This window comes from Anabaena catenula FACHB-362 (genome assembly GCF_014698735.1).
Classification (GTDB): domain Bacteria; phylum Cyanobacteriota; class Cyanobacteriia; order Cyanobacteriales; family Nostocaceae; genus Anabaena; species Anabaena variabilis_A.
Genome location: NZ_JACJTQ010000012.1, coordinates 57,672 through 115,342 on the forward strand (window position 1 = coordinate 57,672; position 57,671 = coordinate 115,342).

44 protein-coding genes, 1 pseudogene and 2 CRISPR repeat arrays (2 of these 47 cut by a window edge) are annotated in these 57,671 nt (G+C 39.1%); of the genes and pseudogenes, 30 read left to right on the top strand and 15 right to left on the bottom strand.

From position 1 onward, the window contains the following. A protein-coding gene (locus H6G68_RS10160; protein ID WP_190906538.1) for a hypothetical protein crosses the window boundary here: on the top strand, positions 1-57 show its end. The gene continues 111 nt to the left of window position 1, outside the view; only the last 57 of its 168 coding nucleotides appear in the window; its start codon lies off the left edge, out of view; the stop codon is at positions 55-57. A 607-nt stretch (positions 58-664) separates the two neighbouring features. Then, complete coding sequence (locus H6G68_RS10165) at positions 665-910, top strand: hypothetical protein (protein WP_190906539.1); 246 nt, start codon at positions 665-667, stop codon at positions 908-910. Between the two features lie 567 nt (positions 911-1,477). On the opposite strand, the gene H6G68_RS10170 is transcribed toward H6G68_RS10165, so the two are convergent. Further along, on the bottom strand, positions 1,478-1,615 hold the full coding sequence (locus H6G68_RS10170; RefSeq protein ID WP_190906540.1) for a hypothetical protein: 138 nt from the start codon (positions 1,613-1,615) through the stop codon (positions 1,478-1,480). 25 nt (positions 1,616-1,640) lie between these two features. On the opposite strand from H6G68_RS10170, the gene H6G68_RS10175 reads away from it, so the two are divergent. Together H6G68_RS10175 and H6G68_RS10180 are read left to right on the top strand one after the other, a co-directional pair. Then, the gene (locus tag H6G68_RS10175; protein ID WP_190906541.1) at positions 1,641-2,696 is read left to right on the top strand and encodes an ABC transporter substrate-binding protein; all 1,056 of its coding nucleotides are present in this window, start codon (positions 1,641-1,643) and stop codon (positions 2,694-2,696) included. Beyond that, the gene (locus H6G68_RS10180) at positions 2,693-4,408 is read left to right on the top strand and encodes a sensor histidine kinase (protein WP_242045213.1); all 1,716 of its coding nucleotides are present in this window, start codon (positions 2,693-2,695) and stop codon (positions 4,406-4,408) included. The genes H6G68_RS10175 and H6G68_RS10180 overlap by 4 nt, the downstream gene beginning before the upstream one ends. A gap of 475 nt (positions 4,409-4,883) precedes the next feature. Here H6G68_RS10180 and H6G68_RS10185 read toward each other — a convergent pair whose 3' ends face one another. After that, a complete protein-coding gene (locus H6G68_RS10185) occupies positions 4,884-7,010 on the bottom strand; it encodes an AAA family ATPase (protein ID WP_190906542.1) in 2,127 nt (708 codons plus the stop codon). Between the two features lie 397 nt (positions 7,011-7,407). Continuing rightward, a CRISPR array of direct repeats spans positions 7,408-10,318; the repeat unit is 36 nt; unit sequence CCCCACCGATTGGGTTAATTCGGAATAATTGGAAAC. A 45-nt stretch (positions 10,319-10,363) separates the two neighbouring features. Between H6G68_RS10185 and H6G68_RS10190 the strand changes: the two genes are divergently transcribed. After that, positions 10,364-10,723, top strand: a complete 360-nt coding sequence (locus H6G68_RS10190; protein ID WP_190906543.1) for a hypothetical protein — start codon at positions 10,364-10,366, stop codon at positions 10,721-10,723. An 81-nt stretch (positions 10,724-10,804) separates the two neighbouring features. On the opposite strand, the gene H6G68_RS10195 is transcribed toward H6G68_RS10190, so the two are convergent. Further along, positions 10,805-11,677, bottom strand: a complete 873-nt coding sequence (locus H6G68_RS10195; RefSeq protein ID WP_190906544.1) for an Rpn family recombination-promoting nuclease/putative transposase — start codon at positions 11,675-11,677, stop codon at positions 10,805-10,807. Between the two features lie 399 nt (positions 11,678-12,076). Here H6G68_RS10195 and H6G68_RS10200 point away from each other — a divergent pair, with 399 nt between their 5' ends. The 6 genes from H6G68_RS10200 to H6G68_RS10225 all read left to right on the top strand — a co-directional run bounded on the left by H6G68_RS10200 (position 12,077) and on the right by H6G68_RS10225 (position 20,395). Next, on the top strand, positions 12,077-13,891 hold the full coding sequence (locus tag H6G68_RS10200; protein ID WP_190906545.1) for a Cas10/Cmr2 second palm domain-containing protein: 1,815 nt from the start codon (positions 12,077-12,079) through the stop codon (positions 13,889-13,891). Continuing rightward, entirely contained in the window at positions 13,858-14,898 is a 1,041-nt protein-coding gene (locus H6G68_RS10205) for a type III-B CRISPR module-associated Cmr3 family protein (protein ID WP_190906546.1), read from the top strand. The genes H6G68_RS10200 and H6G68_RS10205 overlap by 34 nt, the downstream gene beginning before the upstream one ends. Positions 14,899-14,909: 11 nt before the next feature. Continuing rightward, positions 14,910-15,818: an RAMP superfamily CRISPR-associated protein gene (locus H6G68_RS10210; protein WP_190906547.1), complete on the top strand. Its 909-nt coding sequence runs from the start codon at positions 14,910-14,912 to the stop codon at positions 15,816-15,818. A 57-nt stretch (positions 15,819-15,875) separates the two neighbouring features. Beyond that, complete coding sequence (locus H6G68_RS10215) at positions 15,876-16,370, top strand: hypothetical protein (protein WP_190906548.1); 495 nt, start codon at positions 15,876-15,878, stop codon at positions 16,368-16,370. 89 nt (positions 16,371-16,459) lie between these two features. Continuing rightward, on the top strand, positions 16,460-18,514 hold the full coding sequence (locus H6G68_RS10220) for an RAMP superfamily CRISPR-associated protein (RefSeq protein WP_190906549.1): 2,055 nt from the start codon (positions 16,460-16,462) through the stop codon (positions 18,512-18,514). Positions 18,515-18,610: 96 nt separating this feature from the next. Beyond that, on the top strand, positions 18,611-20,395 hold the full coding sequence (locus tag H6G68_RS10225) for a hypothetical protein (protein ID WP_190906550.1): 1,785 nt from the start codon (positions 18,611-18,613) through the stop codon (positions 20,393-20,395). Positions 20,396-20,739: 344 nt separating this feature from the next. Beyond that, a CRISPR array of direct repeats spans positions 20,740-24,219; the repeat unit is 37 nt; unit sequence GTCTCCACTAACCATGTGGGGACGCATAATTGGAAAC. 625 nt (positions 24,220-24,844) lie between these two features. Here the strand turns inward: H6G68_RS10225 and H6G68_RS10230 are convergent. The 4 genes and pseudogenes from H6G68_RS10230 to H6G68_RS10245 all read right to left on the bottom strand — a co-directional run bounded on the left by H6G68_RS10230 (position 24,845) and on the right by H6G68_RS10245 (position 27,764). Further along, the gene (locus tag H6G68_RS10230) at positions 24,845-25,555 is read right to left on the bottom strand and encodes a hypothetical protein (protein WP_190906551.1); all 711 of its coding nucleotides are present in this window, start codon (positions 25,553-25,555) and stop codon (positions 24,845-24,847) included. A 443-nt stretch (positions 25,556-25,998) separates the two neighbouring features. Next, on the bottom strand, positions 25,999-26,814 hold the full coding sequence (locus tag H6G68_RS10235; RefSeq protein ID WP_190906552.1) for a DUF1838 domain-containing protein: 816 nt from the start codon (positions 26,812-26,814) through the stop codon (positions 25,999-26,001). Beyond that, positions 26,789-27,154, bottom strand: a pseudogene (locus tag H6G68_RS10240) (AbrB family transcriptional regulator); the annotation flags it as partial. The gene H6G68_RS10235 and the pseudogene H6G68_RS10240, both read right to left, overlap by 26 nt. 52 nt (positions 27,155-27,206) lie before the next feature. Next, positions 27,207-27,764, bottom strand: a complete 558-nt coding sequence (locus H6G68_RS10245) for a hypothetical protein (protein WP_242045214.1) — start codon at positions 27,762-27,764, stop codon at positions 27,207-27,209. A 143-nt stretch (positions 27,765-27,907) separates the two neighbouring features. On the opposite strand from H6G68_RS10245, the gene H6G68_RS10250 reads away from it, so the two are divergent. The 3 genes from H6G68_RS10250 to H6G68_RS10260 are packed head-to-tail and all read left to right on the top strand — an operon-like array spanning position 27,908 to position 30,314. Beyond that, entirely contained in the window at positions 27,908-28,798 is an 891-nt protein-coding gene (locus H6G68_RS10250; RefSeq protein ID WP_190906553.1) for a YihY/virulence factor BrkB family protein, read from the top strand. A gap of 57 nt (positions 28,799-28,855) precedes the next feature. Then, positions 28,856-29,359: a DUF4112 domain-containing protein gene (locus tag H6G68_RS10255; RefSeq protein WP_190906554.1), complete on the top strand. Its 504-nt coding sequence runs from the start codon at positions 28,856-28,858 to the stop codon at positions 29,357-29,359. Between the two features lie 19 nt (positions 29,360-29,378). Continuing rightward, a complete protein-coding gene (locus tag H6G68_RS10260; protein WP_190906555.1) occupies positions 29,379-30,314 on the top strand; it encodes an alpha/beta fold hydrolase in 936 nt (311 codons plus the stop codon). Between the two features lie 929 nt (positions 30,315-31,243). Here the strand turns inward: H6G68_RS10260 and H6G68_RS10265 are convergent. Further along, complete coding sequence (locus H6G68_RS10265) at positions 31,244-31,606, bottom strand: hypothetical protein (RefSeq protein WP_190906556.1); 363 nt, start codon at positions 31,604-31,606, stop codon at positions 31,244-31,246. Positions 31,607-31,953: 347 nt separating this feature from the next. Between H6G68_RS10265 and H6G68_RS10270 the strand changes: the two genes are divergently transcribed. Then, positions 31,954-32,820: a M23 family metallopeptidase gene (locus tag H6G68_RS10270; RefSeq protein ID WP_190906557.1), complete on the top strand. Its 867-nt coding sequence runs from the start codon at positions 31,954-31,956 to the stop codon at positions 32,818-32,820. Positions 32,821-33,006: 186 nt separating this feature from the next. Continuing rightward, positions 33,007-33,612 carry a peptidoglycan-binding domain-containing protein gene (locus H6G68_RS10275; RefSeq protein WP_190906558.1) on the top strand — a complete coding sequence of 202 codons (606 nt, stop codon included), beginning with the start codon at positions 33,007-33,009 and terminating at the stop codon, positions 33,610-33,612. A gap of 122 nt (positions 33,613-33,734) precedes the next feature. On the opposite strand, the gene wecB is transcribed toward H6G68_RS10275, so the two are convergent. Both wecB and H6G68_RS10285 read right to left on the bottom strand, forming a co-directional pair. Next, positions 33,735-34,844 carry a non-hydrolyzing UDP-N-acetylglucosamine 2-epimerase gene (gene wecB, locus H6G68_RS10280; protein ID WP_190906559.1) on the bottom strand — a complete coding sequence of 370 codons (1,110 nt, stop codon included), beginning with the start codon at positions 34,842-34,844 and terminating at the stop codon, positions 33,735-33,737. A gap of 116 nt (positions 34,845-34,960) precedes the next feature. Next, on the bottom strand, positions 34,961-35,332 hold the full coding sequence (locus H6G68_RS10285; RefSeq protein WP_071191149.1) for a hypothetical protein: 372 nt from the start codon (positions 35,330-35,332) through the stop codon (positions 34,961-34,963). Between the two features lie 900 nt (positions 35,333-36,232). On the opposite strand from H6G68_RS10285, the gene H6G68_RS10290 reads away from it, so the two are divergent. From H6G68_RS10290 to H6G68_RS10300, 3 genes are all read left to right on the top strand, one after another. Then, on the top strand, positions 36,233-37,513 hold the full coding sequence (locus tag H6G68_RS10290; RefSeq protein WP_190906560.1) for a type IV pilus twitching motility protein PilT: 1,281 nt from the start codon (positions 36,233-36,235) through the stop codon (positions 37,511-37,513). A 256-nt stretch (positions 37,514-37,769) separates the two neighbouring features. Continuing rightward, positions 37,770-38,537: a circadian clock KaiB family protein gene (locus H6G68_RS10295; protein ID WP_190906561.1), complete on the top strand. Its 768-nt coding sequence runs from the start codon at positions 37,770-37,772 to the stop codon at positions 38,535-38,537. Positions 38,538-38,706: 169 nt separating this feature from the next. Then, positions 38,707-39,459, top strand: a complete 753-nt coding sequence (locus H6G68_RS10300; protein ID WP_190906562.1) for an MBL fold metallo-hydrolase — start codon at positions 38,707-38,709, stop codon at positions 39,457-39,459. A gap of 282 nt (positions 39,460-39,741) precedes the next feature. Here H6G68_RS10300 and H6G68_RS10305 read toward each other — a convergent pair whose 3' ends face one another. The 5 genes from H6G68_RS10305 to H6G68_RS10325 form a co-directional block, all read right to left on the bottom strand. Next, positions 39,742-40,743, bottom strand: coding sequence for a hypothetical protein (locus tag H6G68_RS10305; protein ID WP_190906563.1), 1,002 nt, complete (start codon positions 40,741-40,743; stop codon positions 39,742-39,744). A gap of 14 nt (positions 40,744-40,757) precedes the next feature. After that, the gene (locus tag H6G68_RS10310) at positions 40,758-41,003 is read right to left on the bottom strand and encodes a hypothetical protein (protein ID WP_190906564.1); all 246 of its coding nucleotides are present in this window, start codon (positions 41,001-41,003) and stop codon (positions 40,758-40,760) included. Between the two features lie 349 nt (positions 41,004-41,352). After that, positions 41,353-43,236 (bottom strand): molecular chaperone DnaK, encoded by a 1,884-nt coding sequence (gene dnaK, locus H6G68_RS10315; protein ID WP_190906565.1) that lies wholly within the window; start codon positions 43,234-43,236, stop codon positions 41,353-41,355. Between the two features lie 241 nt (positions 43,237-43,477). Further along, complete coding sequence (locus tag H6G68_RS10320) at positions 43,478-43,972, bottom strand: Hsp20/alpha crystallin family protein (RefSeq protein WP_190906566.1); 495 nt, start codon at positions 43,970-43,972, stop codon at positions 43,478-43,480. Positions 43,973-44,353: 381 nt separating this feature from the next. Beyond that, positions 44,354-45,103 carry a thioesterase II family protein gene (locus H6G68_RS10325; RefSeq protein ID WP_190906567.1) on the bottom strand — a complete coding sequence of 250 codons (750 nt, stop codon included), beginning with the start codon at positions 45,101-45,103 and terminating at the stop codon, positions 44,354-44,356. A gap of 107 nt (positions 45,104-45,210) precedes the next feature. Between H6G68_RS10325 and H6G68_RS10330 the strand changes: the two genes are divergently transcribed. The 11 genes from H6G68_RS10330 to H6G68_RS10380 form a co-directional block, all read left to right on the top strand. Continuing rightward, the gene (locus tag H6G68_RS10330) at positions 45,211-46,074 is read left to right on the top strand and encodes an Rpn family recombination-promoting nuclease/putative transposase (protein WP_190906568.1); all 864 of its coding nucleotides are present in this window, start codon (positions 45,211-45,213) and stop codon (positions 46,072-46,074) included. A gap of 110 nt (positions 46,075-46,184) precedes the next feature. Next, on the top strand, positions 46,185-48,341 hold the full coding sequence (locus H6G68_RS10335; RefSeq protein WP_190906569.1) for an NACHT domain-containing protein: 2,157 nt from the start codon (positions 46,185-46,187) through the stop codon (positions 48,339-48,341). A 225-nt stretch (positions 48,342-48,566) separates the two neighbouring features. Next, entirely contained in the window at positions 48,567-49,157 is a 591-nt protein-coding gene (locus H6G68_RS10340) for a TetR family transcriptional regulator (RefSeq protein WP_190906570.1), read from the top strand. A 65-nt stretch (positions 49,158-49,222) separates the two neighbouring features. Then, positions 49,223-50,164 carry an aromatic ring-hydroxylating oxygenase subunit alpha gene (locus tag H6G68_RS10345; RefSeq protein ID WP_190906571.1) on the top strand — a complete coding sequence of 314 codons (942 nt, stop codon included), beginning with the start codon at positions 49,223-49,225 and terminating at the stop codon, positions 50,162-50,164. 224 nt (positions 50,165-50,388) lie between these two features. Beyond that, a complete protein-coding gene (locus H6G68_RS10350) occupies positions 50,389-51,822 on the top strand; it encodes a carotenoid oxygenase family protein (protein ID WP_190906572.1) in 1,434 nt (477 codons plus the stop codon). Between the two features lie 273 nt (positions 51,823-52,095). Further along, positions 52,096-53,304 carry an MATE family efflux transporter gene (locus tag H6G68_RS10355; protein ID WP_339327852.1) on the top strand — a complete coding sequence of 403 codons (1,209 nt, stop codon included), beginning with the start codon at positions 52,096-52,098 and terminating at the stop codon, positions 53,302-53,304. Further along, the gene (locus H6G68_RS10360; protein ID WP_190906574.1) at positions 53,301-54,017 is read left to right on the top strand and encodes an FkbM family methyltransferase; all 717 of its coding nucleotides are present in this window, start codon (positions 53,301-53,303) and stop codon (positions 54,015-54,017) included. Before H6G68_RS10355 ends, H6G68_RS10360 begins: the two co-directional genes overlap by 4 nt. Positions 54,018-54,382: 365 nt before the next feature. After that, positions 54,383-55,567 carry a glycosyltransferase family 4 protein gene (locus tag H6G68_RS10365; protein WP_190906575.1) on the top strand — a complete coding sequence of 395 codons (1,185 nt, stop codon included), beginning with the start codon at positions 54,383-54,385 and terminating at the stop codon, positions 55,565-55,567. 149 nt (positions 55,568-55,716) lie between these two features. Further along, positions 55,717-56,862, top strand: a complete 1,146-nt coding sequence (locus H6G68_RS10370; protein ID WP_206757400.1) for a glycosyltransferase family 4 protein — start codon at positions 55,717-55,719, stop codon at positions 56,860-56,862. Beyond that, positions 56,859-57,200, top strand: a complete 342-nt coding sequence (locus H6G68_RS26880) for a hypothetical protein (protein WP_199332563.1) — start codon at positions 56,859-56,861, stop codon at positions 57,198-57,200. The genes H6G68_RS10370 and H6G68_RS26880 overlap by 4 nt, the downstream gene beginning before the upstream one ends. Continuing rightward, on the top strand, positions 57,194-57,671 hold the 5' portion of the coding sequence (locus H6G68_RS10380) for a glycosyltransferase family 2 protein (protein WP_190906577.1). 461 nt of this gene lie beyond the right edge of the window; 478 of the gene's 939 nt are visible here — the first part of the coding sequence; the start codon lies at positions 57,194-57,196; the stop codon falls past the right edge of the window. The genes H6G68_RS26880 and H6G68_RS10380 overlap by 7 nt, the downstream gene beginning before the upstream one ends.

Consider the following 57,671-nt stretch of genomic DNA (forward strand, 5'->3'; position numbering starts at 1 on the left):
TGTGCTTTTGATAGCCTTCTGCTGCTCCATCTCCATCAGGCTAGAAGCGATCAATAATGACGCGATACCTGCGGCAGACGTAGCTATCGCTTTTTAAATTGTTTCTAATTTTACTGACAATGACTTTAAGAATTTCAGTCAATTCAAGTAACTGGTGAATTTGCCCAGAGAGCATTCTAATTGGGGCTTGCTGAATAAATGTAAAACCTAGATAAATCAAGGGATTCAGGGGTAAAAAAGGTTAAGTTGGTGCAAGGAATAGACATTTTACCCATCAAAAACTTATCACTTTTCCGCCAAAGCAACTATTCAAAAGCTGCTTCTAATTCTTCCTCCTGACTCCTGACTCCTGACTCCTGACTCCTAACCCCTAACGGAAAGACTTTTTCAGCAAACCCTAATTGGCTCCAAGATTAGTTTTACAGCGATTTCAACACCAGATAAAGGATTGGTGAGCATAGTCTCAGTGCTTTAGCTATAGAGAACCTGAACAAGGTCTATCGGTAGGTCTAATTTTGACTTCACCAACAGCATCGGTTGCTCATTTCAACCCATAGATAGAGTGTAGTTTCTGCCTTGTGATTAATAAATTCCTGACAAACAATGCTTAATTTTGGGTACTAAGGTGGTGACTCGCCTAGTTTTGTAAGTGAGGTTAATAATCATGTCAGATCAAATTATTACATCTAGTTTGTTTATTGGGTTGAATGACTCTAATTTACTTGAAGAATTAGATAATAAAGCTGTTGAAGTAATTAGCGGAGGACAAGGTCCCCTTGTTTTCTACGCGTGTCCTCAAAACCGATATGTCACCAACTACAATGGTAATAGCTGGTACAGAGGCTCCAAAGGTTGTGATGTATATGGGCGCAATGAAGTACCTCCAGAAGTTCTAAATGCAGCAGTCTAAGGCATTCAAGTAGCCTCCGTGTAGAGAAGTCAGATGAGGTCGAAAATCTCCCATCCGGTTTTGTAGACAAGTTGCTCTGGTGACGGGGCGGGTGTGAGAGAAAGATGTTTTCAAATTTCTCACCCACCCTGGCATCACCGTGCCAAAAAAGGTGTTTTGTACGCTAAGTGTTGTGGCTCGCAATCATAAATGCTCCGGCTTACAAACAAGACATTATTTATAATTGCAAGCCAATTTACAATTAATGTGAGCCACAACACATTCTTAATTGCAATTAATGTGAGCCAGAAATTTTCTTGTTTGCGAACCGGAGGGTTTATGATTGCAAGCAGCAACAAATAGGGAATAGGCAACAGCAAAAGGAATACAGAGATTTTTAGTTTTTGACAAAATGTATAATTAATTTTGCTGAGGTACTTATTGCAGCTTTGAGGCGATTCTTTCTACAATTGACTCCATCGCAGTCCTAAATGATACGTGACAAATAATCAAGCCTGTAATGCTTGTCAACCAAGGATTTTTATCTCCGTATTTAATCAGAAATGGTTTCATATTGCTATATAATTATCACAATGGCAATTCTCTTATGGGCAAAGTGAGTGCGATCGCTCCGCTCTCTTCTCTACGTTCCCGGAGCGTGTCGTAGACAGAGGCTACGCGTAGCTTAATTCCCCGGAAAGATACGCCGTAGGCATTGCTTGGCAAGGCTGTTTTGCAATTGATACTTCAAATGCCTGGAATTTTTGCCTGTGTTTCTGCTTTAACTAATATCTTTGACATTAGACAACAAGTGCAAAAATCCCTCGGTGTCATGTTTGGTGTGACTTTATGTCTCAGTTTAATATTGCATAGTTGCTTCCTGATTCCCAAAACCCAACTACAACCACTAACGATAGGTATCACTACCTGGCCTGGATTTGACATTGTTCTCTATGCCAAAGCCACCAACATCTTCAAGGGTCGGGGTTTGGATGTAAATCTAGTCCGGTTTGAAAATCAGCAAGATTCTTCCAGGGCAGTCATGCGAGGCGCACTAGATGCCGCATTTGTGGCTCTTTGGGATGCAGTACAGGTCGATGCGGGAGACGATAAACCCGTGATTGTACTTGTCACCAATATTTCCTATGGGGCTGATGGTATTGTTGCCCAAGCCCCCATCAAAACGGTCAAAGATTTGAAAGGTAAGCGAGTTGGAGCCAAACTGGGTACGGTTAACCATTTAATTCTGTTGGAAGCCCTCCAGCAACACAAAATGTTACCGACCGATGTACAAATAGCAGATATTGCTAATGAAACAGCGGCTCAACTGGTAGAAAAAAAACTGCTTGATGCGGCCGTGATCTGGCAACCACTTTTAGGTGAGACAGCGAAGAAAGCTCAGGGAAATATTATTTATACAACTCAAGAATTAGACAGCCTGGTAATTGATACACTGCTGACTCGTAAAGCAAACGTCCAGGCTAAAAAAACAGAACTAATTCAGTTTTTGTCTGCCTGGTTAGATATCATGTATGCAGTCCAGACAAAGCCAGCAGAAGTTTATGAAAAAGTTGCTGAACTTCTCAAACAATCACCAGCCTCTTTTGCCAGTGATTATGCTGGTTTAAAAAAAGGTGACATCCCAATGCAAAAACGGATGTTTCAAGACCAAGGTCGCTTGCAGCAAGGACTGGAACAGATGAGTCAGTTGCTACAGTCCGACAAAAGAGCAGGGAGATTGCCACGTCAGGATCTGGAAATCAATCGGGAACTGATTACGACTGCAATTGAGGGTTGGAAATCTTGAGGGGATTATCCTGGTTACGTACACACAATCTATCACAGCAACTTCTCTTTAGCTGTGGTTTGTCCCTGGCAACTGTTGGGTTAGGAACCCTGTGGATTAATTATCAGTTGATCCAATCAGACCTGGAAAAACAAGTCCGCACACGCGCTCAAATAATTACGCAATCGATTGAATTTGCCAGTGAAGGACTGTTAGAAGTCGAGCAACGTCATATTTTACGGCGAATTATTCAGAACTATGCAACTTTACCCGCCATCATCGAGATTACCATTGTTAACGGAGATGGAATCATTTTGGCAGATAGTCAAGGAAGCCAAAAGCGTTTATATACAGAAAAACATCCAGAATTGCGATTAGGCGTTCACCAGTCTGCGAATACGGGCATTGCCACTGCTTATGAGATAGTGTTGGATAAAAAACCAGTATTGGTGCAAATCTTGCCTTTTAGCAGTGTTCTGTTTGGGACTTCCGGACGACGGGGGTTAGCGATCGCTATTGTAGACTTGAGACAAATGAAAGCCCAAGCTGGCAGAGCTTTTCTTACTTCTACGCTCACATTGCTGTCGGGGATTGTGATTATTTTGTGGTTGATGTGGGTACTGATTCGGAAAAATGTTTTGCGTCCCCTGAATATTTTGAACCAGGCGGTAGCTATTAGTAAAGAAACAGCTACCTTCTCTATGCCGGAAAAAATACCTGCCAATGAAATTCAGTTTTTAGCAAATACATTTCAGGCTGTCTTTGAGCAACTACAAGCTCATGAACAACTCAAAACTGAGATTACCCAGCGTCAAAAGGTGGAAGAAATATTGCGGGAAAGTGAAGCTAGAGAACGAAGTAAATCTGAACAATTAGAACGAACATTACAGGAATTGCAACAGGCTCAAATTCAACTCGTGCAAAATGAAAAAATGTCCAGTCTGGGACAGTTGGTGGCTGGAGTTGCCCATGAAATCAATAATCCTGTCAATTTTATCCACGGTAATCTTAGCCATCTTGAGGATTATGCCCAAGACTTACTGCGGGTAATTCACTTATATCAAGAACATTTAAAGATGAATCCTGAATTTCAGGCTTTATCTGAAAAAATTGATCTAATGTACATCCAAGAAGATTTACCAAAAATCCTCGGTTCTATGAAAGTTGGTACTCACCGTATCCGCGAAATTGTGCTATCGTTACGTACTTTTTCCCGTCTGGATGAAGCTGAATTCAAGGCTGTGGAGATTCACGAGGGTATCGATAGTACGTTGATGATTTTGCAACATCGTCTTAAAGAACAACCAAACCGTCCAGCTATTCAAGTTATCAAAAACTATAGCAAATTACCTTTACTAGAATGTTACGCTGGACAAATTAATCAGGTGTTTATGAATATTCTCAGCAATGCCATTGATACTTTAGAAGAGAGAATGCTCAAGGAGCCGCTACTTCCAAAAATTACCATTCATACTTCGTTAATCGATTCAGATTGGGTAAAAATTGCGATCGCTGATAACGGTCTAGGAATGCCAGAAAACATTCAAAAACAGATTTTTAATCCCTTCTTCACCACCAAATCGGTTGGGAAGGGAACGGGAATGGGAATGTCAATTAGTTATCAAATTATTACTGAAAGACATAGGGGCTTTTTGGAATGTTTTTCTATAAATGGTGCAGGAACTGAGTTTGTTATTAAAATTCCTATTTATCAACAAGATAAGAATGGCTAATTGATTCAGCCAAATGTTACGAAGTTATGCGATAATTTTTGGATTATTCTTAAGCTTTCTTCGGGTGCTTTCATCAAAGTGGGATAAAAGCTTATTTTTTTGTTATAGCCGTGGACAGGGTGGTTAGGACATCAATTGATAATGAAACTCTCACTACAAGAGGGTTTTACTCCTGACTCCTGACTCCTGACTCCTGCTATACATGATTATAAATTTCCCCGCCGACTTACTTAGGGCTTGCTGTTCGCGGAGCGTGCCGTTAGCCATATAAAACGAAAACCTAGATAAATCAAGGGATTGAGGAAGATGAAAGGCGAGAATGGTGCCAGGAATAGACATTCAACCCATCAAAAACCGAACTGACAAGTCAGCGCTTACGCTATCAATTTTTCTTTCTTCGAGACTATTCTTAGCTGCTTCTGATTCTTCCTCCTGACTCCTGACTCCTAGCCCTCACGAAAAGACTTTTTCAGCATTAATTTGTATAATTCACCATAATTTCTTCACCTATTGTCTTTACCCTCTCTACCAAATCTTCTGGAGTGATGACCTTCACACCTCCACCAAACCCAACAATCCATCTTTGCAAATCAAAATCATCTAATGTCCATTTAGGAAATATTGCTTGAAAACGATGGGGGAAATAGCGATCGCTTGTTCTATCCAAACAAAATAGCGACTTGGGTAAATTACTCGTTGTCTTCTGAATTGGTGGAGACATTTTCATCTGTGCGAACCGTTTTGTCCCCTCGGTAATAAAGGGATAAATGCGATCGCTAAACCACAGTTCCACCGTCACGCAGACTTGCATTCGTTCTTGTTGATCTGTACTGAGAAATTGTTGTTGGTCAATGCTGCTATTTCCTAAGTACATCCCCGCACCAGATTTAAATAATTGCTGTAACTTTTGTAGTGCCTTTTCCTGTGATTCTCCGTTGCGTTGTTGGCTTTGCGGTCTACCTAAACACAGTCTATCCAGACGTTCAAAACGCAATAAACCAGAAGTTTCACCACTTACGCACTCATAACCCAAGTACCAAGCAAAGTTAGAAAAAACCATTTGCAATGGATAGGCTAAGAAAAAGTTTTTTTCATCCCCTTCGTATCTACCCACACCTGCAAACCGTTGTAACTCCAACAGCCTTCCTTCGACAATTGCTGTTTCCAACTGAGTGAGATTATTACTTAAGGCGCTACTATGGAGATGCTTGGGGTCTATGATAGAGCTATTGGCGATCGCTCTCACTGGATATATATTTTCCGTATTTTCAATAGTATGTGTTTGTAACAATCGTTGCTTAAACATTTCATAGATTGCTAAAGCTTGGGGGTCATTTAAACTATTGGCTTGGGATTGAATAATATCAAAAACTTTGATTAATTCTGGTTTAGAAAGAATGCCTGTACCAGCAAAATAACCGTGACGCATGGGAAACTCAGGTAATATTTTATAAGGTTTTAAAACTTTTTCAATATCTTTACGAATTGTAGCTTTTTGTTGACGATGGTTGTTAATTACTCCAGCTTGTGCAAGAGAGCGAATTAAAGTATTCAAACTACCTACACCCATGTCAGCTAAAAAAGGGTAGTGGATAATAAAGCGAATCGTGCCAATTAACCGCTCAAAAACTTGTTTATCTGAGTAAGAGTGGAATCCACTTAAAGATATCAATTCATCACTTTTAAAATCTTGAGTATTTTGACTAATTACAGGGAAAGTAGTATGGATAATTCCTTGAGTTTCCAGCCATTGTAAATCATCCGCTATCGCATCTTTATTTGCATAAACCACACCCCGCAGTTTAGCCATAATAGTAGTAATTTCTTCTAGAGAATTGGTAACATTAGGAAGATAACCCAAAATATTTTCTAATGATTTAGGTTGACTTAGATGAAATTCTCCAATTCCCGGATAGTTAATAATTAAGAATATCAAATATATCAAACGCTCAAAATCTAATAAATGACTATAACGATGGGGTGTGATGTTGGCATAACGATTTTGGCAATTAGCAATTTTACTGTGAACATTTGTAATTAATTTATCAATTTCATGTAAAGAAAAATTGGGTGCAGTAACATCAATTTTATTGATGGCGGCGAATCCTTCCCCATTAATTGGCGGGAAGTCTTGCAGCATTTGATACATACACTCAATAATATCTGGAGGAACTTGGCGTTGGCGTTGTTGATTCCACTGAATGCAAATTTCCAAAGGAGTTTTTAAGTACCAACCAATCCAGTGGAGTTGGGGTAACTCCCATTGTCCAAGTTGGGTTTTGACTTTGAGTAAAAAGTCCATGCGAAAGGAACGCTTACAATTAGTAGCGTCGTAGATAACACTTTTAGATAATCTAAATGCAGTACAAATACGGTTAATGGCAGTGGCTTCAATTGTGTGCCATTCCCCTTGAATTGTCGCGTCACCATATAGTTCTTGGCGGATTTCATCAGTGGAGATAATTTCGCAATTTCCCAGGCTGGATAGGAGTTTTGCAAAGGTAGATTTACCGCTTCCTGGTGTACCGATGAGAAAATGAGCGATGATTGTTTTGGAGTCGGTTTTAGCTGCCTGTTGAGTTTTGCGTCGGGACGTTGACATATAAGGTATAATTTTATAGTGATTTTACTAATTTATTTAAATATGCAAATCAAGTTAAATATTTGAGGTATGTGTTTAATCTTAATTGGGTATAAATGATAATTTTACATTGCCAGTGCGAATGACCAAGAAGATATTATGTCAAACTAAGATTCTATCAAAGTCTTTCTGTATCTAGGTTTGAGGCTATGTTAGGAGGTTTTTGTATCATGACTATCGACACACCTCGCCAAATCGCCCAAACCCCTATTCTTTCGTTGACCTGTGTCGATTGCTTACTGTGTAAGGGTTTGAGGTATGTGTTTGATTAATTTTTCGGCTGGGTGTACAATCTTTTTTAGAGGTGTGTCGATTTGCGGTCTGAAACTCTTACTGGGTAAGGGCTGCTAGACGAACTCCCCACCGATTGGGTTAATTCGGAATAATTGGAAACGTTTATTGGAGCGATGTAGGTGTTTTGGTCGCCAGTTCCCCACCGATTGGGTTAATTCGGAATAATTGGAAACTTTGTATTGTTTTTTCCGAGAAAGCAACTCCTGATATCTCCCCCACCGATTGGGTTAATTCGGAATAATTGGAAACTTCCAGTTCCACCAGCATTATTGTTGTATGAACACCCCCACCGATTGGGTTAATTCGGAATAATTGGAAACGTTTAGTCACGACTTTTATCCAAATTGTAACCCCCACCGATTGGGTTAATTCGGAATAATTGGAAACGTTGGTTTTGGACTTGGTGCCACAGTGGGCTGCGGCTTTCCCCACCGATTGGGTTAATTCGGAATAATTGGAAACAAAACGCCAAGACTTACTGAGCCAAACTGCGGATCTTTTCCCCACCGATTGGGTTAATTCGGAATAATTGGAAACAATTTCAGTAAGGATTTGCGCGTTACTAACCCCTGCCCCACCGATTGGGTTAATTCGGAATAATTGGAAACACTTTGTTCACCTATGCGCTTTGTATCGAAACAACCCCACCGATTGGGTTAATTCGGAATAATTGGAAACTGGCGATTTCTCGGTTTAAGCTCAAAATCTGTTTGACCCCACCGATTGGGTTAATTCGGAATAATTGGAAACAAAAAGTTCTGAGCTTTAGCACCAACTGGGCATTTTACCTCCACCGATTGGGTTAATTCGGAATAATTGGAAACGTTGACATATTTTCCCTTAGCACACTGAAATGACGACCCCACCGATTGGGTTAATTCGGAATAATTGGAAACAGCAGCAGCTAACTTATTTAAGGTCTTTTTTCTTCCTGATACCCCACCGATTGGGTTAATTCGGAATAATTGGAAACATTGTATTGTAACTCGGATATTTGCAGGTCACCTGGGTCAACCCCACCGATTGGGTTAATTCGGAATAATTGGAAACAAAATTGTCCGAAGTTTTTAACTGCCACGGTGTACTCTGCCCCACCGATTGGGTTAATTCGGAATAATTGGAAACGAAAGGTATTAATTTTGTCAGCAAAAGAATTATTGAATCCCCACCGATTGGGTTAATTCGGAATAATTGGAAACTCCAGAACCAGATGATCCAGAACCAGATGATCCAGAACCAGCCCCACCGATTGGGTTAATTCGGAATAATTGGAAACAGTGGGGGCAGCATTTTTGCTACCTCCCATACCAGCAACCCCACCGATTGGGTTAATTCGGAATAATTGGAAACGAAAGTATTTCCACTGCCACTGCTATTTTTCAGCGCAACCCCACCGATTGGGTTAATTCGGAATAATTGGAAACGATGTGTTTCCGTTTCCTAATTGGTGGCTAACAGAGCCCCCACCGATTGGGTTAATTCGGAATAATTGGAAACTTTGAGTTACCTCAAAAAAATTGGGCGTAAATGAACATCCCCACCGATTGGGTTAATTCGGAATAATTGGAAACTTTAGGCGTTCTTAAACAAGGGTTTCGAGAACCTTCCCCACCGATTGGGTTAATTCGGAATAATTGGAAACGACTAGACTTAGCCCATTAGGGCAAGTTAACGCATTTAATGAACCCCCCACCGATTGGGTTAATTCGGAATAATTGGAAACAAAATTGTTCCATCTTTTATACCAGAAAGAAACCCTGACCCCACCGATTGGGTTAATTCGGAATAATTGGAAACATTTTCCATTAAGAAAATTCCACAATAAATTTACACCCCACCGATTGGGTTAATTCGGAATAATTGGAAACTTTCGTGTATTGCTTTGGACTAATGATTCCAAAACCTTTAACCCCACCGATTGGGTTAATTCGGAATAATTGGAAACGCTAAAGCTTTTCTTTTTTCTTCTGTTGTTGTGTTGTTCACCCCCACCGATTGGGTTAATTCGGAATAATTGGAAACGAATATTAGCTTCAGAAGTTCCAACGGGGAATTTTCTGTCACCCCACCGATTGGGTTAATTCGGAATAATTGGAAACGCAAGGTTTGGAAGAACCTGTTGGGCAATTTTCAACCCCACCGATTGGGTTAATTCGGAATAATTGGAAACGTTTAGGTTCCAGTGAACTTAAAACAGAACTTGTAAAGTTAGCCCCACCGATTGGGTTAATTCGGAATAATTGGAAACGTTGTAGGGGCGCTCATGGGTTGCGCCGAAAACTTCTAAACGCCCCACCGATTGGGTTAATTCGGAATAATTGGAAACTTAAGGTGACTTTTAAGAACATACTTTTCATGTCCCCCACCGATTGGGTTAATTCGGAATAATTGGAAACTATTCTCCTTTGCATTCATTTTTATTTATTGTGTTCTGTCCCCACCGATTGGGTTAATTCGGAATAATTGGAAACCTTTATGGCTTCCAATTGCTCATAACTTGCTTTTTTCCCCCACCGATTGGGTTAATTCGGAATAATTGGAAACAGTTAGAGTTAGAGTTAGATGTGTTAGTATCTCCATTACCCCACCGATTGGGTTAATTCGGAATAATTGGAAACGGATGGAGGCTTCTTCTTTTTTTTCAACTTTTTCCCCACCGATTGGGTTAATTCGGAATAATTGGAAACTTTAGCTTGAGATAAGGAAAATCCTTCAGCAACACCCCACCGATTGGGTTAATTCGGAATAATTGGAAACACGATAAAAACCAAAAGAGCAAATTGGATTTGAACTAATTCTACCCCACCGATTGGGTTAATTCGGAATAATTGGAAACAAATAGATTCCGAATGTGTTTGTATTTCCGTCCCCACCGATTGGGTTAATTCGGAATAATTGGAAACTTTGATCAGTAGTTTGCCAACGATGAAGTTCAGCATCCCCACCGATTGGGTTAATTCGGAATAATTGGAAACTTATTTAGAAATTAGTAAACTGAACTGTAATTAGAAAATCAAAAAATGATGCGTTTAATTTTCTTTTTTGCTGTTATTTATTTATCTTGTTCTTGTTCAGCATTACTAGAAGAAGAAAAAACTCAAGAAGTGCGAATATACTGCACCAAAGACAATTTTTCCACAGTTAGCATTACCTGGAAGAGTAATCACGTAAAGCACAATAGTTTTGTGGATAACAATTGTTTCCTGAAAACTCCCTTCTATGTTGCGAAATACTTAGTTTTTAATAGCTTAAAATCTACCCAAGAAGAAGTTGTTACAGTTGGTTCTATAGTAACAAATAATAAAGGCGGCATTAATATAATAGACTTTCGAGGACTTACAGAAGTAGAATTTGATAAAAAAAACCAACCTTTGGATTAATTGGGAATAATTGGAAACAAAAAAGCCCTCATCAATATGAAGGCTTATTATTTTTTAAAATAGCTATTGATTTACGAAAAATCATGAAAAACTTTGCCGTAATTCCTCAAAATTATGGGCTAAAACTACAGTTCGCAAAATTCCTTGTAATTGTTCCAAATCATTAATCTGAGAAATTTGAGGCATTAATTCCAAAGCCTCATTACCAAACTTCGCTTCCAAACTCATTTGTATACTTGATATGATTCCCTGCACTTCTCCCCGTGCTTCTCCCCGTGCTTCTCCCCGTGCTTCTCCTTCTTTTAGTATTTCTTCATACCAAGGTGACTGTCGTAAAACTGCCATATCCCACCTCATGATATCTTTCACTAACGCACTTTCTAATACAAAGGTAGCAAAAAAGGCTAGAACCGTCTCCAGTTGATTTAATTCTTGATCTTGTCGTAAGATTTGCAATGCTTCCCTAATTGTAGACTCATTTCCTCCTCCTTTAAGAATGGGGACAAAGGGAAGTAATGAAGGCAGAGATTGTTGAAAGGGAATATTCACATCAACTTCCCACAAATTAATCACGCGGTAATCTTGGGTTGCTGTTAATCCGGCAAGATTTGATGCAAATCTCGTAGGTATTTCTACATCGCTAGTTGGCAAAATATTAATTAATACCGGGTAAGTCGGTAATTCATATTTTTCTTCTGCAAGTGCAGCATAACAACGCATTCGTCGAGGCATTTTGGTATTGTAGCGCAGTTGCAGTTCATTTAATACGAGAAATTCTCCATATTCTGGACTTGTGGCACGGATTAATACATCACTTTCTCTACTTATCCATTGAAATTCCCCCGATAAAATTTCATGGGCTTTGATATTAGGAATATCCGTTACCCATCGTACCCAATTATCAGGGGCAAGGCTAATTAGTTTTTTTGTGCTGGTATCTGCTGGTTTTGGCATTTTCCAAGATGCACTTTTGTCTAGGGATTTATCATAACAGGACTTAATCAACTGACACATTGGTCAGGTGCGTCAGATATGAAAAATCTGTTTATTTACTAGATTTATGCAGTCTGACGCACCCTACAGTAGATTTTTGGTGTGATATTTTTCGTCATTCGCATGAAAGGAGGTTGCAACTCAGGTCGTCTCTGCAACACTTAGTAATATGAGCGTTAAGTTGAAAAATAACAAGTAAGGGGATCACCAGTTCTTTTTAATTTGTTACTTTTTCTTTACGTATTGTTACATAGATAATAAAGAAAATCAGTTATTTTGAGTAGCATTTAAGTTGTTCATTATACGATTTTCTAGTGCCAGACATTGTTGTAAAAGTTGTTTACGTGTTGAAGTAAGAGTATGGCTGATGAAACAAAAGACATATACACTGCTATTACCTTTGCACCGGTGCAGGGATTTATCGAAAAATCACGGAAGTTGAGGGACTTATATGGTGCGTCATTAATTTTGTCTTACCTCAGTCAACAGATAGTGATAGCAGCACATAAACCTCCAGAAACTACAGTAATTTCCCCTGCAAATATTAATTTACAAAAAGGAATGCCGAACCGCATCCTTATAAACGGTCATTTTCCCGAAGATACAGGACGGGAGATATTATTAACAGCTTGGAAGGATATACTTGCAGTTTGTCGTAACTGGATCGAGATAGAATTATCCGATTATAAATATGAATGGGAACGTGAGTGGAGACATTGGGGAAACTATACTTGGGAAATCTTTTGGGGTCGGGGTAATTCTATTGCAAATGCAATGGAAGACTTGGAAACTCGCAAGCTTTCTCGTGATTGGACTGCAATTAATTGGATTGGGGAAAGTTCGAGTTTGACGGGTACAGATGGAATTGCATTTCCAGGATTAGGTGGAGAAAATCGTAACCCTAAAGATTTAACATATCGCTCGGAACAAGGTTATATCGGAAAGTTTTATGAAGATTTAGCATACATAACTGAAAACAGACAAAATTCTCAGGAAGAAGAAGCAGAAACAGAAACAGAAGAATTAGCAGAAGAAGAAAATATTTCCGAACAATATCAAGTAGAAGGTAAATTTATTGCGCTAAACGAACAATTGAGTATTCCTGAATTAGTCAAACGTCTGGTAACTTGTGAGGATGTCAGGAAAGATATAGGAATAAAAATTGGAGGAAATAATTTTTCTTTCGGGCAATTACCCCAAGGATTTAAAGAAATTCGTCGCAAACCGACTGAAACTCAACCTGGACAGTGGACTGGTTGGTTTATGGGAGATGGAGATGAAGTTGGTAAAAAGTTGAAAAAACTAGCCAATAGTGAAAAAGCAGAAGATAATCTGCGAGAATTGACTATAGAATTACGTAATTGGGGTAAGGATTTTTATGGATACTTACCAAAGCAAAAATTAGGCAGAGTAATTTACGCTGGTGGAGATGATTTTTTAGGGGTAATTTATAGTAAAAATGTCAGAAAACCAATTCTGGGATTGACTGCATTGGAATGGTTAATGACATTAAATGATAAATGGCACGAACATAAACAAGATATAAATGTCAGCGTTGGTTTTGTCTGGGTTGCAGGGAGTGTTCCCCAACGAGATGTGTTGCAACATTGTCGTCAAGCACAGGATACAGCCAAAAGTTTAAAACGCGATCGCGTGACCATTAGAATCGTATTTAATAGTGGACAGTATGTGGAATGGACTTGTCCGTGGAAATATTTACATATTTTGAAAGAGTATACAGACAGAAAAGGTAACACCTATCCAGAATGGGAACGCAAAGGTCGGGACAGTAAACACGAACCGAATTGGACGCATATATACAGCGATTTAGCCCAACTCAAAGCCCGTCACGCTTTCGGACTCGCAGAAAACCGTCGTTTAGATAATCTTGAAAACCGCATAATTGACAGCAAAAAAAAAGGTTTGATCATTCAAAATCGTCGAGCTTTACTTAGTTTTGTGGATATGTATTTTTCAGAATATGTTAGTGAATCACAGAAAAAGGAAAAACAAAAATGGAGTCAAGTCTTAAATCAAAATGAGAATTTTATTGTTGGTGCCAAAGAGGATGAAGATGATTATAAAGTCGCACAAAAGATGATTAATTGGATTGAGAATTTAATTATAATTGGTTGGTACTTATGTTCAAATACCTTATTATCATCAGACCGCTAGGCTTATTATATGGAAGTGCGGGTGCTTTCCTCTCACCAGAAAATTTAGTTGGTCGTTCTGGTGAAAAATTTCCGCCAGGTGCGGCAACTGTATCCGGATTATTTTTTGGCGCAAATAAGAGTCGAACCGATATTAGTCAAGTAAAAAAAGATGAATACTACAAAGATTTAAAACAAAACCTTTATGTTGCTGGCGCATTTTGGGCTAAATCAGGACAAGAACAAAATTTTTATGTGCCGATTCCTTGGCATTATATCATTGATAAAGAGCAAGAAATAGATGAATGGATATTAGGAAATAATGGAGATTGGCAACGAAAAAAAACATATCAAGAAGATGAAGATAAACTAGAGCCAGCTTTTACATGGCAGAGTATTAATTCTTGGAGATATGACAATCCTAGATGTGCAAATGCTCCTTGGCAATATCTACCTATTCTCCATCCCAAAATGAAAGATGAAGAACGTCATACCTTAAAAGAAAAAGGATTATTTCTTGAAAATGCTGTGCAAATGCAAGAAGATACCTGTTTAATATATCTTTCGAGTCATAAATTAGCTGATGGTTGGTATCGATTTGGAGGTGAAAAACATCTGGTTGAAATAGAAACTCAGGAAATCAAAAATGATAACTTTATTCAGCTATTGCAAGAACCTATTCAACGAGCTTTGGCATTAATAACACCTGCTGTTTGGGGTTCTACACGTTTTTCTTTTCGCTTTCCCCAAGATCCCAATTTCCCCATCAACACCAATAATCCTCAACTATTAACAGATAAAGCTATCCCCTTTCGCTACAGTACCGCAGGAAGACTTGGACGAGGACGTTATGCAGTTCCTTCCGGTAGTGTATACGTTTTAGAAAAACCGCTCGAATTATCTTGGAGTCAATTTCCTGATACTTGGTTTCCTGAAGAAGGATTTAGCTTAAAACGCATGGGTTGCGGTTTGTGTCTCCCAATTAACATTTCTGATTTAGCTATTGAATCAAGAGAACAAAAACAATAAGGAGTTACTTAATGTATCAGAAAGCTTACGGTATTATTGAAACTTTAGCACCCGTTCACGTTGGTGCTACCGCAGGGGAAGAAAATGGTAATTTAAACTTGATTTTCCGTGACCAATTTACCCAAACTGGATTGATTATTGGTAGTTCAATTCGTGGACGGTTGCGTGCAGATATGCGTCAATACCGAAAAAATTTAGAACTAGAAAAAACAACAGAAGTTTCATCAGCTATAAATGAAGAAATTTGGTATGGAAAAGAATCAAAACATGGTGAACAAGATAGCACTAGCGAAGCTTTAATTAAATTAGAACACGCTTCAATTGTTTGGTTGCCAGTGTTTTGTCCAGGACAACCTATTGTTTGGGTGAGTTGCCCAAGTTTATTGAAAAGATATCATCGTGTTGCTCAGTTAAGTAAAGAGATAAAACCACCCGAACCCTATACAGCTTCTAAGGAATTATGGGGAAAAGCCTTAATATCTCAAGATGAAGAATACAAAGATAAGAAATTTCTCTTTTTTAATCTTGGTTTCTTAGAATTAGAAACTCAAAAAGATTTATCAGCATGGTTTCCATTAGACGAAAATGGAGAACAAAAAAAATTACCTGCTGTTGTTGTTGATGATAATGACATGGCAATGATTCACGATATGGCTTTATATCGTCAAAGTCGTGTGGCTTTAGATGATAAAGAGAAAAAAGCAAAGCAAGGACAATTTTTTAATACTGAAGCTTTACCGGAAGGGACTATTTTAGCATTTCCTATTGCTATTAAACCTGATGAAAAGAATCCCCCTAAAACTTGGAAACCCATTGAAGGAAAAATGGAAGGTGAAATGTATCTAGGTGGATTGGAATCGATTGGTTTTGGTCACTGCTATGTAAAAGTAGAAATTATTGAATCAAAAAAACAATCATAATTTTTCATAGCGCGTAGATGTTTTCATTCGTTAGTGAGAAAATAGGAAAGGTGAATTATGGCTTGGAATTCCTACGATTTAGATAGAAGAGCGCAAGAAATTATCATTAAATATCGAGACAAAGATGTTTTAAATGAATCCCATAAAATGCGCGTGACAGCAACTTACGGTTTAGAGCGATTTTGGGGAGAACATTTGCGCTTGATGGGTAAACGGGATAGAGAAGATGATTATGAGAAAGGAAAATTTTGGTTGGACACTTGGAAAGAGTTAATCAAAATCATGAAAATTGCTGGTATCCAAGTTCCAGAACCCAATATTCCCGATGATCAGAAAAAATATATTCGTAATGGTGAATCTATTCGTCGCGATCGCGACGGAAATTTTGAGACTGAAGACATTCAAGACATGGCAAATAAGCTGTGGGATAAAAAGCGTTTTCCAGCCGAGCATCAAAGAGTAGCCTTAGCTATTTTAACTCAATTTTGTGATAGTTTAATTTGGTGGACGCAACGCTATAAAAAGTCGGAGAAAAAGGAGAAGCAAAAATAATATAAAGATTATGTGTTTTTACTCCATCTATAGATTGTGTATTTGAATGATGTCTCTTATCTGAATAATAAATAATTAGGTAAATCAAAATGAATCAAGATAATGTCCCGATGATGTTTCGCGCACAAATTAATAGTCGTAGTCAACTTCATCATGTAGATAAAAACAAAGGAATACATCAAGATGCTCATAAATGGGTAAATGAATGGAAAAAAGCTTTTCCAAAAAATCTTTTGACCACAAATGATAATTCCACCAATGAAAATCCAGCTAATTCTTCACCTGTACCCCGTCCACAACTTCGTTCTCAACACAGTCCTCAAAAATTCCAAAATCAGAATCGTCAAAATCACAGTTCAACAGCACGTCCTAATCCAAATAATTTAACTTTTGCACGTCCTAATCGAGTAAACAACCCAGAAATTTCTCCAACTTCATCTTCTACTCCATCCCAAGAGCAACCTTTTCAATTCCCTAAATTTGGCTCAAAGGTAAAAACTTGGGAATACACTATTAGTTGGCGCTTAGTTTCCAATAGCGGACAAGATGAAACTGTAATTCGTCCGGTAATTAATGCTAAGGGGTTTCCTTATTTTCCTGGTGCAAGCATGAAAGGTGCTTTTAGACGCGCTTGTATTAATGTGAAACAAGCAAATAGGTATTGTGGAGAAAAATTAGCTGACGGGAGTAGTAAACCAGGAATTTTGCGGTTTCATGGTGCATATCCAATTGAGATAGATGGGAAAAATGGATTTGGTTGGATAGAAGGATTAGTTGACATTATTCACCGTCAAGATGAAAAGCAGGTAATTAGCGATGACTTAAAAGATGGAGCAAAAGCTCAGATATCTTTGCATGAAGTGAAATTGAAATTTGGGATTTCCAGCATAGAAGAATTATCGGAAGATGAATGGCAAGAAATTGGCAAGATTTGGAAAAAAACTTTAGCAATGGGACTTGGTTCGCGGGTTAGTTCTGGTTATGGCTATTTTAGAGAAATTGAGCAAGAAAGTAAAACAGAAATTAGTAGAAATAATCTGTTATTAGAAGTTAATTTGAAAGGACAGGGGGGAACATCCCAATTAATAGATCGCACGAAAGAATTTAGACCAAATATGTTTAAAGCTGCTCTACGAGGTCATACTCTACGTTTATTGGGTGGGTTAACTAATGAAGGAACTGCCAAAGAAATTACCAGAGAATTATGGGGTGGTTTTGCTGGTGATGGTTCGATTGTCGGATTACTGGGGGTTAATTTTGACTTTGATTCATCAACAGTACTAGATAGAACAGATTCAAGATTTTATAAATTGCCCAAAGGAGTATTAAAAATATTTTGTATGCATCGCCAAATTGATGATACAAAGGAAAAAAGGTTACGAGAAATAGCTACAGTTCTAATCCAATTTTCGATGATGTTTGGTGGTTTTGGTAAATCATGGCGAAGAATTTGTCATAAAAAGTTTTATCCAAACTATAAAAGACAGATTATTGGTTGTCATTGGGAATTTCTCGACAATAAAGTTTTTTATCCTATTCGTGAATTAGATGATATTACTAAGTTTATTAACCACACTCGTAATTTACTGCGTACATGGATACCGGAAAAACAACTAGTAAATTATGAAAGTAATAAACAGATTAATACCTCTACAGAACCATCTCAGATTCCACTTAAAAAACCCTCCAATCCGATGAAAAATAAAGGTTTGATAGAACCACCCAAACGTCCACAAAATCCAAACAATCAAACGACTAATCCAGGTATCGAGACTGGTGATATTGAGATCCAAAAATGGCGTGAAGCTTGGTATTCACCTAAAGTACAGGTTTGGGGACGAATAGCAGAAGATGGAGAAAGTATTGCCATTGATTGGTTACATCGTGAATATAGAGGTCAAGATAAAATCAGAAATCCTCATGTTTTAGCCGGAAGTGTGGGAAAAACTGGAAAGACTGGAAGAATTTGGCATCGTATGTACCCAAATTTTATTAGTTCTGAAAATGGCGATATTTCCACAGAAGAAAACTTTATCGAATTATTGACTATCTTTCCAGATGAATCTCAAGAGACTAAAAAGTTTTTGCAGTTTTTAGACGAAGAAAGCTTAAATGCTGACTATGGATTTAAACGAATATTCTAGATAATAGTCGCAATAATATCTGATTTTCAGATAATCGATCGCATCACAAATCTATTTTTCTAAAAACATCTCAGTAATAGTCAAAAAACAGGAATTATGAAGACTTGGATTGTCACGACTGGAAATAGCGATATTCAACTGAAAAATAATAAAAATTGGGAACCTTTTTATTGCGAGCTTTTAGAAAAGGGTAATACTGAGATCAGTTACGAACGCGACATTTTTATCAGCGTTGAAAAGGATAAAGTGACAAAGCTATATCCTGCACCTTCTAGAGTATTAGGTATAGTATATGAAGATAAAATAAATAATTATGTATCAGATTTAGAATTTCCTCTTTTAGATACCTATTGTCAGTATTTTAAAAAAAAGACCAAATTAGATAGAATAATTGTACTTTTAAGCGACCAGCAGCGGATATTTCAAAATCAACAGAGAGATAAAGATTATTGTCCATATTGGCAAGATACATGTACTCTTAAACCAATATTAACTTGGTATTTTCAAGATAAGTTTAAAGATATCCTGACTTCGCAATTTGATCCCGAACGTGATTTTTTATATTTACAACCAGACTCAGGAAAAGGTTTAGACCATTGGAATGAGACTTTATTACTAGTTAAAAATGTTTTTAACGAGATTAATATTAATAATCCAGAGATATATGTAAGTCACCAAGCGGGAACACCAGCGATTTCATCAGCCGTACAATTTGTTAGTTTAAATAAATTTGAAAAAGTCAAATTTGTTTTAAGTAATCAATATTATAATATAGCGTACAATAAAGAATCAAAATCGGAAGCAGAAGAAGTAAAGTTTGAATCAGAATCTCAATCTGTACTCCAAAACCAATCTGAGGAAGTTGACAATAAACAATCAGAATATCGGCGTAGTCTTCAAATTGAAAAAGCTAAACAACTTATTATTAGTGGATTCCCCGGTGCAGCACTTAAAATTATTCAGGATGTGGAGGGAATTTCACATTCAAGGATAAATGAGTTGGAAAAAATGGTGAGTTTTTTCAACTTGCATAGTATAGAGAGAGATAGTAAAGAAGATTTTGAAATCCCAAATGCTAGCCAGCGAATAGTTGATAGTTTAGATTTAATTGGGTTTTTTCTAAATCAAAAAAACTATCTCCAAGGAATTACTTTACTTGCAGCAGCACAAGAAACTTTCTTAAAGACGGCAATTCTTAATGAAGCTTCTAAACTTGCTGATACACATCAAGGATTTTCTGTATCTGAATTTTTGAAATGGGATAATGAAGGTTTATATTTGCTCTCAGAATCAGAATTGAGAAAAAAACTTAAGTTATCTACAAATCAACCATTAGACCAAATAAAAATAGAGATTTTGATCAAACTTAAATTTCCTAACAGCAATGGTCAAATAGATTCTAGATATAAGAAACAAGTTCCTAATGAGTTAAAGTTTAAGACAAATGAAAACTTTGCGATGATAGAGTGGTTGCAGAAGCTGAGACCTGATTTAGAAATTGATAAAACAGATAAAACAAAATTCAAAAAAAAGTTATGGGAGAATCTTATTTGGTCATGCAGTTATTATAAGAATCGTGAAGATGATTTACGAAATCAACTAATGCATAATTTACGTGGCATGAAAGATGATGACGCAATTAAATATTTACTTGGTTACCCAGAGGATAAAAAGAAGCAATATCAAGGTGATGATGATTTTCAAAAATTCATGAATGATTACAATCAGTATATTAAAAACTGTAATGTTAAAAATGCCTATGAACAATATGTAAGACAAAGATTTTTGCATATTATGAAATTGCTAGAAATGCCTTTTGTGACTGGTAAATTGCAGCAAAAGCTCAGTAAAATAGCTGATAGTTTAGACGAACAAAGCTGAGTTACACAATGATATACTACGCGATTGATCGCTCATCATATTCCACTATATTTTTATGCAGCGCTAACGACATCACTTAAAACACTACCTAAAACTGCGCGACCCAGGGGGTGTATTTATCGAACGCTTGTTATATAACCTCTAAAGGCTTATCAGCTATGGCTTTGGAGGTCTTTAGGAAAAAAGAGGCTCGCGCAAAGTCTGTAATCTATGCCAGCAAAGGGTTTGAGGCATTTTTCATTAAGGGAGGACTTGACAAGCGATCGCTCAAACGGTACTTTTAAGTTTCATCCGCGCAAATGGGTGTCCAAAGCCTTGTATATCAAGTCTTACCGACACCCGCAGTCTCCACTAACCATGTGGGGACGCATAATTGGAAACTACGCAATGCGGCTTCAATGTCTGCCGCCCTGCAAAGTGTCTCCACTAACCATGTGGGGACGCATAATTGGAAACTTGGATATCTGCAACAAACAGAGGAATGATCACACCGGTCTCCACTAACCATGTGGGGACGCATAATTGGAAACGATTACCTTTATCGCCCCACGACTTGGTCATTGCTTCTGCTTGTCTCCACTAACCATGTGGGGACGCATAATTGGAAACATTTTCCCTCCGATGGCAGAATGATTATTCTGCCTGGGTCTCCACTAACCATGTGGGGACGCATAATTGGAAACCGGCTGATATCTTGCCCGTGATATTTAAAGCAAAGTCTCCACTAACCATGTGGGGACGCATAATTGGAAACCGATGATGTAATCAGCTAGGGCTAATAGTTGAGTTTTGGTCAAGTCTCCACTAACCATGTGGGGACGCATAATTGGAAACCCGGGGAAAGATGGGAGGGACTTAGAAGTGGATGCTGAAGTCTCCACTAACCATGTGGGGACGCATAATTGGAAACCGACATTAATCAAACTGGCCAACAAACATAAAATTCCCAATGTCTCCACTAACCATGTGGGGACGCATAATTGGAAACTTGTAGCGCTATTTCAGTATTAAGCGACGGGAAAATAGTCTCCACTAACCATGTGGGGACGCATAATTGGAAACCAAGGAATGGAAGTTCTGCGTAGGGGTTCCCATGTAGGTCTCCACTAACCATGTGGGGACGCATAATTGGAAACTGCATTGAATACGCCGCAGAAAACTTCGTTCACGTCTCCACTAACCATGTGGGGACGCATAATTGGAAACATACTTACGCTAACCATAAGCTTTGTAGGAATAATGGGATTGGGTCTCCACTAACCATGTGGGGACGCATAATTGGAAACCTCTATAGGCATCTACCCATCCCTTCCTACTGTCGCATTGTCTCCACTAACCATGTGGGGACGCATAATTGGAAACACATTGTCGATGCCATTAAGAACAATTATCTAGAAAGTGTCTCCACTAACCATGTGGGGACGCATAATTGGAAACTCCGCATCGGAATTTCTTTTACCCACAAGGGCTAAGTCTCCACTAACCATGTGGGGACGCATAATTGGAAACAAAAAATTAGGCTCGCCCTTGACCTGCACAGATGCAAGTCTCCACTAACCATGTGGGGACGCATAATTGGAAACCCCATCCCTCTGGGACTTTCTTTAAGTCTGTGACGCAGTCTCCACTAACCATGTGGGGACGCATAATTGGAAACGGACTATAAATCTGATTGGGCGGTAGCAGGCAATGAATAGTCTCCACTAACCATGTGGGGACGCATAATTGGAAACAAATTTTTGATGTATCTGCGATTAGCTTGGGAAGCTAATCTTGTCTCCACTAACCATGTGGGGACGCATAATTGGAAACTAGTGATTTGCGCGATCGCATGATTAGACCATTCTCTAGTCTCCACTAACCATGTGGGGACGCATAATTGGAAACAATAGGCTGAACTTCTCCAGATACTTTCTGCTCCGTCTCCACTAACCATGTGGGGACGCATAATTGGAAACGGCGATCGCTTGTGGGGAGAGCGATAACTCAACGGTCTGTCTCCACTAACCATGTGGGGACGCATAATTGGAAACAGCACCTCACTTAACAATGCTTCTTTTATTCTTTGCGTCTCCACTAACCATGTGGGGACGCATAATTGGAAACGATTCAGCCAGTGCTTCTTGTAAACCAGCTTTTAGTCTCCACTAACCATGTGGGGACGCATAATTGGAAACGAGATTCTTGCATTTTATGTATAACTTCCTGGCAAAGCCAGTCTCCACTAACCATGTGGGGACGCATAATTGGAAACTTTCTCTTATCTAAATCTGCACGGTATTCAACTGAAGTCTCCACTAACCATGTGGGGACGCATAATTGGAAACGGGGGGGAGGAACAGGTGCAGGAGTCGCAGGTGCTGGTGTCTCCACTAACCATGTGGGGACGCATAATTGGAAACTTCTCACCTTTAAAATAGGAAACTTTCCCAGATTCGGCAGTCTCCACTAACCATGTGGGGACGCATAATTGGAAACTTCGCTAATTCGGTTTGTGTCATCAACGCACTCTCTCTCGTCTCCACTAACCATGTGGGGACGCATAATTGGAAACCTGTCATTTTCCTTATTGGCTTGTCATCATCAGTGTCTCCACTAACCATGTGGGGACGCATAATTGGAAACAACACCAGCACCAGCACTACCGAAAGTAAAAGCAGGTCTCCACTAACCATGTGGGGACGCATAATTGGAAACAGCATTTTGTAACTGATTGAAGAGGTAGCCAGTGTCACGGGTCTCCACTAACCATGTGGGGACGCATAATTGGAAACGCAAACAATTTCTTCCCAGAAATTTTTAAAGCAATTATCAGTCTCCACTAACCATGTGGGGACGCATAATTGGAAACTTACAAAAGGGGCTATCGTCAATAACTCGCTAATCGTATTAGGTCTCCACTAACCATGTGGGGACGCATAATTGGAAACGTGCAATATCTTCTTGTACTGCTAAATCTGCGTTAGTCTCCACTAACCATGTGGGGACGCATAATTGGAAACGAGATAATAGAAAGCAAGCGAAAGCAGGTATTAAGTCTCCACTAACCATGTGGGGACGCATAATTGGAAACGTCTCTGTATGGAACTATCTATAACAGATGTTTTATTAATGTCTCCACTAACCATGTGGGGACGCATAATTGGAAACTTGCTTATCATAGTATTTTGATTTACGACAATCATGGGCAAAAGTCTCCACTAACCATGTGGGGACGCATAATTGGAAACTTGCTTATCAGCCATAAACCAGCCAATTGCACTACTTGAAATGTCTCCACTAACCATGTGGGGACGCATAATTGGAAACATTTCATCAAGAAATAGATTTGCTTCATTTGAAGGTCTCCACTAACCATGTGGGGACGCATAATTGGAAACTAACGTCTTGGTAGAAAACCGTGTAATACAGACAAGTCTCCACTAACCATGTGGGGACGCATAATTGGAAACTAATGCCAGTAATTTTTGTCTCGTATATCTCTACAGGTCTCCACTAACCATGTGGGGACGCATAATTGGAAACTCTTGCATTATGTGATTAGCAATATCATAACCACAACCGAAGGTCTCCACTAACCATGTGGGGACGCATAATTGGAAACCTCTGTTGTACATAACTATCTCCAATTAGTGTGAGTCTCCACTAACCATGTGGGGACGCATAATTGGAAACATCTATTATGAGATTAACAAATGGAATCTTATGTAGTCTCCACTAACCATGTGGGGACGCATAATTGGAAACAATGTATCAGTTGTAATTGATTTAGGTGTAGATAAACAAGGTCTCCACTAACCATGTGGGGACGCATAATTGGAAACTTCTTCCAAAGACAGACGAGGTCTACCGTTATATTCAAGATACCCCACCGATTGGGTTAATTCGGAATAATTGGAAACTCCTTGAGGGTTTGTCAATGTATCTGAAAAAGTTAATAAATCCCCACCGATTGGGTTAAATCGGAATTATTGGAAACCAAAAGATAGTACCTGAAACTGTGTTGATTATTGAAAGAACGTAGTTTCAGGTATTTTCAATTTTTGATAAAAATCAAATATTAATGAAAACAAGCGATCGCCATACCGTAAACTTCCTGAAATATTAACAACAGCGATCGCCACCATTGGAAAATCGCGTTTCCGAGCATGGGTTTTAATAAAACATATAAAAGTCCAAACCCAAACACAAAGCAGTTGGGAAACACCTATGCTCACATCTCGTCGTGTCTTGATTTTTGCAGACAGCGATAATACCTACCTATATGTGTAGCCGTAAAAAACACATTTATCGTAGGGGTTTAGCACTGCGCTTTACCCCTACCCCAGGATTTATTTATCGGCAAAAATAGAATTAATCTCACCCATAAAAAGAGTAGGCTTTTCTCACGCTAATTTTCATAAACCTTTGAGTGATCAGACTCTACCAAAGTGACAAAAGAGGACTGATTTAAGGATAGTTTCTGTAAACATCCTTGATCATTGAAACTACCCAATTGACTGCAAAATCCGCTGTACATCCATAACCAAGTTGTTTCCTAATTTTGCCAGTCATGTCATTAATGAAGAGGTCTCGATTCAAACCTGCCAAATTATTACCTTGGAGTATTGAGGAAATCCCCGTAACTAAGCGAGAAGATGTTTCGCTGTCAATATTTTTTCTTTCGAGACTACATATAATGATAGTTTCAGCTAAGGCAATCGCAAAATTCTTACCAGGCGTTACATGATTTGCATAAAAAAGATATTGAGATGGTTGTGAACCATAATTAACTATCTTGATATATGCATATCTATCTTGTGAAATAGTTGGCGTAGTAACTAATTCTGTTGTAACTCCTGTATTTTTTCCTTTAGCTAAGAGCTTCCAGCCTCCAGAGTAGTCATATATGTAAATATCAAAATCCGCTCTACGACTGTGATTTTTGAGTGTAAAAACCCCAAAGCTATAGGCAGGAACTTTATACTTATAATAAGTAACTCCTTCAGAGTTGAGGGTTTCATAGTAATATCTATCATTTTGATGTTTGAATTCCGTAAATTCCTGTGCTTTAGCAATACCTGGAGAAGTTATACATAGGCTGAATGCTGTAATACCTGCAAGTAATTTCTTCATTTTGCTATTTCCTGAAAATTGGAGTAATTCATCAAGATATTCCATCCAGTCAAAACTGCTATTTGGATGAAATAAAACTTTTGTCTATACCACAATTAACATTGGTTACAGCTGAGAAAAGTAGATAAAGTGCGAACGACGAAATAATTATCTGCTTGTGCTTAATCTGTAAAGAGGTTATACCAATTCTCCAAAAAAGAGCAACGGATAAATCCTAGGGATGGGGTTTCCCCACCCGTTGCGACAATCTATGTTTCACAAGCATTATCAGGGTTCGCTTGTGTTGTTTGCGATCGCCATTAAAAAAGATGAACTAGCTGGAAACCCCTTTCATCCGTCAAAATTTATTTGACAGACTAAGTAGGTAGGCAGAATAAAACCAAAATGTGTAAAGAAAAGTAAACAAGGCTGAAACCCTTTTTCCCCCTGCACCCTGCACCCTGCCCCCTGCCTTATCCCAACGACAATTTTTAACGCCAATTTACTTACTAGCTTTCCTCTGCTGCTGGTAAGGGAAATATTTCCCCAGCTAAATAAGCGGGAAAATGCTTTTGGAAATATAACCAAGAAGTGATATCTTCACCTTCCATAAAGGCTTTTGGAGCTTGCTTATACAAAGGAACACGAGTATTGATTTCTGCTTGTAGGAGTGGAGGTAATTCTGTAAAACTGCGGACTTTGCTGCCAGTAGCACTGTAAATAAGATAACCGGGGCGATCGCCCATTTTCATCCAAGGCAACCATTGACCAATTCTATCCCAACTTAGCTTCAGTTCTGTCACAGAGTTCAATTCTGAGTTCACCAAATCTGCACTAGGGACTGTGATTTTAAATAATTCCGCAGCTTGATAAATTGATGATGGACAATATTCAGCAAATTTGGCATCTTCTGCTAAAGGATTGGGATAATTGGGAAAGATATCAAAGACGAAGGTACTATTTTCTCCATCAACTTGCACAGGAAATTTACCGCTAAACTTGCCTTGCACTGGACTATTGGCAACGTGCATGACTGACACTGTTTCCCCTGTCCAAGGGTTTTCCCATTTCCGCAAAATCTCATCTGTGTCTGGGTTCAGGTAGTAAGTTAATTCTCTAGAGGTAAAATCCCAACGACCTTCCAGAGTGGGAATACACCGACTCACACTCATGCCCACAATTTTAAACAATAGTTGTCGTTTTTCACCAGGAACAAAGCTATAAATTTTACCTGTCCAAATTAGGAAAGTAGATTCATTGGAGTCTAGTGAAGAACGAGTTTTTACCCATTGTTGGGCATCAACTTCTTGAATGTGGGATACCATCTGTTGTCTGCTCCATAAAATTGTCAAAACGGCGAAATAAAAACAACCATAGAGGTAAAGAACTGTTAATTGCAATCAATCGGACTATATGCCCAGTTGTGACAATTTCGACATGATGATTTAAAGTCAGGGCGACAAGAATCATTTCTGCTGATCCTCCTGGTGCTGTCACTAGCAGACAAGTCAACCAGTCCCAAGTAGTTAATTTCATCGCTAGTATAGCAGCGATCGCACCCACAATGAGTGTCATGGCTACGGAAACCAAGGCATAGCCTCAAGTCAGTTTGTCAAATTTGGGTTTATCTCCCCAATATTCGCCTATAGTAATTCCCAGCAGCACTGGAACCCTTGTAGATAAGTTCCATTAAACGTCTCTACTTTGTCGGAGATGTCTAATCTAACCCCTCTGCACCCTGCTCTGTTTCACCCTGCTCCGTTGCACCCTGCTCCGTTGCACCCTGCTTCATATCTCCTGCTCGCGCCTTTGCCAAGCTGTCAATAGCATCACCCAAAGCAGTTGTGAGACTTTTACGAGTTTGGGCGTGGTTATCTTGCTCGGTTTTCAAAGCTTGCAACAAGCGATCGCGTTCTTTAGTGAGAAAGATGAGTTTAGCTTTTACTTCTTCCACTGATGTTAGTTGTGTGATTTCTGGTTCAATAGCTGTGTTTGTCCCATCATTGGATTTGACAACATCTATACCCTGGAGGTTAAGCAGTTCAGCTTTTACAGATGCGATTCCTTCGGAGCGCTTCGCTATCGCTTGTTGGTACATTTTGGCATCTGCACGGCGTTGTTCTGATTCGGTATTATATAACTGTCGCCATTTCTGTGAACTTTCCCAAGCCTCATCACGTTTTTGCTGAAGTTCCGCCATCTGCTGTTTCAAGGCTTGAATTTCAGCCAACCACTGTTGTGTTAACCGGGCAGCTTTATCAGTATTTTCAGTCATTACTTTAGTTAAGTGTAGTTAAAAATTATTCTGTAAAGTAGAATCACTCAGGAAGCCACCACTGGCAATTCTGCCATAAATCCGCTTGTCCGATACTTATATTAATTTTTACTTTTTCAACAAGGTGCAACTTGTCAATATATATGCCCAAACCTCGTTTTGTCAGCTTCTTTCATCACCTCACTTGGCGTACACTGAAAAAAACCTTTGCCAGAACTATCGAAATCAGACTTTTGGGACTGGCTTCACAAATTGCCTTTAATGCTATGTTATCGCTGTTTCCAGCAATTCTTGCCCTGCTCACAGCCATTGGGTTAATGGCAGAATCCTTACAAAACACATTTCTTCAACTAGCCATGCAACTGAGTCAAATTGTACCCCAAGAAGCTTGGATTTTAATTAGTGATTTTGCTACCAAAGAAATTGCCGACTCTAAAAATAGTAGTTTGTTTTCTTTAAGTTTTTTACTCGCTATTTGGACAGCTTCTGGTGCAGTTAGTACTGCCATGACTACCTTTGATCAAATCCAGCAAGTTAGCCCAGAAAATACCCGCCCCTTTTGGAAAGCTAAACTCATTTCACTAGGATTAACAGTTGGAACAATTTTACTATTAATATTAGCCTCATTCCTCGTATTTACCAGCGATTTAATCTTAGGAATAGTAGTGAGTGGCAATGCTGCCTTAGAATTCTTATTACATATTTGGCAATTGTTACTCTGGCCCTTAGCCTTGGTAATTGTTGCCTCTACTTTTAGCTTAGTCTATCGTTATGGTTCTAGCGTCTGGAAACAAGGTATACCACTCATGCCAGGGGCTGTATTAGCCGCTATATTCTGGGCAATTCTTTCTGCTCTATTTCGCCTTTATGTCACCAATTTCGGCAACTATAATAAAGTCTATGGTGCAGTAGGAACTTTCATAGTTTTAATGCTGTGGTTATGGATGAGTGCCTTTGTTCTCCTCATCGGATACCAATTGAATATTACTGTCGGTGAAGATATACACTCAAGAAAATCACTGAAACAGTCCTGAGTGCTGTTAGCTTAATTCTACCTTTTTTCCAAATTCCGAATTACTAATTACCAAAAAATGTCTAATTCTCCTGATCGATCTGCCAGTGAAGCTGATGGTTATGCACCTACATTAAAGCGTCTAAATCAAATTAGTAGATTATTGGATAATGCTATCACCATTCCCGGCACTCAAGTGGGAATTGGTTTAGATCCCATTCTGGGATTAATACCTGTTGGTGGTGATGTTTTGGGAGTGATGCTTTCTATCTACATTATCATCGAATCTGCTCGAATGGGCGTGTCTAGAGCCAGTTTAAGCAGAATGGTTGTAAATATTATCATAGATTCTTTAATTGGCGCTATACCCATGCTAGGAGACTTTTTTGATTTTGCATGGACAGCTAACAATTATAATATCAAGTTATTAGAAGATTACTTAAAATCTCCTGGTGAAAAAAAGAAAGCTGATCAGGGTTTTATTATCGCCCTTTTCGCGGGATTGTTGTTGCTTGCTATTGTCTTAATCGCCTTACCCGTGATATTAATAAGATTGCTATGGAACGCCTTAACTGGCAGTTAAATTAGTTATTAATCACGTAATGCAAGATTGGTGGCAAGTTAATTTTCCCAAAGGGCGGCAAAATCTGATTATTACTGATGCCAAGGGCTACCCCGTAAAAATAGCCTATGGCGAAAAAGGTACAGGTAAGCCGTTGATTTTATTACATGGTTTAGGTAGTTGGAGTTATAATTGGCGGCACAGTATAAAACCCTTATCTCAATATTTTCGGGTGATTTGTTTTGATGCTAAAGGCTATGGTTTCTCAGAAAAACCTCTATCACACCGAGAAGAAAATGGTCATCAAGTACTTGAACTCAAGCGAATTATTCAGGCTTTATGTGATGAACCACCTATAATTGTAGCAGAGTCTTTAGGTGCATTAGTTGCTCTGGCATTAGCTGAAAAAGATCCTCAATTAATCGGGCGTTTAGTAGTAATTAATGCGCCTATTTTCGCGGAAAGTTTACCCCATTGGATCATGGGAATACTTGCCAACATTCCCTTAGAAATAATACATACTATAGATTCTCTCCGTCTAGCATATTGGTTTGCACCTATAGTCAGAGAAGTGATGGCTATAGAAAGACGCAGGGTGCTATTTGATCCTACGATTCTCTCAGAGGAAGATGTTTATTGGATCACTTACCCGTTTATTGAGATTCCAGGTACTTTGGTAAAAGTTACTGAAGAGTTACAAATAGCAATCAAGGAAATTGAGAATTTCCAAACCAAAAAGCCAAATATACTGACTAACATTCAAAGTAATCTCAGTACTATTGAATGTCCTACTCTCGTTTTATGGGGTGATCAAGATAGTTGGTTTCCTGTAAGTCATGGCAAAAAATTACATCAACATATTCCTAATTCGCGCTTGCAAATTTTACAGAATTGTTATCATGATGCCTCAACTGGTGCTGCTGATGTGGTAAATGCAGCAATTTTAGAATTTTTAAAAGCTACCAATTTCTATTAAACTTTGGTGTATATATAGGAATCATAAATGATATCTGATAAAATATCAAGTCTTGTAGGGTGGGCAATGCCCACCGCAGCAATGGTTTGGTGGGCATTGCCTACCCTACGTATATTTCAAAAATCAAATATTATTCCTATATATAGGAATCATAAATGATAGGATAGCTGAAAAATTTTAAGTCTCTGAGTAAGGTGGGCAATGCCCACCCTACGTATATTTCATACGTATATTTCAAAAATCAAATATTATTCCTATTCCCTCCCCTGAGGGGAGGGTTAGAGAGGGCTAGGGGAGCCAATGCGTTGCGGGGGTTCCCCCCGTTGTAGCAACTGGCGTGAGAGGAATGGAAGCGAGGTTTTATATTTAATTGCGCCAAGCTACTTACCAATAAAAGAAGAGTGGGAGAAGGCATATCAAGCGCCTTTAATCTCCCACTCTGCATTTGCTGCTGTGGCGTTCAGGAATATTTATTAGACGCTGCCTGCCTGTTATTTAGGGGGCTAAGTTATACATTAAAGACAACGCCTATACGCTAGTAATATTCCTGTTGCAGCAAATGTGAAACCTGATTATTATTTTTCTAATGAAAAAATAGCAAAATAAAATTGTCGGTAGATTGCTTTATATGTCCTTAATAAAGATTTGAAAACAAATCTTTTTAGACTAAGTTTGTAATGTAGTACCCCTGATAACAACACCCTTAAAGTCGTTTATCTTTCATCAATTTAACTGGGTTACTCACAGATTGGTTGCCAAGTTGGCAGTTTTTATCAGTTATCTGTTATTAGTTATTCGTTATCAGTCTAAGAGGATGTTTTAAAAGTATTTTTATTCACATCAAAACATAGAAAATTTAACCCACTTCGTCACCCTAGCTGGTATTGGGGGTTTGCTTACAGCTTACACTCACTCTCAACCCTATACTTTCAAATTCGTTGTGGAAGTTTGAGTAAACGAAAAATAACCAAACAACCAGAAGCACAAGTTAGAGCGATCGCTAATATTAACCATGCTGGTGTAGCATTGCTAGTATCAGAAGTTATGGTTATTGGTTGTTTAACGACTAAATTTGGGGGTTTTTCTGGTTGTTTGTGGGGAACATCCCCAACATAACTCAGTTCATAATAGCTAAAGGTTGCAACTCCCAGAGGAATTCCCAACAACCCAACAAACAAAATCCAAGGATACTTTACCAACAGATTTTTAGGTTGAGATGTCTCTTTTACTATCTCTAAACTGGTTTCTGTGGTTTGGCTTGACTGCTGCTTTACACTTTGACTTTTATCCATGATTCATTTCAGATTTGCATCCTCTAGTACATGATTATACAAGAATATACAAGTATGAGTAGCAGTAATGCAATGCCTGATATCAAGTCCGGTTAAAATAATTCGTAATAGTGCCTACGGCAGGCTAGCGCCAACGTAATTCGTAATTCGTAATTAAGTTTTGCAACGGGGATTTAGACATCGACACAAAACTTGCTGCCTTGTCACCATGTCACCGCGTCTATCCGTTTGTATCAACCTTAAAGTGAAACGTTACAAGTGCTGTATATATTCATCTATCTGTAACAATTTTCCTGATGTCAGATGAGTGATACTGAAACAGCAAATAAAGAATTCAAAAGTTTTTTATGCCAAAAAATCCTCTTTCTCGGTTCTGTACTTATACCTTGATTGGGTTAATATCTTTAACATCTGTTTTAAGTACAACTACCTCTGCGTTACCTCAGACAGTCAAAGCTTCCCTAGTTCAACCAACACCCTTGCTTAGTAATAACTTAATCTGGCCGACTCAAGGAATTATTTCTCAAGGTTTCCGTAAATATCAACATGAGGGAATTGATATCGCCGGTGCTATTGGCACTCCTATCTTCGCTGCTGCATCTGGTACAGTTGTCAAAGCAGGTTGGGATGATTGGGGATTAGGTAATGTGATTGAGATCAAACATCCCACTAATGGTAGTTTAACAGTCTATGGTCACAATCGACGCTTGTTAGTCAGCAAAGGTCAACAAGTCAATCAAGGTCAAATAATTGCCGAAATGGGATCTACAGGTAATAGTACAGCCCCTCATCTGCATTTTGAATTTTATCAAAATAGTCGTTTAGCGCTTGATCCTCTACACCTATTACCTGCCTCCATTGCGGCTAAAAAACCCATAGAACGACCTGTTTCACCTTCACAACTAATTCCCGTCAATATTAATCCCGTAAATTTTGAGACTGAATGCGCGGGGGTTACAGTTATGACGGGTGAGACGGCAAAGATTCGTGTCCAAGTCTGTGAAGAAAACGGTCAACTCTTTTACATTGCACAATTTAAACAAGATGCCAGTAAACCCGTGAAGATAGCCGCTCGAAATGTGGGTAAAGACAAATATCAAGCAGATAACGGTACTTTTTCATACCTAGTTACCCCAGAAAAAGTGGAAGTATGGCGCTACGGGAATCAGATTCGCTCTGATAACTTTAATACTTCTGAGCGCCTTGGGAACTAAGGCTATTTATCATTTTAGTAATTGATCATTTCGGCAAAAACACCCTATGTGACAGTTCAAAGGGCGGAATATGGCATCAAAATTTCTGCTAATTAAAGAGTATAAAATACATCTAGATTAAATCTAGAGAAAAACAAGTTAACTGTCTGTAATATCCCAATTATTTACATAAAGGAGCAGGGAATCATGGAATATATGGCTTATTCCCATATGTATATGTCTAATGAAGAGACACCTGTAAATATCGAATTGAATCTTCCTACCTTACCAGTCATCAATTGGCAAAAACTGCTGAAATCGTCTGCTTGGTTGGCTTTAGCTGGTGTAACTGTGTTTCTTGCTGCTGTTTCCCAAGTTCAAGAAGCTTCCGCAGAATATGCCAAAACTAATGGTAATTGTTTATATATCCGTAGGGGTCCTAGTGGCGGTAACTCCTCTGTAGCTTGTGTACCTAATGGCACCAATATTGGGTCTACTGGGAATGTGAGTAATGGTTTTGCTCAAATTACTTCAGGACGTTACAAAGGATATTATGTGGCTGAAAGATGGATTGGGATGAATCCGGGGACATCTCCCAATCGTCCTACTCCTGGTGTTGGGGGTCGAGTTTTATTGGCACAGGGAGCCAGAGGTGAGCGCGTGAGAGTGGTTCAAAGAGCTTTAGGGATAAGAGTTGATGGTGTTTTTGGACCAAATACTGCTCAACAAGTCCGCAATTTTCAAAGAAGAAATGGTTTGCGTGTAGATGGGATCGTTGGCCCTGCAACTCGTAGGGCTTTAGGTATTAGTTAGAGGTGATTGGAGATATCGTGTTCGGTTGATTACTTACTATTCCTGAAGAACCCCACCCCGTCAAAAGTGCCTTTTAACACCCCTCCCCGCTGTCTCGTGGAGGGGTTTTGAGTATTTATTTTTTACCCCAAATAATTTTTCACAATTTCCAAAATGCGTTCTGCTGCATGACCATCCCCAAAGGGATTAATTGCATTGGCCATTGCTGTGTATGCTTCAGGGTTACTTAATAACTCACTTGCAGCAGCAACAATGCTCTCTGTTTCAGTTCCCACTAATTTAGCTGTACCTGCGGTAACGGCTTCTGGTCTTTCTGTGGTGTCTCTGAGAACGAGTACTGGTTTACCGAGACTGGGTGCTTCTTCTTGTAAACCACCAGAGTCTGTTAATAATAAGTGCGATCGCTCTATTGCCCCTACTAATTGACCATAATCTAAGGGTTCTGTCAAGAATATGCGCGGATGATTACCTAACAACTGCTGCAATGGTTCTCTAACTGTGGGATTACGGTGTAAGGGCAATAATAAGGCTGTATCAGGAAACTGATCTAAAATCTGTAAAAAACTTTGTGCGATCGCTTGCAGTGGTTCTCCCCAATTCTCCCGGCGATGCACTGTTACCAGTATAGTCCTATATTCATCCCAGTTTAAACCCGGTATATCACAAGCTGGGTGGGTTGCGGCTACATTCAACAATGCATCAATCACCGTATTACCCGTCAGGTGAATTTCTCCCAACACACCAGAAGCTTGCAAATTTTCCACCGCGAGGGAGGTGGGAGCAAAATGTAATTGGGTGATTTGGGAAATTAATCTTCTATTAGCTTCTTCTGGAAAAGGATTAAATAAGTCATCAGTTCTTAACCCTGCTTCCACATGACCTATAGGAATTTTTTGATAAAAAGCTGCCAACGCAGCCGCAAAAGCTGTTGTCGTGTCTCCCTGGACTATAACTAAATCTAGCTTTTGTTCTATAAATAAAGCTTCTAAACCTTGCAAACTCCGACAGGTAATATCATTTAGAGATTGTTTAGGCTGCATAATCTCTAAATTATGATCTGCCTTTAAGTTGAACAACTGCATCACCTGTTCAACCATTTCTCGATGTTGTCCAGTCAGAATTACCTGTAATTCCAAATCTGGAGAACCTTGGAAAACCTGAATTACCGGCGCTAGCTTAATCGCTTCGGGACGAGTACCCAAAATAATACCAACTCGTTTTTGATTAGTCATGAGTTATTAGTCATTAGTCATTAGACAACTGATAACTGATAACTGACAAAAAACCAACATGAAAAAACCCGGCTTAACCGGGCAGATGCACTGTTCATCGAGTTTAACAATGTTAACTATTTGAGTTCACAAGTTAAGGGACAAGCTGCAAAAACAGTAGTCTGCGCCTTGTCTTCCTCTCCATGAAGCCAGCTTAACCATCTGACCTCTTTAGGATGAACACCTTTAGCAGTCAGCACACCAGCCATAATCAACACTGTCATAACATTGAACATGATTAAACCACCTGCCACCAGCAGCACTGCACTAACAGGCATTACAGATTGCAACACAATCGACAACAGGCATCCGACCGTAGCCATTACCACAACTAATGGAAAACCAACAACTAGCAGGCATACTGCCAATGTGAAAGTCCATATCAAAAAGCTTTTCATCATTAACAAGGAGTAGGTCTTTCCTTGATTAGAGCTTTCAGCCAAAACCATGACTTTTCCTCCCAAATTACACAGCAAAGTTTAAAATTTAACTTTCAGTCGCTTCTCGCTGTTTGCGAGTTAACTGAATTGACTTCAGTGAAATCCAGTATATAAAACCCTGCTGGAAAAATGAGCATTTCTTTACTAAACTTTACAGTTTGTTTTTTGTAATTATGAATGTCTAGTCCGATTCAGGTTTCAGGAGTCAGGATGCTTTTTGTATAGGTCTTTAGGAATATACCCTTTTGGGTATGAGAGCAAACCCTTGATTCTCCGAACCTCAGTTCCAGATAGCTTAACATTTCTTATAAAAATTCGGACTACCTCTCATAATTCTCAGACAGGGCTGAAAAAATTATCTGTTCCTGATTGTGGTTGCAAGCTGTATCTATGATCTATGAAAAATTTCTCATTTATTCTCATTTAAAACCTTAAAACAGGGCTAATTCTATATACAGTTTGATTAAACACAAGCCATTTATCAATTATTTGCGGAATAATACTGAAGATTAATCGGTGTAAAACAAGGTTATATTGGGGAAAGAATTTCTACACCATCGATAAATATTGGAATTAAAAGCAAAAAACTACACAGTTACGGTTGATCAAGAGAGTTTCAACCCTGTTCCCTGTTAGAAAGTTCCCTGTTCCCTGCTGTAATTTTTTACCTGTCCAATTTGAAGATATATTCCTGTGCAACAATATTTACCTATTTTTGAACACGAATGAAATCCCTGTATTCTATCACTGTTGCCTGCGATGCACTCTCGCTTGCCGTAAGTCCTACGGACAGGCTGCGCCAACGCGGAGCGTCTCGTTCACGCAGTGTCTCCGACAGGAGAAGAGAAGTGTTCCCTATTCCCTATTCCCTGCCCTAACTAGATAATTTATTTTGCACTCCTTCCTTATATGACAGAATCAAAACCCCGGAATCTACCACCAGTACCGCCACCACTACCAACATCATCTGCACAGCACCAACCGACAAAAACGTTGCAGATGTCAACAGAGAGGATGAATAATCCGACTGCACTTAACAATCCCCTACCACCGGGTATGCCTGCTGCCGCCCAACGTCCTCCTGCACCACCACCAATGCCTATGGCTGCGGCTATTCCCAAAAAGCCTGTGGGGATGACTTTAGCACAGCTAATTCAAGAAGCTTTTGATCAGGGATTTTCTGACGTTCACTTAGGTGTTGGTGAAATACCCCGCTTCCGTAATCGAGGAGAAATTGAAACCACCAATTATCCAGAAACCGATAAAGAAACTTTTATGGGTTGGTTACGGGAGATTATGAGCGATGGAGAAATTCAGAGGTTTCAAGACAATCTAGAATTTGACGGTGCGACTCAGTACGAATTTGCCCGTGTACGGATTAATGTTTTTGATACCCTCAGAGGCTATGCAATGGTGCTGCGGTTAATTCCGCTCAAAATTTTGTCTATGGATCAATTGAGATTACCTCCAGTTTTTCGGGATATTTGCCACTATCATAAAGGGTTGATTTTGGTGACAGGCCCCACTGGTTCAGGTAAATCTACGACAATGGCAGCAATGGTTGACTACATCAACAGAGAGATGCCTAAGCATATCATCACCATTGAAGACCCAATTGAATTTGTCCACCAAAGCCGCAAGTCCTTAATCAAGCAGCGGGAAGTGGGAATGCACACCCGGAAGTTTGACAACGCCCTAAAAGCAGCTTTACGGGAAGACCCAGATTTGATTCTGGTGGGGGAAATGCGGGATAAAGAAACGGTCAACACTGCTCTAAAAGCGGCTCAAACTGGTCACTTGGTTATGGGAACCCTGCACACCAATAGTGCTGTAAAAACTATTGAGCGGATTCTTAATCTCTACTCAGGTGAGGAACAGGATGCAATGCGGGTGGCAATTTCTGAGTCTTTAGTGTCCGTGATTGCCCAAGGTTTGTGTCGCACAACTGATGGTAAACGGGCAGCCTTCCACGATATCCTGATTAACACCGAAGCTGTGAAAGAATGGATTAAAGATGGTAAATATGATGAAATTGCCGAATTGATGAAGCAAGCCAGCTTTGATGGCATGGTGACTATGAATCAGTCATTACTCAATTTGTATCAAGAAGGTCGGATTACTGAAGAAACCGCCTTGGAAATGTCACCAACTCCCAATGAAATGGCCCAATTCCTCCGAGGACGTGTTTAATGGTGATTGGTGATTGGTGATTGGTGATTGGTGATTGGTGATTGGTCATTGGTCATTGGTCATTGGTCATTGGTCATTGGGAATAGGTAATTAAGTTATTCTTCATTTTCACCGTGTCCCCGTGTCCCCGCGTCACCGTGTCCCCGCGTCACCCCATCACCCTAGTCACCGCGTCACCGTGTCCCCGTGTCCCCGTGTCCCCGTGTCCCCGTGTCCCCATCCCCGCGTCACTCCATCACCCTAGTCCCCAGACACTGTGATCAAGTTACCTACAGATAAACTATCTAGACCCCAGTTGTTCAAAGGGATTGCTCTGTTTACACCTGGAGGCGATTTAATTTATTGCATTGACCCTAGTAAACAGGGACGATGGCATTTGCATTTGTGTGCGGCTTTGCAAGAAATCCTAGATTTACCAGAGCCGCCCCATTTTTTAGTTCCTTGTTATACAGCGACCATTGATCACTGGCTCAATCCGCGCACGCAACAAGTGCAGACCTTTGCGGAAGCTTATCCGGCTGTTATTCGCCACCAAACAGTGCTGAAAGCTATTTTTTGTACGGGGGAGCTAGTATGGCAAACAGCACCTTGGCAGGAAGGATTGTGCGATCGCATGGTGTTGGCAACTTATCGCTCCTCATTCCCCCAGCTTTGGGAAGACCATGACTTAGTTGTGCGCTTAGACCTTGCTGATGTAACACCACAATACCCGCAAAGGGTGATCACCGCGCCACCGACAACACTCAATACTCAAGGCTATGTTCTGCGCCTGTTTGTGGCTGGCCATAGTGGAGCCACTGAACGCATTTTAGAACATTTACACGAATTACTAGAGCGATCGCTTGGATATCCTTACACTCTCAAAGTGATTGATGTTTTAACACATCCAGAACAAGCCGAAATCAATCAAGTTTCCGCAACTCCCACCCTAGTGAAGGTTTGGCCTCAACCAATTCGGCGAATTGTTGGCGATTTAGATAATGTAGACAAACTCTTACAGATGTTAGGCGCAAAAGAAAAATAGACATACAGTAAATCAGCTGTTAGTAGGGGTTTAGCATTGCTGAACCCCTACTGTTTTTTCTCTGTTGCTCTCCCCGTCCCCGCGTCTCCCCATCACCCCATCACCCCAATCCCCAATCCCCAAACAATTCATAATTAAAACAGGCATTAATCTTACTACCTAGGCAGCTATGTACTTCACTTGGTTAGACAGCAATAGTTGGCTGATGGAAATTGGCGGACAACGGATTCTAATTGACCCTTGGTTAGTTGGTTCTTTAACTTTCAGCAATTTGGATTGGTTATTTAAAGGTTCTCGACTTCAAGAGCGGCCGATACCAGAAAATATTGACTTGATTCTTTTATCTCAGGGTTTGGAAGATCATGCTCACCCTCCCACCCTCAAGCAACTTGACCGGAATATTCAGGTTGTAGCTTCTCCCAATGCGGCCAAAGTAGTAGAGCAGTTGGGTTACACCCAAGTTATCACCCTGGCTCATGGTGAACATTTCACATTGAATGATCAAGTAGAAATTAAAGCTCTTCCTGGCTCTCCCATTGGCCCTACTATCTTAGAAAACGCTTATCTGCTCAAAGAGTTGGCGAGTAATTTAACTCTCTATTACGAGCCTCATGGATATCATTCATCGCAACTGAAGCAGCTTGCACCAGTTGATGTAGTGATTACTCCTATGATTGGCTTGGGTTTACCTGTCCTAGGTCCGATTATTAAAGGTATGAAGAGTGCGTTAGAAGTAGCCAAGTGGTTGCAACCTCAACTCATGTTACCTACAGCAGCTGGAGGGGATGTGTTATTTGAGGGATTGTTAAATAAGTTCATACAAACTCAGGGAAGTGTTGAGGAATTTCGAGCTTTATTAGAGAAAAACAATTTGTCAACACGGGTAATTGCACCTAACCCTGGTGAACAAGTCAGTTTTTAATTTTTAAATCTATCAGGAGGAGATGGGGAGATTGGGTGACGCGGAGATGGGGTGACGCGGTGACGCGGTGATGCGGGGACGCGGTGACGCGGTGACGCGGTGACGCGGTGACGCGGAGATGGGGAGAGTATTTATCTTTCTTCTTCCTGCCTCCTGCCTCCTGCCCCCTGCTCCCTGCCCCCTGCTCCCTGCCCCCTGCCCCCTGCCCCCTGCCTCCTGTCTCCTGTCTCCTGCCCCCTGGAACTATCTCTAAGAAATAGCACTCCTCATTTTCAAGATTGTTCAGCGAGAAGTTTTCTGAAGAATTGTATTGGCATCCCAAGTATAGAAGCCAATTTGGTTAGGAACTCTAGAGAATCTTCCAGTCCGATGACCTCTAGATAATTCATTTAGCACTTTGTTTTTTACTTCTCTGAGTTGCTGAGAATCAATGTCTCCATAAATTCCATTGACTATTTCATTGACGCTGAAAATTTGCCCAGGATTTTGCTGTAAGAAAGAGGTGATAGCATCAATCAAAAATTGACCATCAAAAGCTCTGAGCATCGGTACTACTTCGCTCTTGGGTAAAATGAAAGATTTTTTCTTTCGGGTTTTGGCACTCTGAGCGAAGGCATGGTGATGATTGGGAGCTAACAAACTTAAAACCAGAGTATAACAACCAGGTTCATTGGGTATAGCTGACCAGTAACCCCTTTCTCTGCCTTGGGTGAGAGAGGATTGGACTCTACCTTTGACTACTCTGAAGATAGTTGGCTCCAACTCGCCATAAAGCGATCGCACAATAAAATCTATATGGCACACAGTACCAGCATATTCATGCAATAGCTTTTTCAGAGCTTCCATCCGAGTTAGAGCCTGATATTGGGGTATCATCGGAACTTCTGCCCTCTTGATGAAATGATCATCGTTTTCTGAGGGGAGATTGGGAAGCTGAGAATCTTTTTTCTCTTTAGTTGGAGAAGTTGCATAATCTATCTCCAATTGATCTAAGTTGGAAAGTTCTGATTCTATAGACTCTAAAAAGTCTAAGTCAGAATTGTTATCTGATGACAGAAACAAGAGTGACCCTTCTTGATCCGCATTTTCAAGTTGTGAAAACTGTTCATGATCATTTTCATAAGACCAATTAGACAACAAAGCTTCCGCATGATCAAGTTGCGATCGCGCTTCTATAAATAGCCGTTGGTATTCTTGTGTAAGACCAGCATAATAGTCTCGTAATTCCAACAATGGCTTGATAAATACGTCTGAAGGTGGTTGTAGCTGTTCTTTGGGATTCATATCACTTCAATCAATCAATCTAAATTTATGTCGCTTTGATAAGACATCGGTCGAGGTTTTGCCTTTTTAGATTCTTGGGGCGATCTTTTAGGTGCTTGGGGAGGGCGACAGATTTCACAATATAAGGGTCGAGGTCCAAAAGTTTCGCGTTTAGTCGGCTGATTACATTCTTTACAGACAAAGTTGAAGACACGAGTATGAATCTGTCTTTTATGCGCTCTGACAGTATATTCCCTAACATCAATGGTTTTAGTTGCCATAATTAAGAATTACAAATTTCAGTCCTCTTAATATAGCTATTCAAGCAAACGAAACTACATCAGTATGTGTTTTAGTGCAACTTTTCTTCAAATCATTAAAATAAAAGCCCAGCATAAGATACAAACTTTAATTGTCAAGAATAAACAGCGAAGCAATCTCAGCCCCTGGGATTGTTCCGCTGTATTAAGTTTTCCTGACACTGAAACTTCGTATTCAATTAAGTTTTTCTACTTGTTCATCTCTGCTTACTGATAATCTGGATAAATAAGGGTTGAAAGCATCCTCCTCATGGAGGAAAGAGAAGGATGAAGTTGTTCATCCTTCGTAATTTATAATTCATCCTTTTTTTTACTTATTTTCCACAAAATCAGCATCTATCACATCTTCACCTCGACTACTTTGTGGTTCACCACTTCCATTGGAGGTTCCCGCGTGGGCATAAACTGCGCTACCGACTTGCATCAAGACTTGCTGTAACTCACTGCTAATAGACTTAATTCGCTCAAAGTTATCTTGGTTAATGGCTTCTCGCAAATCCTTCACCAGTCCTTCAACTCGGTTTTTATCGGCTGGGCTTACCTTATCACCCAAATCTCTGAGTTGTTTCTCGGCTTGATAAGCTAAAGAGTCTGCCAAATTCTTGCTGTCAATTTGTTCACGTCGTCTTCTATCTTCTTCCGCATGAGATTCTGCATCCCGCACCATATTTTCCACATCTCGCTTATCGAGAGTAGAAGCACCTGTAATCGAAATTGACTGCTGTTTACTCGTAGCCTTATCTTTGGCGGTGACAGAGAGAATCCCATTAGCATCAATGTCAAAGGTAACTTCAATTTGTGGTACACCTCTGGGTGCTGAAGGAATACCATCAAGGCGGAAAGTACCTAAACTCTTATTATCTTTAGAAAATTCTCTCTCACCTTGCAAGACGTGAATTTCTACATTATTTTGACCATCAGCCGCAGTTGAAAAGATTTCTGATTTCTTCACCGGGATAGTTGTATTCCGACCAATAATTTTGGTCATCACACCACCAAGAGTTTCCACACCTAAAGACAAGGGAGTCACATCAAGCAAGAGGATATCTTTGACTTCACCAGATAACACACCCGCTTGAATAGCCGCACCTACCGCTACAACTTCATCAGGATTCACACCTTGACAAGGGTCTTTACCTGTGATTCTTCGCACCAATTCTTGTACAGCAGGAATGCGAGTCGAACCACCAACTAAGACAATTTCATCAAGTTGAGCATTACTGAGTTTCGCGTCTTGCAGTGCTTGTTGAACTGGTTGACGACAACGGTCGAGAAGGTCGGCTGTCATCTCCTCAAATTTACCCCGTGTCAGTGTCATATCCAAATGTTTTGGCCCTGTTTGAGTAGCGGTAATAAAGGGCAAATTGATATTAGTTTGAGTCGCGCTAGAAAGTTCAATTTTCGCCTTTTCTGCGGCTTCAGTCAATCTTTGTAAAGCTTGTTTATCTTTACGTAAATCAATGCCTTCATTACTTTGAAACTCATGAGCTAACCAATCCACAATTTTTTTATCGAAGTCGTCACCACCTAAATGAGTATCCCCACTGGTGGATTTTACTTCAAACACACCATCACCAACTTCTAAAACAGAAACGTCAAATGTCCCACCACCGAGGTCAAACACCAAGATAGTTTCATTTTGCTTTTTATCAAGACCATAAGCAAGGGCTGCTGCTGTTGGTTCGTTGATAATGCGGAGAACGTCTAAACCAGCAATTTTACCTGCATCTTTGGTAGCTTGTCGTTGAGAATCATTAAAATAAGCAGGAACTGTAATTACTGCTTGAGTAACTTTTTCTCCTAAATATTTACTAGCGTCATCAACTAACTTTCTCAACACTTGGGCAGAAATTTCTTCAGGTGCAAAATCCTTACCCGCTGCGGGACAGTTGAGTTTCACATTACCATTGCTATCACGCAGAGTTCTATAGGAAACTTCTGTGGCTTCATGGGTGATTTCTTCATATTTGCGCCCAATGAAACGTTTAACAGAATAAAATGTGTTTTCTGGATTCATTACTGCTTGTCGTCTAGCGATTTGACCAACTAAGCGTTCCCCACTTTTGGTGTAAGCTACAACTGAAGGAGTGATGCGTTGTCCTTCAGAATTAGCGATTACTAAAGGTTGACCCCCTTCCATAACCGCAACACAAGAGTTTGTAGTTCCCAAATCAATTCCCACTACTTTTGCCATATCTTCCCCTTGGGCTTCAGTAGAAATTTAATTTTTTAGTAAGCATTCAGCTATATCTCGTTCCCAGTACCTCGTTCCCAGTCTCAGACTGGGAATGCTATCATAGAGGCTCTGCCTCTGCTATCACTAAAGGCAGAGCCTTCTTGAATTCATTCCCATACAGAGTATGGGAACGAGAATACAGAGTATGGGAACGAGAAATGAGAATCTGGGTTTTTACAAATCAGAAGCTACTGATAAATTAACCGAGATTAACTTTGAACGCTTTTTGTTTTTCTGGTTCTGCTTTTGGTAAGTTTAACCGCAGAATACCATCTTTATATTCAGCCTGTACTTGTTCATGTTGGACAAGGGAAGGTAAAGGAATTACCCGTTGGAATTTGCCATAACGGAATTCAGAACGAGTGTAACCTTCTCTTTCCGTTGTGGTTTCAGATTTCCTTTCACCAGTAATAGAAACAGCTTCAGGGGTTACTTCCACATTTACATCTTTCGCTTCCAGACCAGGTAATTCTAGTCTCAATTTAAATGCGTCATCAGTTTCTTCAAGTTCAGCAGAAGGAATAAAGGTAATTCCTCCTCTTTCACCCCCATCAGTTGGTATCATTCTTTCAAACAGACGATTCATGCGCCGTTGTAGGGTATCCATTTCGCGGAGTGGGTCCCAACGTTCAAGTTCGCGGAATGGTTCTAGGCGTTCAATGTCCCGGAGTGGGTCCCAACGAATAAGTGCCATATCTATCTCCTGTACAATCCTCTAATTTGGCTTGTGGAGGCTTAATTTCAAGCTTCATTGATGGCAAACAACCGTCATACTTTTTTAAATCTTTTTATTCCTGAAGCTTACTCTTTAGCTTCCTAGTTAAACAATAACACTAGGAGATAAATTCAGTGGGTTCGGTTTTATAGCTATGGGAATCGCAATAGCCGTACCTGTGAGCTTTTTTCATAATCCTTTACAATTTCAACTATTGAAAAAACAATAAATCCCCTTTTAGGGTAATTGTAAATATTTCTACTTTTATTCCAGATATAGATTATAAAGTCTGTTGAGATAGCTAAAAGTAATAATCTCAACATCTATCTGAGGTAGAATTATGGATATACAAAAATATTTTTACTCTAACTGTTGAGCTATGCTTCTAAGTAAAATATTTTGGTTTGAGCGAATAAAGAAGTGATTACCTTCAAGCATTTGTAATGAAAAAGAGGCAGTAGTTTGTTCACGCCATGCTTCTAACTCATAATCAGTAAATTCTTTGTCTTGTAAACCACCAAAAACACTAATAGGACAATCAAGAGGCGGTTGAATTGTGTAAATGTAGGTATCTAAAACCGTAAAATCAGCCCGGAGAATAGGGAGAAAAAGTTGGATAATGTCTTGATTTTCCATAACATCATCAGGAGTACCATTGAAATTCCAGATTTCTTGCCAAAACTCTGCATCTGGTAAATTATAAATCGGTCTTTTTGAAGGAGTAACTTGTGGAGCATTGCGAGCAGATATAAATAAATGTAATGGAGTTAAATTATAATCTGAGCGTAGTAAACGAGTTAATTCAAAGCTGACAAGTCCACCCATACTATGACCAAAGATAGCAAAGGGTTTATCTAGATATGGGGTGAGATTTTGGGCTATTTCCTCTACAAGAGGTTGCATTTTTGTGTAGGGAGGTAAGTTCATTTGTCTTCCCCTTCCAGGAAGTTCTAGAGGACACACTTCGATAGTTGAGGGTAAATCATTAGCCCAGGTGCGAAATACCATTGCGCTACCTCCTGCGTAGGGTAAGCAGAATAAGCGTAATTTTGCTTGGGGGTTGGGTTGGGGACAAGTAACCCACGAGTTGAATGTGGTTTTGGTTGTCATAATGGTACTTTTTATAATCGTCAGGATTTTTCAACAATTGGGATGCTCCCGATCTAATATATGATGAGATGTATCGCAGGTTTAAAAAAATTAAGTAAAAATCCTTCATGCGTCGGGATTCTATTTTTTACAAACTCTTTCAACAATCTCCCACTTTACTATTTGAATTCTTGACAAATCCTCCGACAAATGCAGATGCTTATAGATTTGATTCGGTAGCTGTCAAAGAACCCAAATTTGAAATTGATGGGGTGTTTCTGCCACCAGAAAATGAAGGTGCGGGAGTTGTATACTTCTGTGAGGTGCAATTCCAAAAAGATGAACAGCTTTATGAAAGAGTATTTGCTGAATCTTCACTTTATTTCTACCGCAACCGTGCTAGATTCAGTGACTGGGAAACTGTGATTATTTACCCATCCCGCAGTATTGAACAAAGCGATATTCATCCTCATCGAACGCTACTCAATGGAAATCAAGTGCATCGAGTGTATTTAGATGAATTGGGGGATATTCATCAATTACCTTTATGGGTAGCACTGATGGTACTCACTACGGTAGAAGAAGAACAAGCACCAGAAGCAGCAAGATATTTATTAACTAGAACCAGTCAAGAAGTATCATCTCCAACAAGTCGCGTCATAATAGAGATGATTACGACGATTATGGTGTACAAGTTTGAACAACTAAGCCGTATGGAGGTAGAGTCTATGTTAGGGATAACACTAAAAGAAACGAGAGTTTACCGAGAAATCAAGGAAGAAGGCCGAGAAGAAGGACGAGAAGAAGGACGAGAAGTTATGGCTAATGCAATTTCTCGACAATTGACTAAGCGGTTTGGAACATTGTCTGAAGAAATACGCTCCTCAATTTCTGGTTTAGCTTTACCTGTTTTAGAAGATTTGAGTGAAGCACTATTAGATTTTAACAGTTTAGCTGATTTGTCATCTTGGCTAGAAACGCAAATAAATTAATAAAATAATTTACCCACTAGTTGAAGGTGGTTTTGGTTGTCATAATTGGGTTTAAATGTGGATAATAATATTTAACTAGATTTTTTAGATATATTCACTGACTTACTATTATGACAGGCATTGAACTTTTATTAGCCCAAGCCGTTAGCGGTGTAGCTGTTCCCATTTTTCAGTCTCTGTGGGGAAGCAGTACCAAGTTGGTAGAAAGGTTTGGTCAAAACTTTAATGAAGCTGCGAAAACGGCAATTTTTAAAGCTTTCGGGAAATATGGACAGAACTATAGAAAACGACACGGTATTCTGAAAGTATTAGGAATGCGTGAACCTGTCAATTTGGAGGCAGTATATACAGCAGTGCAGTTTTTAAAGGATGATATTCCTAGTTTTGTATCTATCAAGGAATTTGAAGAAGCATATCGTGACGCTGAAAACCGGAAGTTTAACTTTCAATGTTCTGAAAAACAAGCAGGAATTAAAGTTGCTAATGAGAAACAATATCTGATGGTTTTGGGTGAACCAGGTGCGGGTAAATCTACCTTTTTAAGAAAGATGGGACTGGAAGCATTTCAGGGTAAAAAAGGAGGATTTAAACATGGCTGTATTCCGGTTTTTATTGAATTAAAAAGCTTTACATCTAGCGAGATTGATATTGAAAAATTTATTATTGACGAGTTTGATATTTGTGGTGTTCCAGTTCCAGATCAGTTTACGGCTAAAGCTTTAGAACAAGGTAAATTATTAATTCTACTGGATGGTTTGGATGAAGTCCCAACTAAAAATTTGACTGAGGCTATTAATCAAATTCAAAACTTTGTTGATCAACATGATGCAAATCGTTTTATAGCTTCATGTCGCACAGCAGCTTATCGCCATAATTTCCGGCGGTTTAGCGATGTGGCTATGGCTGATTTTGATGATGAACCAATTCAGCAGTTTATTAATAACTGGTTTCATGGAGAAGATGATAAACAGGCGAAAACAAGTGAGAAATGCTGGGAATTATTGCAAAATCCAGAAAACAAAGCTGCTAAAGAGTTGGCACACACGCCTTTATTGCTGACTTTTCTTTGTTTAGAATATGGCAAGGCGCAAAATTTTTCTAATAACCGTAGCGGTTTATATAGAAAGGGATTGCGGATATTATTAGAAGAATGGGCTTCAGAACAGCTAAAATTAAGAGATGAGATTTATCAAGAATTGCATACAGAATTAGAAGAGTCGTTACTATCAGAAATTGCTTATACTGGGTTTAAATATAACAGAATCTTTTTTACTGAACGAGAGATTATTGAACAAATTAATAATTTTTTTGTGAATAATTTGAATGCATCCAAGTATTTAAATTGTAAAGCGGTTTTAAATGCCATTGCCATTCAGCAAGGAATTTTAGTAAAAAAAGCAGAATATGTTTATTCCTTCTCTCATCTTACCCTACAGGAATATTTAACAGCACAATATATTGATGATCATCGCCTAGTTGAAAATTTAGTTACTGAACACTTAACAGATCAACGTTGGAAAGAGGTATTTTTATTAGTTGCTGGGGTAATGCGGGGTGGTGCAGATGATTGGTTGTTATTGATGGAAAAAGAAGCACAAAAATATATCAATACCCCGAAGTTGCAGGCTTTATTAAATTGGACAGAACAAGTTACATTAGGCTCTCAGGGTGATTATAAACCTTTTAGGAAACGTGCATCTGCGATTACTAGAGCTTACGCTAACGCCATCGCCATCGCCAATGCCATCGACATAATTTATTTTAAAGCCAATATCAATATCAACGTCATTGCCAATGCCAAAACCATAGCCAATGCCATAGCCAATGCCAAGACCAACGCCGAAGCTAATGCCGAAGCCAATGTTAAGACCAACGCCATAGCCATCGATATTGCCAAGGCAAATGCCAATTCTATTGCCATTGCCATCAAACATAGTGGTGAACTTGAAAAATCCAAAATTTTCAATAATAAAGTTAACTTTACTCTGTTGATTGTGCGACTTGAACAACTAAAAACTACAATTCCTGATGATACACAGGCAAGGGAAGTGCATCTGGCATTTGCTAAACGCCTCCAACAAACCTTGCTCAATGCTTATCATCTCACTCTAGAAATGGTGAATTTATCTAAGGAAGAAATCAAGGCTTTAGATAATTATTTATATGCTAATCACCTAATTATCCAATGCAAAGATGCAGCGGCGAGCGTCTCACGTGAAACCTGGGAAGCAATAGAGGGGAGGATGTTGTTACCTCCTAGTAATTAAGTCACAATCAGAGAATTTTGAGCATTACTATTCTTCAAAAGCAAATTAGATATATCATGTTGATGTTTTGCAATTGTATAATCTGTGTCTAAATTCAAATCATTAGAGTTATTTACAGGTGCTGGTGGTAGGTTAGGTATGCGATCGCATACCTAACCTACCACCAGCTGAAAATACTTTCCCCAGTACTTGACAAAATTGTCTACCTAATTTAAGTTAGGTGATGTGAATAAAAAAGCTAATCAAACCTCGTCAAAAGACGCTGTTCTGGATGCAGCGGAGCAATTATTTGTGTCTCGCGGTTATACAACTGTTACCCTAAGTCATGTTGCTAACAAACTCGGCATCAAGCAAGCCTCACTTTATTACCACTTTCCTCTGGGAAAGGAAGATTTGTATGTTGAGGTAATGTTGCGTCATTTAGAACATCGGCTTATCTCCCTTGAAAGATTGATTTCCAGAGCAAAGCCAACCTTGGAAAGTTGCTTGCTTGAAGTTGGAGTTTGGTTGATTCAGCAACCTCCTCTTAACGGTGGAAGAATGATAATGAGCGATTTACCAGAGCTATCCTCAGACAAAGCTGCTCAACTCGAAGAAGCAATGTATCGCTGTGCATTCGCTCCCATTGAGGCGTTATTCATCCAGTATCGACATCAGTTAAAGGATCAGTTCCAAAGCAATTTGGGCTTCATTGGCGGTACTTTCTTGTCTGCTTTAGAATCGCTGTATACCTTTAGAAAATATGGCTCTAAGACTGATGAGGAATTAGTTAATGATTTGATTGAGCTACTTTTGAAAGGTTCTCTCTCAACTTAATTTTTTTTGAATTTTTACCTACCTAATTTTAGGTTGTTTATTTTCCATAAAAGGAGAAACTGATCATGTTTGACCTGTTACCTAATTTTTGGACACCTGTTATTCCTGTTGCTGAAGTTGAGAATACCCCTATAGCTGTTGAACTTGCAGGGGAACGTCTGGTTTTATTTCGGAATTTGACAGGTGAAATTGGGGCGCTTTTAGATCGCTGTCCTCATCGGGGCGTTGCCCTTTCACTCGGTCGTGTCAACGAAAATGGATGTTTAGAATGCCCTTATCACGGCTGGCAGTTTGACCAGAATGGTGCTTGTACACACGTTCCCCTGAATAATCCTGCTGATGTTAAGTTGTCTGTGCTTGCCGCTGTGAGCTTACCGACTCGCATCATTGCTGGGTTAGTTTGGGTGTTTACAGGGCAAGGTGAAGTTGCGGATCTGGAAGTTCCTGAGAGTTTAATGCGATCGCCTGAATCTTACTTCATTCATCATGAGGTCTGGAATGCTCACTGGACAAGAGTAATCGAGAACGCAATGGATTATGTCCATGTGCCGTTTGTGCATCGTAATTCCTTCGGAGGCGAAGTCGGTCAGGCGATCAAGGCTGGTAGTTTTGCTGAATTTCAAATTACACAGACAAAACATAGCGTTCAAATTTTTAATCGCTATCACAACATTGAATCTGGATTTGCCCTTGAATGGCATCAGCCAAACTTAGTTGTTCTGAAGTTTGATGAAATGGGAATGCCTGTTCGGAGTCATTTTTTCGCAATTCCTATCAATAAGCATCAAACACGAATCTTAATCGCAATTCAGTTGCTTGAGCCTCATGCTGTGGCAATGCTCAATGAGTTCATCACTCCCATTATTGAAGATAAAGTAGTGATTGAATCGCATCAAGGTGAGATTCCTACTACGACTGGGGAATGTAATGTCCCTACTGATCGAGCAACACTCCTTTTTCGTCGTTGGTATCATCAAGCGATCGCTCGTCAAGCAGTGACGATTTAAGCTATCTCAAAACTCAGCTATTGTGCATGGGTGAAAACCCTAGCCAATAGCTTAAGTGATATAACTATAGGACTCCTATTTGATTATTGAACAAGACTCAGTAAATAGTGAAACCCTTCTTTCCTGTTCCCTGCCCACACAAATCAATTCAGAAATCAAACCGGATTACTATATCATTAGTGATTCCTATTGATTAGAAAAACTCTATAAACCAAAAAATTACTATGCAAACAATCAATAAAAAGTCAACAAAAAAAACTTGGGCAAAAGCCATATCTCAACCTGCAACTGAATTTCCTCCCACTCAATTACCTGTTATCGCGGGTAAAATCCCTGATGGTTTGCGGGGTACACTTTACCGCAATGGTGCAGCGCGACTAGAACGGGGTGGTGTGTCAGTGGGACATTGGTTTGATGGAGATGGTGCTATTTTAGCCGTCCATTTTACAGATGCTGGTGCGACAGGGGTTTATCGGTACGTGCAGACTGCTGGTTATCAAGAAGAAACTGCGGCGGGTAAATTGCTGTATGGTAATTATGGCATGACTGCACCCGGTCTGATTTGGAATCAATGGCGTAAACCTGTTAAGCACGCTGCAAATACTTCTGTTTTGGCATTACCTGATAAACTGCTGGCATTGTGGGAAGGTGATAATCCTTATGCGTTAGATTTGCAGACTTTAGAAACCCAAGGATTAGATAATTTAGATGGTTTGGAGAAAAAACAACCTTATTCTGCCCATCCTAAAGTTGATTATGCAACAGGGGAAATTTTTAATTTTGGTGTGAGTCCGGGAGCAAATGCGATATTAAGTCTCTACAAAAGTGACTTAACAGGCAAGATTCTGAAAACAGCAAAGTTGACATTAGAAGGTTTTCCAGTCATACATGATTTTGTCTTAGCTGGACAATATTTAATATTTTTTGCGCCTGCGGTACATTTAAATGTTTGGCCTGTTTTGTTGGGAATTAGTAGTTACAGTGATTCGCTGCAATGGCTACCACAGAAAGGAACTAAGATTTTAGTAATTGACAGAGAAACATTATCTTTAGTGAGTGAAGGAATTACAGAACCTTGGTTTCAGTGGCATTTTGGGAATGGTTATGTTGATGATAGCGGTACGGTGATTGTAGATTTTTCCCGTTATGCAGATTTTCAAACTAATCAATATTTAAAAGAGTTAGCATTTGGAGAAACTCAAACAGTTGCTAAAACCACGTTGACGCGGGTACAACTTAATCCGCAAACAGGGAAAGTGACGGGAATTGAAACTCTATTAAATAGAACTTGTGAATTTCCTAATGTTCCACCGCAAAATGTGGGTAAGTTTTCTCGCTATAGCTATATGTCTATTTTTCGGGAAGGAACAGATATTGAAGGAGAAATATTAAACGGTATTGCTCGTTTTGATCATCAAACTGGAACTTTGTCAGAAGCAGACTTGGGTGAAAATCGCTATCCTTGTGAACCTCTTCCAGCACAAGACAATCACAACCCTGAGCAAAGTTGGATTTTAACAGTAGTTTATGATGGTAATACCAATAATAGCGAGGTTTGGATATTTGAGAGCCAACACTTGAACGATGAACCTGTTTGTAAACTAGGTTTACCCAGCGTTATTCCCCACAGCTTTCACGGTACTTGGAAACCCGCTTAATTAATTTGAAACTTTTAGTAGACAGGACTATTTTTATTGGTGCAGACATATCTTCTATAGTGACTTATGCAGACCGTTAAATAAAAATAGTAAAATTAACGGATTGACAAGTATAAGGAAGTACTTTAACCTTAGTTAGAGTGATACTGCGTGGAGTTTGTGGATTTATCTAAATGAAAATTGACTGTCTGCTAATAAGAAGAGACGAGTGAGTAGATGTTTCTACCTGCAAATTTTGTTCATTGGACTAAATTACTGGGCAAATTTGTCTCTGTGCAAATTATAGTTCAAGCTTTGACCCTAGCGAGTGGAATTTTCATAGTTCGCACTCTAAATCAACAAGAATATGCTTACTACACCATTGCTACTACAATGCAAGGGACTATGAGTGTTTTGGCTGACATGGGCATCAGTATTGGACTTTCAGCAATTGGTGGCAAGGTATGGGAGGATAGGTATCGCTTTGGACAGCTAATCAATACAGCTTTACATCTTCGCTATTATCTGGCTGCTGTTTCGATTACGATTGTGACACCAATTTCGATCTGGATGCTATTCAGAAATGGAGCTTCCCTGTTATATGCAATTTTAATTACAATTGCGGTACTGGTGGGACTTTATTTTCAATTGACTATTGGTGTGTTGAATATTGTACCACGTCTCCATTCACAAGTCAGTCGAATTCAGAAACTGGATTTAACGTTGAATATTTCTAGGATAGTCTTATTGGGGGTTTCTTATCTAACACTTTTCAACACAGCTTTAGTCACATTTGCGTCCTCAGTTGCACTAGGAATACAGAGATTGCTGTTAGGAAATTTAGTAATTGATAATATTGACAGGAAAGCCCCCTTGAATGAAGAAGATAGGGCAGAAATTACCAAAATTATTCAAAAATCAGCACCTAATACAATATTTTACTGTTTCCAAGGACAAATTACTGTCTGGTTACTCAGTATATTTGGTAACGTACAAACTGTTGCTGAAATTGGAGCATTAGGGCGTTTAGCAGTTATTTTTGCAGTTATTGGCTCAGTTATGAATGGCATTGTACTACCAAGCTTTGCTCGTTGTCAGTCTCCAAAGCTTCTATTCCGTCGCTATTGTCAAATTCTCTGCACCATGTCTATATTTTCCGCAGCTTTAGTAGGTTTAGCAGCACTTTTTCCTAGTCAATTTCTATTGATAATAGGCTCGAAATACGCACATTTACAGTCAGAATTAATTTTAGTCATAGTTAGTTCAGGATTGTTTTTTGTTGTTAATACTATGTGGTCTCTCAATGCTTCTAAAGCATGGCTTGATCTTATCTGGTTACAAATACCTGGAACACTTATGGCACAGATTGTTGCAGTTTTTTTAGTAAATGTGACTACACTTAAAGGAGCAATTATATTCGGAATGGCTCCTTTGTTTCCAGGAGTTATATTAAATTCATACATGACTTACAAGGGTTTAAAGAATACTAGCCTAAATATATGAATATTTTAGAGAAATGGCTTATTAAACTGAAGTTTACTGTTTGGGCTAGACTTAAAGCTAACGTATATCCAAGCTTTTACCAGTCTCATTCTCAATTTGGTGAAGACATGGTTGTGAGATTTTTAACAAATGATCTTCAGAAAGGATTTTATATAGACATTGGCGCTCACCATCCAGTTTATTATTCTAATACTCATCACTTCTATTGCAAAGGCTGGCAAGGAATTAATATTGATGGCGCTCCCGGTATCATGGATATATTCCAAGTTTTAAGACCAAGAGATATAAATTTAGAGCTTTTGTTACATCCAGAAAAAAAAGTAGAAAACGTGGAGTTTTATATATTTGAACAGGCTGCATATAATACATTCGATCAAGAGATGGCTGACAAGGCTTTATCTATGGGAGTAAAATTAGTTGAGAAAAAGACTCTGAAAACAAGTACACTTGAGGAAGTGTTAGATTTATACTTGCCAAAAGGAACTAATATTGATTTAATGAGTGTTGATATAGAAGGTATAGATGAAGCAATTCTTATGTCTAATAATTGGGAGATATACAAGCCAAAAATTATACTTTTTGAAAAACATGATATTTCTCTAAAAGAAATTGAACATTTAGAAATTATTAATTATTTAGGCAACTATGGATATGAAATAGTAGCAAAATGTGGACCTTCAATAATTATGAAATTACAAACTCTCATGAGTTAAACAAAGCCATCTATTCTGACTTAAAGCTAACTTATATCCAAGTTTCTAGCAGTCTCATTCTCATTTTGGTGAAGACATAGAGGATTCCTATTTGAATTTTGATAGCTTGCATAGAAATATACAAGCCCCAAATTCTGATTTTTTAAACAATACCTTTGCTAAAACCCTATTCATATCTTAACGATTGCATTGGTGTTCAGCCCTATTTTTGGCAAATTGGCGAACGTATTGTTGAAAAATATGATATCACTCTAAAAGAATTTGAAAGTTTAGAACTTAATTAATTAGTTAAGTAAATATGGATATGAACTAGTAGTTAAATGTGGACTTTCATTGATCATAAAATTACAGAAATGAATTAGGTTATGAAAAGCTTATCAATATTTGTGCAATCAGCTTCAGAGTACTTGACTGACTACGAATCTCACGGCGATGGTCTAATTTGCTTCTCTTTACTGAATGGATTAGCCAGACGCAACCATGATATTTTTGCTTACACCAGATACGCTGCTATTTCTGAAGAATATCCTAATTTACAAGTAAAAGTGGGTGGCAGACATCGTGTCCCCTTTGACTCTCTTGCTTCTTGGGAACATTCCTGGAAAGCTGATAATTGGTTGCAGGATTTAAGCCATAAATATGATATTGATATTGTGTGGCGAATGCACCCTTATGGAACAAGTTGTCCAACAGTACCCAAAACCCTGGGCAAACCTTTGGTAGTGGGACCCCTATTTTATGGCTGGCCAGAAAATGAAGCAATGAAGGCTAAACCAAGATTTGGTATTGGTATAGAAAAATTTGTTAGTCCTTTAGCCCAGAAAGGATGGCATCGGACATTACAGGCTGCTTCTCTGATCATTTGTGCGACGAGTAAACACGCTGAATCTATTCAAAATCAGTTTCCCCAATCCCATGTATTATGTTTGCCTGTTATTGTAGATCCTCCTATTTACGATCTCTCTTGTATTAGAGAAATTACCGATGAATCATCACCTTTTCACCTATTATTTGTTGCCAACTTACTGCCCAATAAAAATCCTTTAATATTTTGTCAAGCAGTCAAGCTTCTGCGTGACTATGGAATTAATGTGAAAGCAACACTTTTAGGAGATGGTTCGGAGCGTTCAAATATAGAATATTATTGCGCTTCAGAGAAATTGGAGGATTGTATATACCTGCAAGGGAAAGTTCCTAATAATGAAGTTTATAACTATCTGTATTCCGCAGATTTGCTGATCTCAACTTCTCTGGGTGAACCTTATGGTCGTAGTATAGTTGAAGCTATGTCTGTAGGCACACCCTGTATTTGCCATGATTCAGGTGGACCAGCAGAAATTATTGAAAATGACGTTGATGGATTACTGGTAAAAAAACTGACTGCCAAAGCTTTTGCGGATGCGATCGCTCGTATTTATAATAACCGTCAAACTTGGCAGTATTTATCTAAAAATGCAATTAGTAAAGCTAAAAGTTGGACAAGTGAAGTAGTGTTAGCTCGTCTGGAGGATTCGCTAATAGAAATTAGTCAGACCCAAAACAATTGTTAGGAGGTGTTTAGTGAAAATTTTAATTTCAGTATATAGATTTGATTCTTTCCAGCTACTTTATATATGCCAGAGTTAACAGTAGTCAAAAGACATTTGGAAATTTATACAGGTGAGTTTAAATCTCTATGAAGCAGCCTTTGAGAATACTTATGATCCTGCATATGCCTTGGAGCAGAAATTTAGGAGGCTCACGAGTACAGTTAGAATTAGCTGATGCGTTTCAGGCAATGGGGCATCAAGTTGAAAAATTTGACTATTATGATGCCTTTCCTGAAGCCTACCCTTCTCAATTCCGCAATTTAATTCGTCCTAGTTTCTATGTCAAAGCAAAAGCTTTTGTTCAGGCAAATGCTCATCGTTTTGATATTATTGATGCTCACCAAGGGAATTTACCATTTTCAAAACAAGAATTAGGGTTTAAGGGTTTATTAGTTGCTCGTTCAGTAGGACTATATGCCTTTTATGATGAATTTGCTAGATTAGATAGAACTAAAAATCCGCCCCGAAAACTTAAAACTAAGCTTGGAAATCTTTGGCGTTCATGGCAGAACAAAGGACAGACTTCCTTATACCTTAGGAGTTTACAAACCTGCGATCTGATTAATGTACCAAATCATGACGAGTTGGCCTATGTTCGTGACGTTATGGGACTAGGGAACAAGTGTATAGTATTTCCCTTTGGACTTTCTCAAGAACGGCAAAAAGCATTTAAGGATGCTATTCAACCATCCGGAGTTCGATTAGCAAATAAGCAAATAGCTTTTATTGGCAGTTGGGGTTCGCGCAAAGGTTCTAGAGATTGGGCAGAAATTGTTGTGCGCGTCAAAAAGCAAATACCAGAAGTTCGCTTCCTATTTTTAGGCACAGGTTTGAGCGCCGAAAAAGTTTTAGAGGATCTAAATTTACCAATTTGTAACTGGATTGAGGTTATTCCTAAATATGACAGTGATGAACTACCTAACCTTTTAAGTGGCGCAACAGTGGGAGCCTTCCCAAGCTATATTGAAGGATTTGGTTTCGCTGTTCTGGAGAAACTTGCTTCTGGGCTGCCAACAGTGGCTTATGATGTTCCTGGTCCGAGAGAAACTTTACGACTGTTGGATGAGTCTTTGCTGGTTTCGGCTGGAAATGTTGACCAGTTTGCTCATAAATTAGTTTCTATACAGGATATGGAGTTAGAAAATTATAGTGATCTAACTAAGAAGTGTCTTGATATTGGTAGTAAATTTTCTTGGGAAGAAATTGCTCAACAAACACTGGAGATTTACTATAATTTTTTGGAGAAACAGAAATGAGTCAAATTATTAGTCTGAATATTTTGATGAATATGTTTGGTCAATTTATTAAATTAACTCCTGAGTATCGTGGCAAGTGGAGATTAATTAGGTATTGGATGAATCATCAGTATGATAACGCCGTGAAACTGAGAATTTTGCCTGGTGGTGAAAAAGTTTTTTGTCATCTGAGCATACCCTATGAAGCAATGGTTTGGTTAAAACGAGAAGAACAAACAAACTTAGAACTACTTAAAGATGCTCTTGATTATAGTAGTTTAAGTATTTTGCCTGATACTTGGGTGATTACTGGTTATTGCAATTTATACTATTCAATTAATAGGAAACAACAATGTTAGACAATAAAGACGAAATTCGTATTAGTATTGCTCTAGTCACTCGCAACCGTCCAGAAAGTTTGGAACGTTGTTTAAAAAGCCTGCGATCGCAAAGCATTCAACCCTTTGAAGTACTAATTTCTGATGACTCCGACCCTGAGTTGGCAGATAAAACTGAGTTTATTGCTTCACGTTGGGATTGTCTCTATATTAAAGGACCTCGGCGAGGTTTGTATGCTAATCGCAATTATTCAGCTTTAGCTTGCAAAGGAACCCACATTCGTACAATGGATGATGATCACGAATTTCCTGAGCAGCATATAGAAAATTGTCTTCTAGCAATTCATTCTGATCCTCAATCAGTGTGGATTATTGGAGAATATTTACATGGACAAACGGTAGGAAACCCTCCGCATTTTTGTCCAGGTCAATTGCATCCCCGTGGTTTTTCCTACTTTCCAGAAAATACCCAAAATTGTTGGGCTATTGCTG

Excerpts from the sequence above, each read along its gene's own strand:
- H6G68_RS10255 (WP_190906554.1), top strand. The coding sequence starts at position 28,856 with ATGTCTAATTCTCCTGATCGATCTGCCAGTGAAGCTGATGGTTATGCA.
- H6G68_RS10345 (WP_190906571.1), top strand. The coding sequence starts at position 49,223 with ATGTTTGACCTGTTACCTAATTTTTGGACACCTGTTATTCCTGTTGCT.
- H6G68_RS10210 (WP_190906547.1), top strand. The coding sequence starts at position 14,910 with ATGTATCAGAAAGCTTACGGTATTATTGAAACTTTAGCACCCGTTCAC.
- H6G68_RS10190 (WP_190906543.1), top strand. The coding sequence starts at position 10,364 with ATGATGCGTTTAATTTTCTTTTTTGCTGTTATTTATTTATCTTGTTCT.
- H6G68_RS10325 (WP_190906567.1), bottom strand. The coding sequence starts at position 45,103 with ATGACAACCAAAACCACATTCAACTCGTGGGTTACTTGTCCCCAACCC.
- H6G68_RS10275 (WP_190906558.1), top strand. The coding sequence starts at position 33,007 with ATGGAATATATGGCTTATTCCCATATGTATATGTCTAATGAAGAGACA.
- H6G68_RS10335 (WP_190906569.1), top strand. The coding sequence starts at position 46,185 with ATGACAGGCATTGAACTTTTATTAGCCCAAGCCGTTAGCGGTGTAGCT.
- wecB (WP_190906559.1), bottom strand. The coding sequence starts at position 34,844 with ATGACTAATCAAAAACGAGTTGGTATTATTTTGGGTACTCGTCCCGAA.
- H6G68_RS10225 (WP_190906550.1), top strand. The coding sequence starts at position 18,611 with ATGAAGACTTGGATTGTCACGACTGGAAATAGCGATATTCAACTGAAA.
- H6G68_RS10215 (WP_190906548.1), top strand. The coding sequence starts at position 15,876 with ATGGCTTGGAATTCCTACGATTTAGATAGAAGAGCGCAAGAAATTATC.
- H6G68_RS26880 (WP_199332563.1), top strand. The coding sequence starts at position 56,859 with ATGAGTCAAATTATTAGTCTGAATATTTTGATGAATATGTTTGGTCAA.
- H6G68_RS10290 (WP_190906560.1), top strand. The coding sequence starts at position 36,233 with ATGACAGAATCAAAACCCCGGAATCTACCACCAGTACCGCCACCACTA.
- H6G68_RS10265 (WP_190906556.1), bottom strand. The coding sequence starts at position 31,606 with ATGGATAAAAGTCAAAGTGTAAAGCAGCAGTCAAGCCAAACCACAGAA.
- dnaK (WP_190906565.1), bottom strand. The coding sequence starts at position 43,236 with ATGGCAAAAGTAGTGGGAATTGATTTGGGAACTACAAACTCTTGTGTT.
- H6G68_RS10370 (WP_206757400.1), top strand. The coding sequence starts at position 55,717 with ATGATCCTGCATATGCCTTGGAGCAGAAATTTAGGAGGCTCACGAGTA.
- H6G68_RS10270 (WP_190906557.1), top strand. The coding sequence starts at position 31,954 with ATGCCAAAAAATCCTCTTTCTCGGTTCTGTACTTATACCTTGATTGGG.
- H6G68_RS10310 (WP_190906564.1), bottom strand. The coding sequence starts at position 41,003 with ATGGCAACTAAAACCATTGATGTTAGGGAATATACTGTCAGAGCGCAT.
- H6G68_RS10200 (WP_190906545.1), top strand. The coding sequence starts at position 12,077 with ATGGCTGATGAAACAAAAGACATATACACTGCTATTACCTTTGCACCG.
- H6G68_RS10350 (WP_190906572.1), top strand. The coding sequence starts at position 50,389 with ATGCAAACAATCAATAAAAAGTCAACAAAAAAAACTTGGGCAAAAGCC.
- H6G68_RS10185 (WP_190906542.1), bottom strand. The coding sequence starts at position 7,010 with ATGTCAACGTCCCGACGCAAAACTCAACAGGCAGCTAAAACCGACTCC.
- H6G68_RS10230 (WP_190906551.1), bottom strand. The coding sequence starts at position 25,555 with ATGGAATATCTTGATGAATTACTCCAATTTTCAGGAAATAGCAAAATG.
- H6G68_RS10165 (WP_190906539.1), top strand. The coding sequence starts at position 665 with ATGTCAGATCAAATTATTACATCTAGTTTGTTTATTGGGTTGAATGAC.
- H6G68_RS10235 (WP_190906552.1), bottom strand. The coding sequence starts at position 26,814 with ATGGTATCCCACATTCAAGAAGTTGATGCCCAACAATGGGTAAAAACT.
- H6G68_RS10300 (WP_190906562.1), top strand. The coding sequence starts at position 38,707 with ATGTACTTCACTTGGTTAGACAGCAATAGTTGGCTGATGGAAATTGGC.
- H6G68_RS10305 (WP_190906563.1), bottom strand. The coding sequence starts at position 40,743 with ATGAATCCCAAAGAACAGCTACAACCACCTTCAGACGTATTTATCAAG.
- H6G68_RS10195 (WP_190906544.1), bottom strand. The coding sequence starts at position 11,677 with ATGCCAAAACCAGCAGATACCAGCACAAAAAAACTAATTAGCCTTGCC.
- H6G68_RS10320 (WP_190906566.1), bottom strand. The coding sequence starts at position 43,972 with ATGGCACTTATTCGTTGGGACCCACTCCGGGACATTGAACGCCTAGAA.
- H6G68_RS10175 (WP_190906541.1), top strand. The coding sequence starts at position 1,641 with ATGCCTGGAATTTTTGCCTGTGTTTCTGCTTTAACTAATATCTTTGAC.
- H6G68_RS10285 (WP_071191149.1), bottom strand. The coding sequence starts at position 35,332 with ATGGTTTTGGCTGAAAGCTCTAATCAAGGAAAGACCTACTCCTTGTTA.
- H6G68_RS10330 (WP_190906568.1), top strand. The coding sequence starts at position 45,211 with ATGCGTCGGGATTCTATTTTTTACAAACTCTTTCAACAATCTCCCACT.
- H6G68_RS10220 (WP_190906549.1), top strand. The coding sequence starts at position 16,460 with ATGAATCAAGATAATGTCCCGATGATGTTTCGCGCACAAATTAATAGT.
- H6G68_RS10205 (WP_190906546.1), top strand. The coding sequence starts at position 13,858 with ATGTTCAAATACCTTATTATCATCAGACCGCTAGGCTTATTATATGGA.
- H6G68_RS10365 (WP_190906575.1), top strand. The coding sequence starts at position 54,383 with ATGAAAAGCTTATCAATATTTGTGCAATCAGCTTCAGAGTACTTGACT.
- H6G68_RS10245 (WP_242045214.1), bottom strand. The coding sequence starts at position 27,764 with ATGACTGAAAATACTGATAAAGCTGCCCGGTTAACACAACAGTGGTTG.
- H6G68_RS10260 (WP_190906555.1), top strand. The coding sequence starts at position 29,379 with ATGCAAGATTGGTGGCAAGTTAATTTTCCCAAAGGGCGGCAAAATCTG.
- H6G68_RS10360 (WP_190906574.1), top strand. The coding sequence starts at position 53,301 with ATGAATATTTTAGAGAAATGGCTTATTAAACTGAAGTTTACTGTTTGG.
- H6G68_RS10250 (WP_190906553.1), top strand. The coding sequence starts at position 27,908 with ATGCCCAAACCTCGTTTTGTCAGCTTCTTTCATCACCTCACTTGGCGT.